Below are 57,671 nucleotides of genomic sequence, written 5' to 3'. Positions count from 1 at the left end.
TAACCTTAATCAGCTCATTTCCAATAAATGGACGAATACGTCTCATATAAGTTTCCCGTTTAATCAAAATAACTCCCCCTTCCCACGTTTCTTTCAGTATATCCCGTTTGTACTGGATGTTCAACTGTTTTTCTGCTATTTTATCGTCTATATTCGACAATTTTATATTTTATATCATTTTATAGGAAATAACTGCGAAAAATGATGAAAAATCTTGTCTGATACTTAAGCAGCTGCTTTTTTCTTTTTGAAGTTATTCTGAAACTCATGTTTTCTGACTTACGTTCAGAAGGTTTTTTTCGATTCGGCATATAGGATACAAACCGGATAGAACACTATTACTCTTAATAAAACACGGCAGTTCCTGCTTTATTAAAAAACAAAAAAGTACAGGCTGGCATTATGTCTGCTTCCCGCCTGTACTGAACTCTCTTTATTCTTTTCCTAAATCAAACGAAATCCGATCCGCCAGATAAAGCGAAACCGTTACTGTCCTCCCATCCTCCATCCTGTTTGGGCGCCGCTTACCTCTCTGCGCCCTACTCCACACTTACCCTGCTGTTGAACTTATCCAGGGCCAGGGCTGCAAAAATTCCCACCACGAAGCAGACCACATTTACTGCGCTCTGGGCCACTGTGATAAAACCGTCCACAGGGACTGTCATAATCGTCGCCGCTATGACTATTCCGATAATTCCATGGAAGGCCACAGAATAGTGTCTGTCAAACAGAGTGTTGATGGCTTTTGCGAGGGCGATCACAGTCACCAGCGCACCGATTCCTCCTGGGATGAGGATTCCCAGGTCAAAGTGTCCGATGCCGTCCACAAAGGGGGTATAGAGCCCTAAAGGCATCAGGAGGGTGGAAAAGCTCATTCCAGGAGCAATCACGCTGAGAGCCAGGCAGAAGCCGCAGAACAGATACCAGAAGAAGTTCGGGCTGATTTCCACACTGGTCATCTTAAGTCCGATGAGAAGCGCAAAGATCGCGCACATGCACACAATCATGGACACATAGGACGCTCTGCTTCTTCCCTGCTCTCCCGCCTCGCGAAACAGGGACGGAAGCATGCCTGTGATCAGACCGATGAAGAGGCACACCGACGGCGCCGGGTATTTTTCCAGGAAAAATGACAGCACATTGGCGATCCCCAGAAATCCGATGCCGCCTCCGATAAACACGGGGAGCAGCTTCGGAACGTGTGTCTTAAAGTTTGCGAAGGGGTTGGAGAGCAGCTCCATGATCGGTTTATAGATTCCGAAAATAACGCTCAGAACGCCTCCCGATATGCCCGGCAGCACTGCGCCCAGGCCTATCAAAGCCCCCTGAAGAACCCTGAACAGAGTTTTGGACAGGCTGAATTTTGAATCCTGCATTTCATTCATAGCTTTACTCCTTTATATGCGAAAGCGGCAGAACGCCTGCCGCTTTCCTCTCTGACTGGCTGATATTAGTCAAGGTCTATCATATAATGGCTTTTTCCATTCGTCAACTGGTTTCCGCCGGCAGAAGAAAAATATTGCAACATTCAGCCATGCGAAGATTAGGACAGGAAAATGCGTTGAAAGCGTGCTTTCATAAGAGTTTTCCTGTTCTAATCTTCATAAGGCGGACGCCAGACGCTTCTTGTCCGCTTAAAGCGGGCGGGGAAGCGTCTGGCATCCGCCTACAGCCCCATCAGGTATTCTCCCACCTCGTAGGCCAGCTTCAGGGCTGTGGGGAGAAGCCTGTCAGGAAAATAATTTCCGTAATTATTGACTTCAAAGCTGAAATACCCCTCATAGCCGATCTCCTTTAATGTCTCCACCGCTGTCTTCCAGTCCACAGTCCCGAAGAGGGGAAGAACATGCATCAGATCCGGATCGGTCATGCTGTGGGTATCAGAAACATGAGTGGCCTTTAAATGCTTTCCGATATAGAGAAGGGATTTTCTCTGATCCTGTTTCATAATATCTGCATGTTCAAAATCCCAGCAGATACCCATCCTCTCATCACCGAAATCTGTCACAAAGTCCACCAGCTCCTCGGGAGTCACGCCGTATTTCCGCCTTGGTGCAATGGCATAATCGCACATGTTTTCCACAGCAAAGGCCATATGGTACTGCTCCGTTTTCCTTAAAAGCTCTCTGAAATAGGCGATATTTTTTTCCTTTGAGGACTGTACCAGGGCAGGGCTGTCAAAGTCTGTTTCCGGGTGTGTCACACAGAGTCTGGAGCCCAGGGCGGCGCAGCAGTAGACAGAGCGCTCTGTCAGTTCTTCATGGCGCCTTCTCTCGCTCTCTGTCATTTCTGCGCAGAAGTTATAGGTGTAGGCATGACACTGGCCAAAGGTTACTCCCAGTTCATCCTTCTTTCTCTCAATCCCTGCCAGCCACCGCTCCCACCCGTCAGTCAGAAACGGGGAGTGGGGCAGAGACCAGTCATAGAAGCTGATGTCAAAGGTATCAAAGCCGGCCGCAAAGGCCATCTCCATCATGTCCTCCATCGGCATGATGCTCTTGTCCGGCCTTTCAAATACGATATTTGTAGATGTAGATAATTTCATATAAATACCCTTTCTGTGAGAAGTCTGATAAGCCGGTTCCAGTCATATTCCCAGGCTGCGCTTACATTCTGCGGGAGCGCTTTAAAACGCCCGCTGTTGCCGAACAGGGTCTGCCCTGTCGTATATTCCCCCTTTGTCTCCACCAGAACGCCTCCCCGGGCAGTTTTTGCCATGTCAGGGAAGGCTGTGAGAGCCACCGCCGCGCTGTCTACGAGAAGGCTTGAGGGATTTAAGCCATGCTCCAGATTAAACTGCACAGCCTGTCTCAGAAAGTCTGTCTTTTTTCCCTCTCCTGCCTCTGATAAAAGGCGGTCCATCATAGAGTCCTCCAGGCGTGAGGTTACATCAAGGCCGGCAGCCGTGATGGGGATCCCTGAGCCAAACACTGCAGAGGCCGCCTCCGGATCCTGGGCGATGTTCCACTCCGGTCTCGGGTTTAACCTTCCATGGTCGGGATTCAGTCCATATCCTCCCGAAATCGTGAAAATCCCTGCCGTCAGCCCTGCCGTTTCAGGGGCATTCTGCAGCATCAGAGCCAGGTTCGTCATGGGGGCCATAGAAATAATAAAAACCTCCCCGGGATGGGCCTTTATCATATCTCCCATCCAGCGGAAGGCCTCTGTTTTCTCCGGGCTTTTCTCCGGTTCCGAAAGCCCCGTGCAGGACAGCCCGTCCGGCCCGCAGTAGGCATCATCAAACTCCATAGGGCGTGAAAGGGGGGCTTTCGCCCCCTGCACAGCCGGAATCTCCGGCCTTTCGCACAGCTCCTGTATCTTCATAATGTTTCTGATGCTTCTGTCGGAGTCGCACACGCCATAAGCGGCTGTCATTCCAAGGACCTGAAGCTCCGGCGACGCCAGCGCAAGCATCAGCGCTATGGCGTCGTCAGCACTGGGATCCGTGTCAATGATCACCTTCTTCTGAATGGCTGATTCTGCCTTTTGTTTCTGAACGGCCTTCCCGTATTGATTTGTGTCAGTCATTCCTTTTTTCATCTAATCTGTTTTCCTGCCGTCTCTATTCCCCGTTTGCACGGTAGTAGTCATTGAAAATCTGGTTGCAGCCGTCAATAATCGCTGTCTTTGTATCCTCCACGGACGCCTCCCCGTTTCCAAACATCAGCATGGCATCCTTGATCACAGTGTCTACGCCGTCAGAGTTCGGCACAAACGGAGCAACTACATTCTCGCTGGTTCCCATGAGCACCTCGCCCGGAACGGCAAGCTGAGGAGTCTCTTCCATAGCCTTCTGGCAGCTCTCAAGCTCTGATGAGTTTTTGTTGACCGGAATGTAGCCTGCGCCGTCCAGCCACATAGCCTGAGCCTCCGGTGAGATCATATACTGCTCAAATTCCCATGCTGCATTTACGGTCTCCTCGTCTCCCCTGTTTAAGAGGAAAAGTCCTGAACCGCTGGGATAAGCTCCGCCGTCATCGGTGCTGTTTACCACCGGAATAGGAGCCACTCCCCAGTTGAAGCTGTCTCCCACCAGTTCCTTGATTGTCGGGATTCTGGAGCTGCTCATAATCGCCATGGCGTTCAGTCCCTGGGCAAACTCCTCGTTGATAGAGTCATTGGTAGGCTTGTAGGCTCCTGTGTCTACCACCTTCTGCCACTCTGTGAGGAAGGCTTCCAGGGCCTCCTCGCAGGCCATGGATTTCATTTTTCCGCTGTGTCCGCTCTCATTGTCTCCCAGGTAGGTACCCTGTCCCTGAGTTGCGATCCAGTTGCCCAGCTCAAACAGGCTGACTCTCACGTTCAGTCCGTACTGCGCATCTGTCTCATCCTTGAGAGTTCCCAGAATGGAGGCCATCTCATCGATGGTGGCCGGAACCTGGGCTCCTATCTGATCCAGATAGTCCTGATTGTAGTAGAGAAGGAGGGTGGAAACACTCCACGGCACGCCTGCAAGCCTGTCGTCGATTTCAAAGGAAGAGACTGCATTGGAAATCAGATCCTCCTTTGCCACGGAATTTCCCTCTTTGGAGAGCATATCCTCAGCCCACACAAGACGGTCATAGTCCCTTACAAGGCTTACGTGCTCTCCGTAAAGCTGAATCACATCCGGCATATTTTCCACATCGTCAGTGGACATGGCTGCCGTCAGCGCCTCTGTTCCCGGCCAGTTCTGAAATACCGGGGTTACATGGATCTTCTTTTCTTTTCCGATGGTCTCATTGAACTGATCCACCTGCTTCTGTGTGATCTCTGCATACACTCCGTCCATGGAATGCCAGAACACGACCTCCCTGGTTCCATCCTCGCTGACAGCTCCTACCGGAGAGCCTCCCTCAGAATTGCCGCCGGCTCCTGCACCGCAGCCGGTCAGGCTTAAAAGAGCAGTTCCCGCTGCGAGCGCTGCCGCCATCTTCTTTAACTTCATACTTTTATCCTCCTTATAATGGTTATATAAATTTACTCCTTTACAGCTCCGCTCATCATTCCGCTGACAATCTTCCTCTGGAAGAGCACGAACAGCAGAACCGTCGGCAGAAGCGCTATGATAACGCCTGCCATGACAGGGCCGAATACTGCTGACTCCCTGTCCTTTAACATGGTAATTCCCACCTGGATGGTGCGCATCTCATTCTGGTTGGTGACAAGCATGGGCCACACATACTGGTTCCACACACTTACAAAGGAGGAGAGGAACACAGTTACCATAATCGGTTTGCTGGCCGGAAGCAGCACCCAGAGAAAGAATCTCACATTTCCGCATCCGTCCACATAGGCCGCCTCCTTCAGAGATTTCACAAAGGACAGATAAAACTGCCTGAGCAGGAAGACGTTGGTGGCAGACACCAGAAAGATCGAGCACATACCCGCATAAGTATTGATGAGTCCCATGCGGCTGATCGTCGTAAAGTTTGACACAATCAGCACATCCGGCGGAATCATAATCGTTGCCATAGTCAGGGCAAACAGAATTTTCTTTCCCTTAAACTCAAAAAATGAGAAGGCAAAGGCCGCCATGGTGGCTGTTACCATCCTGGTCACGCTGCAGACAGAGGCCACAATAAAGGAATTGAGCATGTACCGGAGCAGCATGGTTCTGGAAAACGCCGTTCTGTAGTTCTCAAGAGTTACCTTGGGCGGAAACAGGTTCGGCGGCGATGAGAGCACGTCCTTCTGCTCCATAAAGGAAACAGAACAGGCATAGAGAATCGGAAACAGGATCAAAAGGGCGCACAGGATACAGACAGCCTGAACTGAAATATCCCACAGAGTCTTCTTTTTCATTGATAGTGCACTCCTTTCTTCTCCCATGCAAAGCCTGCCATAGTGGCTGCAAAGGCTATCAGAAATGCCACGATAGCCGCCGGATTTGCATTTGTATAATTGGCTGTTCCCGCAATCTGCTTGTAAATATACTGCATCATGGTGATCGTAGAGTTCTGAGGCCCTCCGTTTGTAAGCACGTTGGAAAGGCTCATCATCATAACGCTGAAGGAAATATCCGTGATAATCAGATAAAACATGGTGGGAGAGGTCAGCGGCAGATAGATTTTAAAAATCATCTGAAGCGGCGAAGCTCCCTCCAGGGAAGCGCTCTCTATAATATCCGGTGAAATTCCTCTGACAGCCGACAGAAGGAAGATAAAGGCATATCCCGTTGACAGCCAGATCTGGACAATGGAAATGGACAGCAGCGCAAACTTCGGATCGTTGAGCCACTGGATATCCAGTCCGAAAACACCGTTGATCAGGCCCAGGGACGGCACGTAGAGAAGCTGGAAAATCATCGCTGTCACAGAAGATGCCATCGCCATGGGAACAGCAAAGGACGCCTCGTAAAAAGCAGAGGTTTTGCGCCTCTTATTGGCTAAAAGCGCCAGCAGAAGTCCCAGAATCTTCGATGTGGGCACTGTCAGCAGCGTGAAGATCAGAGTGTTGATGATGGATTTCACAAACACCTTGTCCTCAAAAATATACGCATAATTTTCCAGTCCCACAAACCGCTTCAGATGACCGAAAGAATCTACGATAAACAGACTCTTAAATGCAGTCACAAGAAACGGATAAAATGTAAATACAGCAAACAGTATAAACGCCGGCAGAAGCCAAAGATAAGGCTCAGCCTTTTTCAATATAGGTTTTTTCACCGCATTTTCCCTCCAGAATAAAATGTCTGACCGCCTCAATGACGCCCTGAACGGTTTCGCCCCGGCAGACATAGTCTGCCCTCTTTTTCAATTCCTCTGCGGCATTTCCCACAGCGGCGCTCCATCCTGCGGCCTCAAACATGTCCAGATCATTGATATTGTCACCTACTGCCAGAATCTCCCCCGGATGAATCCCGAGGTAGTCCGCCAGCCGCCTGATGCCGCTTCCCTTGCTGCACCCCTCAGGCATGGCCTCAAAGCAGCGGTCATCGTACCGGACTACATAAATTCCATTTTCCCGCTCCTTTAAAAGCTCTCTTAACTCATCACATCTGCCCGGGCTGTCCGGATCAATGATCATGAGCTTCTGAAGCTCTATTGTCTCCCACTCATCTCCCTCCGGATGAATCACTGTTTCGTAGAGCCCCGTTTTTTCCGTCTGCCTGCGGGTGTAGTCATTCTGGCGGTAAACGCCCTCCGTGATCCCGTCGTTGAGAAAAACTGCCAGGCCCAGTCTGTCTGCCTCTTCGGCTACTGTCCGGACTGCTCTGCCGGGAAGAATCTCCTTCCAGATGAAAGCTCCTTTCTCATACCCTGCGGCCCCGTTTGAGGCAATCACAGGAAGGGTGATATCAAGGGCTTCCATATACTGTCTCATCATCCCCACCGGCCTTCCGCTGGCAAGTGTAAAGGCAATGCCTTGTTCTCTGAGAAGTCTGGAAAGCTCTTTCATGCCCTCTTCCATCACGCAGTCGTTCCCCACCAGGGTTCCGTCTACATCGCTGACAACCAGCCGTATCTTTGAACGCCTCTGTTCCATACTGCTTTCCCTCTCTTCATATATTCTGCTCCAATTATATTGAAATTTTCCCGTTGCGTCTTTCTCTCTTCCGACAAGTTTTGCCGTTTTTCCGACTTTTTTCTCCGTTCAATTTTACAAAAGCCATAAAAAAATGCTATTTATATTTACGTTTTCGAAATATAAATAGCACTTTCTGGACTTTATTATGTTTTTTCGACGTTTATTTCCCGGAATTTTTTTCTGTACTGCTTGGGAGTATATCCCGTTTCCTTCCTGAACATGCGGATAAAATGGGAAAAATTATCATAGCCTACCTCGGCGGCGACTGCGCTGACTGCAAGATCAGAGTGCTTCAGCAGGTGTTCAGCCTGCTTCATCCTCTTTTTGATGGCGTACTCCTTGACCGTCATCCCTGTTTCACTCTTAAACAATCGATTTACATAATCAGGATTCAGGTTCAGCTTTTCCGCAATCTCCCTCCGGCTGATACCGGATTTCAGATTTTCCTTGATGAGGCCTTTTATGCGTCCCGCCATCTCCTCCCCTCTGCCGCTTCCCTCCGGGAAGGACAGGCGGTTCATCAGCTCCATGCACCGTCTGATCCAGCTGCACATTCCGTCGATGGAATAGCAGGCAGTCTGATAATATTTATAGATCTCCGGATCTTCAAACAGCTGGTGTGCCTTCAGCTCCCTGTACTCCATACAGGCAAAAAACAGCTGAAGCAGATCCTGCTGAAGAATCCGGAAGCTCATCTCATCCAGCCGCTTTTTCTTTGCCTGTTCCACCAGAAACCGCCTGAGCTTCTCCAGCAGCCGGTCGGTCTGCCCTGCAAAAATCATCTCTCCCCAGTCAGATGGCAGGATCACCCTCTCCTTCCACTGCTTCTCCCCGCTCTCGCCGCATATCTGCTCTTTTTTCACATACTGAATGCTCTCCTGGCAGAGCACATCATCCTTGCTGAACCTGAGAAGCCCGGAATACGTCTTTTCCATCTCCTCGCAGAAAATGTTTTCACTTACATAGCAGAGGATCTGTGCGCCAAGCATCTCCTGACAGCGCTCAACCAGACGGGGGCCCACTTCCCGGAACCGTTCCCCCTCCCTTTCATCCAGGAGCACAACCACCCTGGTGTAGATCACAATGACCTGGCTGGTCTGGACATTCCCCTTTACGATCCCCTTGGCCAGGTTCTGGATGGCTGCCTGGCACAGTTCCTCCCCCCAGCGCTTCTGTACCTCTTCCACATTTTTTATTGTAATAAGTACCATGCGGCAGCGCGCGTCCTCGTCCAGGCGGATGTTGCATCCCTGAGCCTTCCTGCTGATGGTTTCCGGATCGTTTCTGACCCTTCCCAGGCAGACATCCTTCCAGAACAGCTCCTTGATGGCCATGTGGTTCTCCATCCAGCAGTCCCCGTAGTCTCTTTTAAGCTCTTCCTCCTGCTTCTCCTTATACCTTTTGATCACTCCTCTGGCTGCCTCCCAGAGTTCTGCCGCCTCCACAGGCTTTAAAAGGAAATCGCCGGCCTCCAGGCGAAGGGCTTCCCTGGTCATTTTCGGGCTGCACTGACTGCTGATGAGGATTATGCCTCCTCTGTACTTCTTCTGTCTCAGCTCCCTGAGGGCCTCGACTCCTTTCTCCCCCGGCATGTCTGCATCGCAGATCAGAAGGTCGAACTCCTCTCTTTTAGTCAGAGACAGAATCTGCTCCCGGCTGTAGGCCGAGGCGATCTCCGAGATATCTTCCGTTTTTTTCCCGAGGGCTATTTTCAGAGCGCGGATTGTGGCTCTGTCGTGGCTGATAATCATTACGCGCATGGTGTCTGTTCTCCGTTTCATACCGGCTGCCGCCTGCTTTTTCTTCCGGCTTTCCATATTTCTGCCGGTCAAAGGCCTTCGCAGCCATTCCATATGATTCGGTATTATTATAACCTGAATGCCAGGGCTTGACAATCAGACAGTCAGGGTCTCCTCCTATCCCCTGCCGGCCTTCTCTACCCCTCAGCCAGCGCGATAAAGCACTCATAGGGCCTGAGCCTTTTTCCTGCCGCAGCTGCGCAAAGGCCCTTCCCGCCAGTCTGCAATTCCTCTTCCTGAGGCTTTTTGGTATCTGCCTCATAGTTTCCAAGCAGCAGCCTTGCCCCTTCTGGTATAAGCCCGGCCGGAAGCTCTGCCTCCTCCCGGAAGAAATTGCAGACCACATAGATCTCTGTCTTCCCGTTTTCCTCCAGTACCCTCCTGTAGGCCAGAATCCGAGCGTCATCCCTGAGAAGGGCTTCAAAACGGCCTCTGGAAAGAACCGGAAGCTGTTTTCTCAGCTCAATCAGCTTTCTGTAATACTGAAAAACAGAATCTGGCTTTTCCCGATCCTCTGTATTAATCTCCCGGAAATTTTTGTTGACGCTGATCCACGGAGTTCCTGATGTGAAACCTCCGTTTTTTGTGCTGTCCCACTGCATGGGTGTTCTCGCGTTGTCCCTGGATTTTTTTCTGAGGCTTTCATAGATCTGCTCTGATGTTTTTCCCTTTAGCCTCAGCTCCTGGAATACGTTCAGCGTCTCGATATCGCGGTACTGGCCAATCTCTGTAAAACCGGCATTGGTCATCCCGATCTCCTCTCCCTGGTAAATGTAGGGCGTTCCCCGCAGGCCATGAAGGGCTGTGGCCAGCATTTTAGCCGACTGTTTTCTTAAGGAGCCCTCGTCTCCCAGCCGTGAGACGATTCTCGGCTGATCGTGGTTGTCCCAGAACAGAGCGTTCCATCCCCCTCCCTGTTCCATCCCTTCCTGCCATTCAAACAGATTCTTCTTCAGATCGTGAAACCGGAAGGGCTGAACCTCCCACTTGTTGCCTGAGGGGTAGTCGATTTTCAGGTGATGGAAATCAAAGATCATGGAAAGCTCCTGCTCTTCCCGTCTGGAATAGCGGATACTGTTGGGAAGATCGCTGGACGCCATCTCCCCAACGGTGATAATATCCTCGTGGGGGCCAAAGGTCTCACGGTTCAGCTCATGGAGAAATTCATGGATTCTCGCCCCGTCTGTGTAAAACCGGTGGCCGTCCCCCTCGAGATCGTCCTCATAGATCGCAGGCTTTGAGATCAGATTAATCACATCAAAGCGGAAGCCCTTCACACCCTTCTCAATCCAGAAGTTTACCACATCATAGAGCTCCCGGCGGACATTGGGGTTTTCCCAGTTCAGATCCGCCTGGCTCACATGAAACAGGTGAAGATAATACTCGTCTGTCCGGGGCAGGTATCCCCAGGCGCTTCCCCCGAATTTAGAGGTCCAGTTGGTAGGAGGGAGTCCCTCCTTCGTTCCCTTTTTGATAATGAAAAAATCCCTGTAGTAGGGATCGCCCTGGAGCGCCCTCTGAAACCATTCATGCTTAGTGGAGCAGTGGTTGAATACCATGTCCACCATCAGGCTGATCCCCCTCTTTCCTGCCTCACTCACCAGTTCATCGAAATCGTCCATGGTTCCATACATGGGATCAATGCCCCTGTAATCCGTAATATCATACCCATTGTCATACTGCAGAGAGGGGAAAAACGGAGTCAGCCACAGATAATCCACTCCCAGCTCCTCCAGATAGTCCAGCTTTTCCGTCACGCCTCTCAGATCCCCGATCCCGTCTCCGTCTGAATCCCTGAAGGACTTCGGATAAATCTGATAGACCACCTTATCTCCTAAATTGAGTTCCATTTTCTGTTCTTCCTTTCCTGAATCCTTCCTGTCCGCTGTCTTCCACTCCGTCTAACGGGTTCCGTAATTTTTCAGCTTCGTTTTTGACAGAATTACCGTAATTCCAAAAGCCAGCACCATATCAAGCAGAATGCATACAAGATACACTAATATCTTATCTCCTCTCATGGACAGAAACGCCGGGATTCCTCCAACTCCCACACTGTTGGCAATCACGCCGAACAGTCTGGAGATCACGCCCATGATTCCGCTGGCGAGCATGGCCCCGATAAACGGATACAGGTATTTTAAATTTACACCGAACATGGCCGGCTCTGTAACTCCCAGATAGCCGGAGATGAAGGAAGGAATACCAATCTCACGGATCTTGGCATCCTTTCTGTTTACAAATACAAAGGCCGCTACTGCCGTCGCCTGGGCAATATTGCTGAGGGCTACCACAGGGAAGGTATAAATTCCTCCCATGGTAGCGACGGTCTGAAGGTCAATGGGAAGCATGGAATGGTGAAGTCCCGTGATCACTAAAAGAGGGTATAACAGACCGTAAATTCCGCTGAACAGCCAGCAGAGAGAAGAAGAAAAGCCCGCCATGATAATCCCTGCCAGTCCGTCTCCAAGCATTCTGCCAAAGGGCCCTATTACTGTATGGGCCAGAAGCACCGCCGGAACCAGGGAACAGAACGGCACCAGAATCATGGAAACTGCATCCGGAATCCTCTTCTTTAAGAAACGGTAGATAAGTGAGAATACAATTCCCACCAGGATGGCCGGGATCACCTGGGACTGGTATCCTACCATATTGATGTGGAACCATCCGAAATCCCACATTTTCACAGCCTCCCCTGCCGCTTTGGCGGCCACAAAGTCGCTGGCCGGCATCAGCTGCGGGGAAACCAGAGTAATGCCGAGCACAATTCCAAGCATCTGATCGGCATTCATCTTTCTGCACACAGACCAGGTAACGCCCACCGGGAGGAAGGTAAAGATAGCCTCGCCAATCAGCCACAGAAAGCTGTATACACCGTTCCAGAACTGGTAAACCTCTGTCACTGACTTCGTTCCGCCCTCCAGCAGCTTAATATCTCCGATAATGTTGCGGAATCCCAGAATCAGACCTCCCACGATAATCGCCGGAATCAGCGGCGCAAAAATTTCGGCCAGATTGGCAACCGCTCTCTGCAGCAGGTTCATATTCCCTTTCGCCGCATTCTTGACCTCCTGCTTATCCACACCTTCCATGTGGCTCACAGCGGAAAATTCATCAAAAAATACAGAAACCTTATTTCCGATTATAACCTGGAACTGACCTCCCTGCGTAAAGCTCCCCTTCACACTCTCAAGAGCCTCAATTCCCTTCACATCCGCTTTCTTCTCATCTGCCAGGACAAACCGCATCCTGGTAGCGCAGTGGGTGAATGACACAATATTTTCCCTGCCGCCCACCAGCTCCAACAGCCTTCTGGCATCACCTGCAAACTCTGACATTCTGCTCCTCCTTTTCCCTTTTCTCCGGCAGGATTCTGCTGTTTCAGGCAGAGGCATAAGAGCCCTGCCCTTTGCTGAATCGTATCCGTTTTTCGTTTTAACTTATACGTATATGTTTGATTATAAATTATCATATCCGTATTTCTCCGTCAAGGAAAAAGGCATAAAAAAAAGACGCCCCTGCTATTTTCGGCGTCTTTTATAATTTATCACTTCTTTCTTTGTGCGATTTCCACAAACCGGAACTGATCCGGCCTGTGCCTTGACTCTGTGTACTGGAACAGCCTGTTATCCCTGGTATACGTATAGCTTCGTACAACAACCACCAGACCGTACTGCTTCAGATCCAGATACCTCCTGTCCTGATCCGTTGCTTCCTCCACCACAATCTCCTTGGCTGCATAGCCGATTTTCAGTCCTGCCTCCCCCTCCAGGTACTCATAGACCGACTCCCGGCAGGCTCTGAGGGGAAGGTTCTTCACAATGCTTCTCTTGAAGTAGTCGTGGTCGATAATGACCCTCTCGCCCCCTATCCTGCGCACCCGCACCAGATCATAGATCTCCTTCTCCTCGTCATCCTCAAACAGGCGGAAAATCAGCTCGGGGTCGGAGAGGATTTCCAGATTCTCAACCTCTGTCTCCGTCTTTCTCTTCAGCTGTGTGTTCAGCTCCTTAAAGCTGAGAATCTCCGCAAAGGGAAAATTCCCCTCCCCTCTTTCCATCACAACGGCCACGCGTCCTCTGGATTTCCTGATATAGCCCTGATTTTCCAGCATTCCCAGGGATTTTCTGACTGTGTCCCTGGAAACCTGAAACCGGCTCTGAAGCTCTCCCTCTGACGGAAATTCCTCCCCGATGGCATACTCTCCGCTCTCGATCTGCTTTTTCAGTGTATTGTAAACCTGTACGTATTTGCTGGACATACTGTTCCCTGACCTTTCCTGTTTGGTACGTATCTTCTGTCTACAATTTAACACCAGATGATAAAAAGCTCAACTGTTTTTGCTCGGACGCCTGATTTGAGAGATACAGCTTGCGGCTATTTTTTCAGATATTCAAGATTTACCGCATGCTCCGGCATCTGGCCGTTTATGACTCTTTCTATCTCTTTCGCCAGCATCGGCAGGATTTCATCGCCGATATCTGCGGTTCCCCCTCCCACGTGAGGCGTCACCACAATCCCCGGCGTCGTGAGGAGACTATCGTCTTCCTTCAGCGGCTCGTTTTCCACAACGTCCAGTCCTGCTCCTGCCAGCTTTCCGCTGCGCACTGCCTCAGCCAGCGCCTGATCGTCTACCAGGCCGCCTCTTGCCGTGTTGACGAGAATTGCCCCGTCCTTCATCTGACTGATCTCCTCTGCGCCGATCATATGGCGGTTGCTGTCTGTAAGCGGCACATGAAGAGAAATCACATCGGAGGTCTTTAAGAGCGTCTCCAGCGGCACATAGCGAAGCCCAAGCTCCTGCTCCCGCTCTGGAGACAGGCGGAACGGGTCATAGTACTGAATCTCCGCTCCAAAGGCCTGGGCCTTCTTTGCGGTCTGACGCCCGATATTTCCGGCTCCTATAATTCCTACCAGCTTTCTGTTCAGGGTATAGGACTGATTGATATAGGTGTTTTTGCTCCAGACACCTTTTCTCAGACTGTCCATGTGATCGATGAGATGGCGTCCTACCGCCAGCATCAGCATAACGGCCAGCTCCGATACCGCCGGAGCGTTGGCGCCGGGCGTATTGGCCACCACGACACCGTTCTTTCCTGCCGCTTCAATATCCACCGAGTCAAAACCGGCTCCCCAGCGGATAATCATCTTTAACCCCTTGTTCCTCTCGATAACATCCTGCCTTGCCTTGAAGATCCTGAGAACCATAATTTCGGCATCTGTCATCTTCTGATACTCTTCCTCTGTCTCCACCTTTGTAAGTGTGCAGTCCAGATTTTCAAGCATGGTTTTCAGTCTTTCATATGTATGAGCCGGATAATTGCCGGCCAGCACAACCTTTGTCATATTTCACCGCTCCGTTTCTCTATATTCTGACTAGCATTCTGATCCTGTTTTATAACCTGCTGTCTCTGTTCTCCAGATCCTCCGCCTTCTCTAGCGAAGTTTGTCGGCTGTCTGTTCCATCAGCTCCTTAGACGGGCTCTTCTTGTCGATTTCCGATACCTCGCAGATAAGCCTGAACAGATCGACTCCCTTTTCCTCTGCCACAGCCTGGAAGGTCTTTACAAAGCTGGAGTGGCAGCCGCTGTAGCCCAGAACCACGTCAAGAGGCTTCACCGGGTTATGATAGCTGTGCTTCTCCATAGCCGGCTCCAGTCTGTTTTTGATGAAGCTTAACATGCCGTACAGATCGATTTCCTCCATCTGTCCCAGCCTTCTCATCATGGCGGCGCAGATCTCTGTCGGCAGGTTTCCTGCGCTTCTGGCCATTCCCATCAGGCCGCAGTCCAGAATATCCGCCCCGTTCTCAAAGGCGGCGATGGCGTTGGCAGCGGAAAGCCCCAGATTATTGTGGCAGTGGAAGGCTACCGGGATCGATACAGCCTCCGACAGCTTTCTCGTGTACTCGGCTACCTGCTCCGGAAGCATGGTTCCTGCTGAGTCCATGATTGTAATCTCGTCAAGACCAGCCTCCTCCAGCCGCTTTCCCTCCTCAGCCAGCTCGTCGGCTGTCAGAAGATAAGCCTTCATGGCTGAATAGTAGGCTTTCATCCCTCTCTTTTTAATGTCTGCTATTGCCTGCAGAGCGATGGATCCGTCTCCGGCATCGGCTCCCACCCTCAGGAAGGCCAGGCCGTTCTCTGCCGCCATATCTACGTATTTTTCCCTGTACCGCTTTGCGTTCAGGAACATTCCGATCTCGCTGCCCCTGTTCAGATATTTTTTCGCGATTTCCAGATACTCGCTGTCTGTCAGCGCATTGGTAAAGCCGGCCACCTCATAGGCGCCGATTCCGCCTGCGTTTCCAAACTCGATGATCGGCACTTTGCAGGAGGTAAGCCCGTCAAGCACCATATCTGTAATCTCCGCCGAAAATCCCTTGCCTACTACATTTGCCCCGTCTCTCAGGGTGCAGTCCATTAACTGAATTTTTTTCTTATTACTCATCTCTGCTCTCCTGTCATTTCCTGTAAATTTTGGCTTCGCCAATCTTTTTTTTCTTCTGTAAATATGGTATCATCCTCATATAACAAAGTCTAACAGTAATTTTTTCTTATCTTAACAAGTCAAATATTGTGATAATGGTTTTACCAGACTGCTCATGTCTGCAGAGAAAGCCAGGGGACACAGAGAAACCGGCTGCGAAAAATCAGCGCTTGGCTGGATATTCTCCGGCCAGTTCCCGGAACAGGAGGCATTATGAATCTGAAAAGTATCGAATATTTTCTGTGCGCAGTGGAGGAGATGAATATCACGCGGGCGGCCGAGCGCCTGTTTATCAGCCAGCAGGCTTTGAGCAGCCACATCAAGCGGCTGGAGGAGGAGTACGGCGTCTGTCTGTTTGAAAGGCGTCCCTCCTTCCACCTGACGCTGGAGGGGGAGCAGATGGCTTTTTACGGACGGCAGATCCTGGAGGCGGAGGCAAAAATGAAGGCAGCCTTCTCTGATATCAGCGAAAACTGCCGCGCTACTCTGAACGTGGGAATCTCCCGGCTGAGAGGAGGCGTGTTCTTTCCTCTTATCTGGAAATTCTACCACCCGGAACACCCGAATATCTCCATTGAACTGACCGACGGCAACAGCGCCAGACTCGACGAACTTCTCCAGACGGGAAAACTGGATCTGTATATCGGCATCGACACCCCTCAGAGCCCAAACTTAAACCGCATTGAGCTTGCCAGGGAAAAGGTGCAGTGCTGCTTTTCCATCCCCCTCTTAAAGAGCTTCTATCCAGATTCCTGGGAGGAAATCCTTATGGATTTTTCCGCTGAAAACGGGGCGGATCTGGAGCGGATCTCAAGGCTCCCTTTTATCACGCTTCGTCCGGGCAACCGGCTGAGAAAGGGGATTGATCAGTTTTTCTCCCGCCTTTTTAAACCGCAGTTTGCCCTGGAATGCGATGAGCAGAGCCTGGTCTACGAGATGGCAAAAAGCGGGGCCGGCGCCGGCCTCCTCTCCCCTGTGGTATTCTACGAACACCGGTACGGATCAGACGACGGAAATCCTGATTTCCATGTATTCCCCATTGTAAATAAGATCCCGGAAAACATCCTCTATCTGGTTTACCGGAAGGACTATCCGCTTCCCCAGTATGCCATGGATTTCATCCAGGACGCCTCCATGGTATTCCGAAGCTACTCCAGGACCATCGCAAAGCACTATTCCATCAAAAAAGAAAAGCAGTAGGAATCTCCCGTTTTTTTCAACAAAAAAAGGCAGAGCGGAGAGAAGCCATCCGCCGTTTTTATGTAAACGACTCTCTCCATTCTGCCTTTTATCTTTTTCTTCCTGTCTTCTGTCTTAGTCGCCGGATTTCCAGTGGAACACATAGCTCATCAGGAATGCGGCGATGGCTGCCAGAGAACACATAATGCAGACCGGCGCCTCAAGATAATCCTGAGCCCACAGCGCAAGGCTTCCATTGACAGTCACAACTGCCGCCGTCTGTACCACGATATAGCACACGCCCAGAACGACCGCCGCTGCAATGCAGAGGACAAATATAACATTCAGCAGTTTTTTCATCTCTATCACCCTCCTATCAGCGGAAGAATTCCCAATCCCACCAGCACTCCTACCAGCACAATCGGAATACAGTAGTGGAAAATCAGAGGCTTAAACATTACGCTCACATCCTCAACTCCGGCAATACTGCTGGACACGAAGATCGGGGAGGACATAGGCGGGGAAGCTCCCTCTGTGGAAGCAAAAATCAGGTAGCAGACTACTGCAGTTACCGGCGATACTCCTACGGCAACCATGGCTGAATACGCTACCGGCCCGATGCTCACAGTAGTGGAAGTCGCGTTGAGCGGTCCTGCCACCAGGGCAATGATAAAGCCGATAATCAGAAGCATAACCACTTTCGGGAAAGTGAGAGATGCCAGGATGACAGTCAGCTCATCTCCAAATCCCGTCTCTGTGAGGGCATTGCTGCCGGCCATGGCGAACAGGGAAACAGCTCCGCAGGAACAGCATGTCTTTGCGGAAGAGCTGACCAGTTCAAACCATCCTTCCTTTGTCTTCGGGAGGAACCTGCGTCCCTCAATCATACAGATTGCCATAATAAGAACCGGAACCCAGATGATAATGTTCATCGCTCCGACTGCATCCTCTCCGAAGGAAGCAACCGTCTCCAGAACTTTTCCGACCGGCCCTGTGATAATTACAAGAGGAATAGCGATTCCCAGGAACATGAAGAGGGAAGATCCTCCCTTTTTCACAGCCTTTCCCAGGCTCTCGATACGATCCTTCGGCACTGCCGGAATGTGGTACTTGGAAACATAATACCTGGTCAGAAGCAGACGGTAAACCAGAGTCCACAGTCCGCCGCACAGCAGAGCGAAGTAAAGATCTCCGGCTTTCACCGTTCCGGCCACTGCCGGGAGTCCCAGCATCAGGAACATGGATGAGGACGGCGGGATGCAGATTCCGAGTCCTGCGTTTCCTGTGTTCATTGTGGAGGCCACTTCTTTGGGCCATCCGGACTCCTTCATCCATGGGATGGTAATGGAGCCTACCGTTGCGGCGTTGGCGCTGCTGGCGCCGGAAACCATGCCGAACAGGGCGCTGGCGCAGGCTGACACGTAAGCCGGGCCTCCTCTGAACCTTCCCAAAATAGAGTTTAAAATATCCACCAGTCTGTGGATGATTCCTGTCTTCATCATGATGGATGACATAAAAGTAAACAGAATAATCGCTGCCATGACATCCTGTGTAACTGCATCCTTCAGGCTCGTCACAAAAGTCTGCGGTACGGTTCCGACTCCGTTAAAGGCACAGACAATCACCAGACCTATCAGCATAGCTTCCGCTATGCTTCTCTTTAAAAGCAGGTACCAGATCATGACAAATATGATATACACCAGAAAAGCTGTAATTCCGATTCCTATCACGTTTTCTATCCCTCCCCTTTTGTATTTTTTCCAAATGCTCTGTTCTTTGGACAGCTTAATCATATCATTGTGCTATCCCAATATCCAACAGTATATTTTTCAGTTTTTCACAATGTTTATGTTGTGTTTTATCCCATTTCTCTGCAAGGTGGGAGGGAAGATTTCATCTCTTTGCGTTTCTGTACACCGGCATGCCTGCGATACTGCAAAGAGGGCTCCGAGCCTTTTACGGCTCGGAGCCCTCTTAGTCTAAGATAATAACATAAAAATATCTGCTGTTTATACCCTTTCGTGCATTAATCCTCTGACTCTTTCTTCTCCCTGAAGACATAGTGGTACAGAAAACACAGCAGCCCGCTCACGGATGCTGCCGGAAAGATTACGCCGGTCACCCTCTCGAAAGCAATCATCATCTCAGGCTGCCCCAATACCAGGCAGAGGAACTGGCCAGCCACATAGATGCAGCCTCCCAGGAAAAAAATTAAAAATCCAATTAAAATAAGGTTCTGATACAGCTTCTTCATCATTTTCCATCAACCTCCTTAATGTGGTACCGGCAGGATTCCGAGACATACCAGCGCAGCAATGGCTGTAATTGGAATGACAAACCATGTGATAAGCGGCATAAATATCTTCGGCGGATCACATTCCGTCAGCCCACAGGCCACAAACAGAGCACCTGACGCAGGCGGTGATGCCCCTTCTGTAGAAGCCACTACCAGAATTGCCGTTGCGGCCGCCAGAGGATTGATTCCCACAGATACAAGAATTGCATGGGAGATCACACCTATGGAGGTGAGCGTCGCTGTGGAGGAGAGCGGACCCGCTACCACGGCAATCAAAATCAGGATAATGACAACCGTTGCAATTTTAGACAGGCTCAGTGTATTGAGAAGAGCCACAATATCATCGGAGAGACCCAGATTGCTGATAATGTTGCTGGCAGCAAATACAAACAGCAGAAGTCCTCCTGTGCTGGAAAAGTGCGGAATCAGTTCCTCCACAAACTGCGTTCTGGAGTGGAATTTCTTTTTGATGTCCTTCCAGCCAAGTCCCAGGATCACCACAATCATAAGGATCGGAATCCACACGAGAATGTTAACACTCTCAATAGCCGCAGCCCACACCTCTGAGCGTCCTGAGATGAACTCGGAGAGAGGTCCCATGTTGAGCGCTACCGGAATAATAGCTCCCAGAAATAAAAGCAGATTCTTTCCTGAGCTTCTGAGCACAGACCCCCAGCTTTCGTTGGAAGCGGATTCCGGCAGCACAATTCCGTTTTTCCTGATCACATAGTGAATATAGAGTACTCTCCAGATTACCTGGTAAATTCCCGTGATAAACAGGGCAATGTAAAGCTGTCCCTCAGAAACAGCGCCTGCCACTGTGGGAAATGCCAGAACAATGAACAGGGATGAACTGGGCGGAAAGCCTGCTCCGAGTCCTCCGTTGGCTGCAATCAGCGTGGCTGCCTGCTCTTTTTTCCAGCCAGTGCTTAAAAGCCACTGAGCCGTAAAGGCTCCCGAGGTCGCTGCATTCGGCGTATTTCCTCCTGAGAGCATTCCCAGGAATGCGGAAATAGCTGTGTTGACATATGCCGGACCTCCCTTCATTCTTCTGAACAGGCGGTTGAATATCTTCAGCATCCCCTCCAGAACACCGGTGTTCTGGAGCAGGAATGACATAAAAACAAACGCCAGGGATGCAAAAAGCACCTCATAGCTCAGCGCATACTTAATTCCTCCGAGCAGAAGCTCAGGTGCCTGTCTGCCGCCAAACAGAGCAACGACAATCATTCCGATAAAAGCAATTTCCCCGATGTTGCGCTTAACAAAAACGCTCCAGACGAGAATCAGTAAAATAAAAACCAGCATCGCTGCAAGACCTTGGCCCATTGCGATTCATCTCCTTCCCCTCTGTATCTCTTTCCTGATTTTTCTGTCAGTATTTTATCTCCGCCTGAGGCTGGCGAATTTCCCTCTGTCTATTCCTCCTCATAAGCTCTGTCGATAATCTCTACCTGCTTTTTCACCAGAGTGTCCTCTACCCACTGTCTCTTGGAGGTTCCGTTCTTTGCAGCTTCCACCTTTCCTGCATCCAGCGCCGCATACTTCTTTGCCGCCTCCAGGATCTCCGGCGCATCCTTCCTCGGAATCACGATCACTCCGTCCCTGTCCCCCAGGATAATGTCTCCCGGCATCACAGCGATATTCCCTATAGAAATCGGCACGTTCACCTCTCCCGGTCCCTCCTTGTACGGGCCTCCCGGTGTGGAGCCGGTAGCGTACAGCGGCATCTCCATCTGAGACAGCTCCTCTATATCACGAATTGGGCCGTCCAGCACAATTCCTGCAATCTTTCTTGTATAAGCCCCGTAAACTGCCATGATCTCTCCCATAAGAGAATGGGTTCTGTCCCCATCGTTGGACACAATGATGACATCCCCCTCTCCTGCCATGTCCAGGGCCTTGTGGAGCATCAGGTTGTCTCCCGGACGGGCCTTCACAGTCAGCGCCGCTCCTGCCATTGCCTGCTTCGGGCTGCTGATCAGGCGGATCTCACTGCTCAGCGCACAGGATCTCCCCATAGTATCGGCCACGTTTGCCGCCGGAAGATTCCTGAATTCTTCTACTAACTCCCTTGCCGGAAGGTTTCTCTTTAAAAATACTCTGTTTCCTACGCTCATCCTGTCTCTCTCCTTTTCTAATTTTTCTCGTTTCTCTTTCTGCTCTATTCTCCCGCTTTGTCTGTCTGTTCTGCCTGCCCCTTCCCGGCCCAGCCTTCCTGCTTCACCATATCTCTCATCGGCGGCACCACAAACTCCGGCTTCCGGCCTGACAGATAATCATCAATTCCCTGGGCACAGATCAGCGACGCTCTGGCAGATGCCTCCTTCGTCGCTGCTCCGATATGGGGCGCTGTCACTACATTGTCCATCTCAAGCAGCGGATTATCCTTATCGATTGGCTCCTGCTTCAGGACATCCAGCGCCGCACCTGCGATCTCTTTTTCGTTCAGCGCCCGGATCAGCGCCTCCTCATCCACCACGCTTCCTCTCGATGTGTTGATCAGGAACGCGGTCGGCTTCATCAGGCGGAATTCCTTCTCTCCCACGCTGTTCACTGTCTCCGGGGTGGCCGGCACATGGAGGGATACGTAATCTGCCTTCTCAAACACCTCCTCGCGGCTCTCTGCCACCTCTATGTAGTCCGGCAGCTCCTTTGCGTAAGGATCAAAGGCAATTACCTTCATATCAAATCCGAGGGCCGCCTTCTTTGCCACAAGGCCTCCGATATTTCCCACTCCGATGAGTCCCAGGGTCTTTCCGTTTAATTCATGCTTCTCCACGTTAAACTTCGCGAACCGGTAGTCGTCCCTGTACAGCTTCTGAACCAGCTTGAAGTTTCTGGAACAGTGGAGTATATAGAACACGGCCAGCTCTGCCACGGACTGGCTGTTGGCCTTCGGCGCATAGAGGACTAAAATTCCCTTTTTTCTCGCCGCCTCCAGATCCACTCCGTCGAAGCCTGCCCCGTGGCGGGCAATGACCTTCAGCCTGTCGGCTGCCTCAAGGATCCGGTCTGTAATCTTGGCAGTTCTCACAATCATGGCATCGCAGCCCCTGATATCCCGGATAATGTCCTCCTCCTCAAACCCGGAGCCGTCCACCAGCTCATATCCCCTCTCAAGAAGGTACTGTCTTCCTGACTCTAAAATCGGCTGCGGAAGTAAAATCCTAAAACTCATATCTCCGATTCCTCCTTTTGTTTTTTTCTTCTCTGACAGAAAAGTTATCTGCAGAATGCCTTTTCCCCAGCTGCACTTACTGTCCCCCCATAAGACTGCCTCTCCAGAAATTATCCGGTTTCAGATAACGTTTCCTTCTATCTATTGAGCAATACCCATGCCAACTTTTCTCAAAAACAGCCATTTTTCTTTCAATTTCTGTTTCGCTCCCCTTCCGGTGCCCCAGCATCTCCTCTTTCACGGAGTTCTCTTGCCGCCCGGCTTTTTCTCCCACTGCCTGTATTTAAACGGACATGGGACAATATGTGCTGTATTTCTGAGTTTTTTCCTGATGAAGTCCTTCTCTTATTATCCCTTTCTATTTCATTTGATTTTATTTTTTCACTTTACAAACCGAGACAGTTTATCTATACTTAAATCAATATTTTATTTCATATATGAAATATTTATTTCAAAATAATATTGCAGTAATGAAACATTATCAAATCTGTTCAGAGATTCCTCTAATGTTTTTATTGTTCAGATAACACTGGTTTTAAAAAGCTGAAGAATATTGCAAAGATTGCTGTGACAGGGAGAATTGCCATGAACCATACCTTAACAACCATAAACCATCCGTCGGACATTGTCATTTTCGCGGCCTCAGAAACCTTTGCTGAGGCCGCAAGGAAAATTATCGCTGAGAGACACCTGGAAAGCCACATTTCCGTAACAGAAGCCACAGGCGAACAGACCCTGAGCTGTGCACTGGAATATGCCCGGGCCGGAAGCCGTATTTTTATCTGCCGGGGTCGCAATACCAGCCTGATCGAGCACCATGTATCCGTGCCTGTCATCAATGTCCCCTATCTCTACGAGGAAATCTACAGCTCTTTTGAGGCAGCGGGAGCTCCTCCCGAGCAGGTGGCTATGGTAGGCTTTGACAAAGCCCATGACATTATGCGAACCTTCCGGCGCATCTCCGGCCTGGACGTACAGCTCATTGAACCCAAATCGCCAGACACGATCATGGATGAGCTTAAAACAGCTTTGCGGCCCGGCACGGAGGCTCTGATCGGCGGCTTTTCTGTCAAGAGAGCCATTGAGGCAATCCGGGAGCTGGGACTACGCCATATCCCCCTCATGGTAGAGCCATCCAATATCTCTCTCGCCATTGACAGCGCTCTGAGCATTCTTTCTTCTATGGAGAGAAAGGATGAATATCTGACCACCATATCCACTACCATCAACAGAATTTCCAATGCAGTGCTGAGCTTTGACACCTCCGGCAGTCTTTTGTTCTCCAATGAAACGGCAGAGCGGATGCTGCCGACTCTCAGGGAATGTCTGTTTTCAGGTGAAGCGGAGAGTTTTCTTCATATTGGCCGCCGACCCATTGAGGGAAAGGCCAATCTCCACAAAAAACAGCAGATTCTCCGCCTGGGCGGAAAAATTTATGTGGCCGAATACCTGCCGGTGATTGTGAGCAGAAGGCTGAAAAGCATTGTAGTCATCGTCTCCAGTGAAAACAGCATCCAGTCTGCCGAAAAGCGACTGCGTCTGAGCAAAAGCGAGAGGGGATACACAGCGAAAAGTCATTTTGAAGATATCATCGGGGAGAGCCGTGTTCTGAAAGACACCATCCATCTGGCCAGAAAATATGCCCGCTCCCAGAGTTCTGTTCTCATCACCGGGGAAACGGGCACCGGAAAGGAACTGTTTGCCCAGAGCATTCACAATGAAAGCTCCCGGGCGGACGAGCCCTTTGTGGCCATCAACTGCGCAGCTCTTCCCCAGTCTCTTCTGGAAAGTGAACTGTTCGGCTATGTGAAGGGCGCCTTCACAGGTGCCAACAAAGAGGGAAAAATGGGAATTTTCGAGATGGCTCACAGAGGGACTGTTTTTCTGGATGAAATCGGAGAGATGGATTTGAACGTACAGGCAAAGCTCCTGCGCGTTCTTCAGGAGAGAGAGGTCTGCCGCCTGGGCGATGACCGGATCATTCCGGTGGACATCCGCATTATCAGCGCCACCAATAAAAATCTGTATGAGCTTGTGGAACAGAAGCTGTTCCGGGAGGATCTCCTGTACCGACTCAACGTGCTTGAGCTGAACCTTCCTCCCCTCAGGAGCCGCACAGGCGACGTCCCCCTCCTTGTAAATGCTTACATGAAGCGGCAGAACCGTCCCGTCACCTTTCTCCCCGACGCCATGGAGCTGCTCTCACGGGAACCCTGCCCCGGCAATGTGCGCCAGCTTTTTAACCTGCTGGAACGGATCGTCACACTGTCCGACGGCAGGGAAATCTCGGCTTCATGGCTTAAAAACATCTTCTCCTTCTCCGGGAAGACCGAACCGCTTCCAGGCCTTCTGGAAGATACAGTGGGAAACTGCGAACAGACAGAAATTGAACACGCTCTGAGAAAAAATCATGGGAACCGTGCAAAGACGGCAAAAGATCTGGGTATCAGCACAGCAACCCTCTGGCGGAAAATGAAAAAATATGGCCTGTTTTCCCAATAGTCCCACCCATCCGAAATTAAATGATATAGGATTTACCATTCAAAAGCACCGTGCACGTTCATCTGCAGACAGCATAAAGTTCTGGCGCACGGTGCTTTTTGCAGTTTCCCTGTTCGGAAACCTTCTGTCCTCCTGCTCCCTCTTCTTTTGTTCGGCCTGCCACCCGTCTCTCACTTTCAGATATTTACCACAATTTTATCTGATAAATTTCATATTTTTCTATGCAGAAGCGTGTAATTTTATCGCTATGAAGTGTGAAACTATGGAAAATTACACATATTTTTCCAATCTTTATCCTTTTCATTGTTCCTTATTTATAGTAAAATATTTTTACGCGACTTTTTACAGTATTGATTTTATCAATACCAGACAAACAATATGGAGGGAACAAATATGACAACAATTCTTCTTGGAATGGGCCTGCTTCTCCTGACTCTTGCCGGCTTTTCTCTGTTCAGCATGAAGGCTCCAAAGGGTTCCGTGGCCATGTCGGGGCTGGCGAACGCTGCAGTGGCCACCTTCCTTGTTGAAGCAGTACACAGGTATATTTCCGGTGACCTTCTGGGAATTGCCTTTCTCGGCGAAATCGGCTCCGTAGCCGGAGGCCTGGGAGGCGTCGCTTCCGCTATTCTGATTCCCATCGGGATGGGTGCCAATCCCCTGTTTGCTGTAGTTGCAGGTGTGGCGGTAGGCGGTTACGGAATCCTCCCCGGATTTATGGTCGGATACCTGACCGGATTTCTGGCCCCTCTTATCGAAAAGTACCTGCCAGCAGGCCTTGACACCATTCTGGGCGCTCTGGTTCTGGCTCCCATTGCCCGAACTATTGCCTTTTTCACGGATCCGGTTGTCAATGCAGCCATGGGCTATATTGGAAACACAATCACAGCGGCAACGGAACAGTCACCGATTCTGATGGGCTTTCTGTTAGGCGGTATTATCAAGATGATCTGTACCTCTCCGTTGAGCTCCATGGCCCTCACTGCCATGCTGGGACTGACAGGCCTTCCCATGGGTATTGCAGCCATTGCCTGCTTCGGCGGATCCTTCACCAATGGTCTTATCTTTGCCCGCCTTCATCTGGGCAATAAGAGCAACATCGCAGCCGTTATGCTGGAGCCTCTGACACAGGCCCACATTATTACAAGGCATCCCATCCCTATTTACGGCTCCAATTTCTTCGGCGGCGGACTGGCCGGAATAGCCGCTGCCATGCTGGGCATTATAAACAATGCGCCCGGAACTGCATCGCCGATTCCGGGACTTCTGGCTCCATTTGCTTTCAATCCTCCCGGAAAGGTGGCAACTGCGCTGGTGCTGGCTGCTGCAGGCGGCTCTCTCGCCGGATTTGTGGGAAGCATCGTATTTAAGCGCTTTGACGAGCAGAAAAACTCTGCCAAGACGGCATAGCCTGACAGCTTCCGCCCTGATTTCGTGAAAAGCTGCTCAAAAAAAGAATGACAGCATAAAAAAAGTGCTCTGAAAGTACGGGAGAAACAGCACGGCAATCCTTGCCGCTGTGGCTCACATTCTCTCAGAGCACTTCTTATGAGATGAATTCTCTATGCCTGCGATTTTTACCTATTTATTGTCCTGTGACATTTCTTCTATGTGTATTTTCTTTCCACCCTCTATCAGCCGTTTGATCTCCGGGTAGCCTAATGTTTCAGTACCCGCCATAGCCACAAACGAAAATCCGTCTCCGGCAATGACCATGGAGTCTTCTGACGCAATCACAGTATTGACATTTTCATAATTATAGGAGGTTGTATACTCTTCTGTCCTGACCTTAAACCCTTTCTTAAAGAATACAAGCTCTTTTTCCAGACCATCGGCTTTGCCCTTCAGCATCTTCCACTCACGGCCAGCAGCCTTTCTGAGTGATTTCTCGCTTCTCGCCTGTCTGTTTTTCATACGGTAATGGGCTGCGCAGACACCGGCCAAAACTGCCTCAACAGCGGCATAGGCCGCAAACGGAAGGGCTCCATCCTTCAGAGAGATATTAATAAAGGTAAAGCCTGCGCTCACACACAGAAATATCAGAAGATACATGCTGAAGGGATACTTCTCACGCCCGCTTTTCAGCCGGTTCCACTCTGCGGCCTGATACAGACGGTAAATTCCCTCTTCACTCTCAAGAACTCTGGCTCTAGGAGCACCCTCCTCAAGCTCCAGGGAAGTTCCCTCCTCAATTTTTTTTCGAATGAATGCCTCAAATTTTTCCGGCTTTCCTTCCAGAAAATTTTTCTTTTCCAGGATCATCTGTTTTCCGGTGCTCATATTGAGGATGAAGCGATCCCCCTCGCATTCTATGTTCCTGATTCTTTTATAGGATATATCCAGTCTGGAATCCTCTGATTCTGTGAACATGCTTCCCTCTCCAAACCAGATATACTGGCGAAGAGCCTGCCGCACCTCTGGATTCTGCGCATTTTTTCTCGATGATATCCAGGCAGACAGAAATAAAATTCCTCTGGATACTGCATAGAGCAAAACCACAACCGCGATCCACAGGACAAGGGTCACTGCACCTGCAAGATTTAAATACACTGAAATCTCCCTGGATACAAACAGGGAAATAGCAGCCCACACGGCAATTTCCACCCATCCAGTAGGTCTGAAGGCCCCTCTGGCTGCCATATCCCTTGCAACATCCGATGCCTTCCCCGATATAAACCCGTCTTCCGGATCGTGAAAGACATAAAAATACCCTTTTGCCATTTTTTTGAATTCCTCCCTTACTTTTCACATTTTTACTCGCGATCATTATACCATCTCCTCTGGATATGTATCTCTTCGAGAGACGCGCACTCGCCGCAAGGGTTTTGGCACCCCCTCCGTTCCCCAGCGGATCGTCATAATGACCGTTTTTCGGTCATTATACCACAGATTTCTCATTTAGGACAGGTGGAACAGGTGTGAGGGCAAAAGGCTTTGCGCGGGAAGTAAATGGATGATATACTATTACGAGATATAAACGGCCAGATCTATCGGGCAAAATATAACTGAGATGACTTTCTGCTATTAATAATTGAATTTATCACAGGAAAGGAACAGGTGCTTGACTATGAAACCATATGAACAGTACAGAAACAGAGGGCGCCGCGGCGGCAATGACGGCGGCGGCAGAGACAGGGAGGGCGCAGGAGAGCGCATCTTCACTCCGGACAGACCCAGGGTTTTAAAGGGTTCTGAGGAGCTCAGAACCCTCCTTCTCTCCATTGACAGGAGAAGCTATCCGGCCTACAAATCCCTTGCGGGGATCTACCGTTTTCCAGGCTTTCAGCTCTCCATCGACCACGTACAGGGCGATCCCTTTGCCTCCCCTTCCCATCTGAGCGTGTTTGTGCCCCATAAAACAGCGGGATTTGAAGCGTCTCTCTATGAGACAGATATGAGAAAGACAGCCCTGGAAGACTATCTCATCCGCCAGTTCGGCAGGGAGGCGGCCAGGTTCAATTTCCAGGCAAAGGGCTCCGGAAAGAGCGGGCTGATCTCTGTGACCCGCTGCGGCCAGGAAATTCTCTCCCGGACTGCCTGTGAGATACGGGAGGACGGCATCTGGCTTCGCTTCCACGCAGGCTTTCCTGCCAACGGCCGCACCATCAATGCCAGGGAGCTTGAAAAGATCCTCTTTGACTTTATTCCCGCCTGCGTAAAGAGGGCGCTGATGGCAGCCTCCCTGCCGGCCGATGAAATCAGAAGGAGGGCTGAGCTTGCCGACGATCAGGAGTATATCCGGGCTGAGCTGGAAAAGAGAGGGCTTGCCGCCTTCGTGGCTGATGGCTCCATCCTCCCAAGACAGAGCGGCGTCTCCGATCTTCCCTTAAGGGAGAGCGTTTCCTTCCAGTCCCCGGAGAGCCTTCGCGTCACCCTCTCTCTTCCCCACAGAGGGGAATTGTCCGGCATGGGCATTCCCAAAGGGATTACACTGATTGCAGGAGGCGGCTACCACGGAAAATCCACGCTTTTAAAGGCGCTGGAGATGGGCGTTTACAACCATATCGCAGGGGACGGCAGGGAATATGTGATCACCGACTCTACCGCCTTAAAGCTGAGGGCAGAGGATGGGCGCTATATTGAGGACACAGACATCTCCCTGTTTATCAATGACCTGCCCAATGGAAAGGATACCACCCACTTCACCACAGAAGATGCCAGCGGCTCCACCTCCCAGGCGGCCGGAATCGTGGAGGGCATTTTCTCCGGCTGCCATGCCTTTCTCATCGACGAGGATACCTCTGCCGCCAACTTCATGGTGCGGGACGAGCTGATGCAGAGCGTCATCCACAGAAAAAAAGAGCCGATCACCCCGTTCATTGAGCGGGCGAGACAGCTTTTTGACGAGCTGGGCATCTCCACCATCCTGGTGGCAGGAAGCTCCGGCGCCTTCTTCCACATTGCGGACACTGTGATCCAGATGGACAGCTACCGTCCTGTGGACATCACAGAGAAGGTGCGTGAAACCCTGAAGGCCTTCCCGTCTCCGGTGAAATCCTCTGAGGCTGCGCCTGCCTTCCGGATGCCGGATGCTTCCCGCCCCTACCGGGTAAACGGCAAGCGGATTGCCGATGGGAAGGTCAAGTTCTTCGACAGGGATTCCTTCTCCATCGACAAAAATACAGTAAACCTTCACTATGTAGAGCAGATTGCCGATTCTGAGCAGACTGCAGCTCTCGCCTATATCCTGCGCTATTCCTGCTGTGAACTTGCCGACGGCCGGAAAAATATTTCGGAAATCATGGAAGAGCTGGAACGCATGTGGGATTCTGAGGGCTTCTCCTCCTTCTTAAAAAAGAGCAAGGGAGGAGGCTATACGGCTTCCGGCTTCGCAAGGCCAAGAGCCCAGGAGGTCTACGCCTGCCTGGCCAGGTACAGGAAGCACCAGGCTTAGGCCCTGTCAGGTCAGATAAAACAGCCGGGCCGCAAAAAACGGTCCGGCATCCGAAAAAAACAGAAGGGGGAGGACGCAGATCAGAGGGCGTCCTCCTCTCTTGCCCTGGCTCTCCGATCGCGGATGGACTGGATGACCGGCACCAGAAAGGTCGCTATAATTCCTCCCGCAAAGCCGTTATTATAGAGATTCATTCCTCCGTACACAATGCCCACATTGAGCGCTACAGAGGAGTGGAGAAAGCCTGCCAGAAGCCCGGCCAGCCATCCAAACTCTCCTGAAATAGGCGCAAGAGTGGTAGAGAACAGGAAGGCCAGCATGGGGGAGGGTTCGCTGATACTCCAGTACTTTGTCAGTCCTGCCAGGTAGACTCCCATCATAATGGGGAAGATATTCCTGATATGCTTTCCCGTGGAGCTGAATCCCACAATGGTAAAAATACCTCCGATGGTTGGACCGTTTAAATCACCTCCGGCTATTACAACCATAAGAGTGGACAGAAAGCCGTTGACCGCCATATTAAGCACAGTGGCCGGCCCTCCATTGTCCCGCAGGTAATCTGTGCCCCCGATGCCGGAACATTTAAGGATTGCCCGGTACTCTTCCACTGCCTGGCGGCCGCCGACGTAAAACGCCCCCACTGCCATTCCGGCAAACAGAATACAGAGAATTGCAAAAAAGGTCATGGTATTTCCCGTATACCAGATAAGCCTGCTCTCCACCGTGATTCCGAATGATTTAAGGAGAGACACGATCACAGTAGCAATGATCCCTGCGGCAAATCCCACATTGTAGAGGGAATATCCCTTGTGGGAAAAATGAACATGGGTGGCCAGAGGCGGCAGTACAAACCCGATCACCATTCCCGCTCCCAGGGCCAGGAACACTCTGAAAATCAAAGGCATTTGCCCTATCTGCATAATCTGCGTGATAATGGGGGAAAGGCTGGTTCCGTAAAGTCCTATGTAAATATATTTAGACACCGGCATTTTATGGTATTTTGCATACAGCCAGATGCCGACCATAACTGCCCAGATATTTAAGAGATTCTTCCCAAACAGTGAAAAACCAAACATCAGACATGCGGAGGTGATCGTGTGTCCGTCCATCTCCATTCCGAGAAAATAGATCAGGGCAATGCTTAGAAGGGTAAGCATCCCTGCATTCAGAAACGCAGCCCCCACTCCTCCCACCACAAAATAATCGGTAATCAGAAAATCAGGTTCTCTAATCAGAGTCACAATTCCAGGCCAGATTTCATTTACCGGCTGGAGCAGAAAACCGCAGACCATAAAATAGAGGGGAATCGTTGACAGGAGAAGAAACTTCCCCCTTCTCGACAGGTGGTTCATGTGAGCCATTATCATACAACCTTTCTTTAAAAATTCGTTCAGCCTGAAATCGGCGAAGCTTTCAGATTTTTCCTTCTATAATGAGAAATCAGGAGCCGCTCTGCACAGGTTCTGACAGTTTTACAATCACAGTATCCTCATCCAGTACGATTGACCCTTCTGCAGGGTAACAGGTCATTGACTGAGAAAACGGAAGAGAGTCGAGATACCTTGACAGAACCGGCTCTGCACACGGCAGATTGAGCGCCTGCATCAGATCGTAAATCCTTCTGGAAATTCCCATGGAGCTGGCTGCATCCCACTGGTAAAAGGAACATCCAATCACATCCCCCAGCAGCTTCTCCCCTGTAAGACTTGCCTGCCTGCTTCCAAGAAAAATAAAGGTACAGTCGGAAATATCGAGTCCTGCGTCAGCAGCCATTTTCCCAGCCCTTCCATAGATCTCTCCCGTCAGAGCTGTGTCCTGCTCTGACACCTCATGTACCGTCTGAAAGAGACGGGCAGTATCACAGCCCTGACGCCAGGAAGCCGCCAGGCACATAAAAACTGCTGCCAGGGAAAGTCCCTTTCTGATACGGCTCCTTCTTCCTGCTTTCGATTTTTGCTCTTCCTTCCGCGCGCCTGCACTTTCTGAGGGCCAGAGAGCCGCTGCCAGAAAGGCCGCGGAAAACCCATAGACAAGAGGATAGACAAGCTGTGCCCGTATTGGCTGGTAATACCCTGAAACGATGGTCATAAAAAACGGTGAGATGAGAAACAGAACCGCAGCCGCCAGATAAAAGAGGAGACCCTTCTCCCTTTTCCTCCCCGCCCAGACACAGGATATGGTCAGAAACAATAGAAGAATCCACTGAAATCCCGGCCTGAACATCACATAGTAGCAGTCAAATACTCTGCGCACCTCTCCCTTCACATACCCGATGCACTGTCTGACTCCCTCTGTTTTCCAGTGCACCATATCTGCCACATAGGCTTCGCTTCCCCCTGACAGGCGGCGCACCAGAGAAGCCGTCAGAAGATACAGCACAAAACCTGACAGAAAGATAAGCGCCAGGCGGACTCCCGAGAGGAACCAGAAGCTTCTTCCCCTCCCTTTTCCCGTGTCGGACAGATAGACGGTCATAAACAGAATCACGGTCAGAGTCACCGCAACTGCCGCCATGGCCTGATACGTTCCGAAGGCCCAGACCATAAGGAGAACAGATATCAGACCCCAGAGCAGGCCTCCGCGAAAAAAAACAAGCTGCCCCGCCCCATACACAGCCGCCCCGCACAAAAACAGGGCAAATACCACCTCAAAGGACTGGAGAGTGAAATAAAACTGTTCGGCAAAGCAGGGAGCCGTCAGATACAGTGCGGGAAAAGCTGCCGAGAAAATGAGAAACCGTTTCTGTTCTGCGCTCCACTTATACACACAAAAGGAAAAAAACATGGCCGTTATCCACAGCATACACACGGTAAGCACCTTGGACACAGAGGGAACAAAGGAAGTCATTCCGAACAGATGCTTGGTAAAAACGAGTCCGAACCGGTTAATTCCCAGCCAGGAAGCCATCATGCTCTGGGGATCTGTCATCATAATCTCGCTGTCCACAGTAATATCAGCGCTTGTCAGCCATCCCCAATACACAAACAGGGCGGCTGCCCCGGAGAAAAGCGCACCCGCCCTGTTTCTTTTGATGAAGGAGCCAAACTCTGCAGTTTCCCGGCAAAGTCCCCTGAAAAACCTTAAAATGGCCGTATTTTTCCCATCAGCTCCCTGTCTGCCCATCTCCCCAGCCTTTTTTTGACCTGCCAGACTCATTCTTCCTCCTCCTTTCCGGATCATCCATCCCATTCTGCGGCTGCCTTGTCAGCCTCTTCCTCAGAAACAGATGTATTTTCACTGCTTTGTCTTCCTTTCCTGTCAGACTCATGATCCCTGTCCAGATTTTCCTCTGCTACCAGGTAGATAGGTCTCCTTTTTACCTCCAGGTAAATTTTGGCAAGATATTTCCCCACAATGCCCGCGCACAGAAGCTGGATGCCGCCCACAAAGAGGATAATGCAGGCCAGGGAGGGCCAGCCTCCCACCGGATCGCCGAACATCAGCGTCTTTCCGATTACCACCAGCACCATGAAAAAGGCCACTACACAGAAAATAAGCCCCAGGTAGGCCGCTATCGTCAGCGGAACCGTGGTAAAGGCCACAATCCCCTCTATAGAGTAGATCAAAAGCTTCCAGAAGGACCATTTCGTCTCCCCTGCCACCCGCTCCACATTCTCAAAGGGAATCCACTTGGTACGAAATCCCACCCAGCCGAAAATCCCCTTGGAAAAGCGGTTGTACTCCGTCATAGATACGATGGCATCCTTCATCTTCCTGTTCATCAGGCGGTAATCCCTGGCCCCGTCCACAATGTCAATATCAGAGATATGGCGGATCAGACGGTAAAACATCCTTGCAAAAAAAGAGCGGATGGGCGGCTCTCCTCTGCGATCCACCCTCCTGGTGGCCGCGCTGTCATACTCCCCTGACTCCAGCGCCTCTATCATCTCCGGCAGAAGCCTGGGCGGATCCTGCAGATCCGCATCCATAATGGCTGTATAATCTCCCCGGGCATGTTCAAGCCCTGCGTAGATCGCCGCTTCCTTTCCAAAATTTCTTGAAAAGGACAGGTATTTCACCCGCCTGTCTCTTTTCGCATATTCTTTTAACAGGGAAAGCGTCCCGTCCTTTGAGCCGTCATCCACGAAAATCCACTCGAATTCATACTCTGTCAGTCCCCCACACACCCTGCCGGCCTCCTCCATAAAAAGAGGAATCGCCTCCTGTTCATTATAGCAGGGAATAATAATCGAAATTCGTTTCATTTTCGTATTTCCTCTGGTTTCATTCTTTCATCACTGCCTTTTCTTTATATCATATCTCCCATCCCGTTACAAGCGGTTTCTTTCCATCCCTCCCCCAAGAGAAGAGGAGTCATTTTATAGTGACTTTCGCTGGAACTATAAAATGACTCCTCTTCTCTTACCTATTTTTTCTTTTACACGATTGAGACAAAACAGCCTAATTTTTCCCTGCAAGCTGGGACTTTATAAGGTTTCTGTAGAGGACTGCGCAAATCAGAAAAACAAGAAACACCGCCATAGCCTCCATCTCCCGCTTATTTTCCTTCCTAAGCTCCTTTAAACTGGCCGTCATTGTTCTCCCCCTCCTCTCCGATAGTTCTTTCCACTGCCCTCACCGTCCTCCTCCAGCTGTCGCAAAATACTTCAAGCTGCCTTCTTCCCTCCTCTGTAAGGCTGTAATATTTCCTGCTGGGCCCCAGAGGAGAAGGCATGAATTCGGCCCTCAGCATTCCTTTTTTCTCCAGGCGCAAAAGCAAAGGATAAATCGTCCCCTCCCTTACATCCGAAAACCCCTTTTCTCTCAGCCGCTCCACTATCTCATACCCGTATGTCCGCTCACGGCCTATGATCGAGAGGATGCAGCCCTCCATGATACCCTTCATAAGCTGCGACTGATCGTACATTCCTGCCCTCCTGTTTTTTCCCTGTAGTTCTGATTTGTATCCTGATTTTTTGTCCCTGCTCTTCTTACCCGTCTTTTGTTTCTGCCATACTCCTCTTCCAGGCTGTCTTGCATAACATAGTAGCTTAACTATATTGTATCACAAGATAGCTGGAACGGATCTTACAGTTTTCTTTCATTTCTCTTCCCGCAGCCCGTATCCCTTTCATCCCTGATATGGTAAAATCCTCATAGAACATAAAGCCAAAACAAAAGGAAAGGAAGAACGCATATGGACAGTGAAAAAGTTTACAGGATGAAATTTTCATCCATTTATCCCCTTCTGGTAAATAAAGCCGTAAAAAAAGGCCGCACCGGCGAAGAGGTCAGCCAGGTCATCAGCTGGCTCACCGGCTACAGCAGAGACGAAATTTTAAAGCTTTCTCAATCTGATATTGAATATGCAGAATTTTTCAGAAATGCACCTGCCATGAATCCCGCAAGAAACCTTATCAGGGGAACCGTCTGCGGGGTGAGGGTGGAAACCATCTCTGAACCTCTGATGCGGGAAATCCGGATTCTCGACAAACTCATCGACGAGCTGGCAAAAGGAAAGCCCATGGAAAAAATCCTGCGGTAATTTCCCGCAGATTCAGACGGAATAGAAATCCCTCCCCATCCCTCCCCCAAAGAGAAGAGGAGTCATTTTATAGTGACTTCGCTGGAACTATAAAATGACTCCTCTTCTCTCACCTATTCTCCTTAAATTTATCCGAAAACCCCGGTGGACAGGTAGCGCTCCCCTGTATCCGGCAGCAGAACCACAATCCTCTTCCCCTCATTTTCCGGCCGTCTGCCTATCTCGCAGGCAGCGGCAAGGGCGGCTCCTGATGAAATGCCGCACAGAAACCCTTCTGTCCCCGCAAGCAGTCTGGCAAACCGGAAGGCCGCCTCGTCCTCCACCCGGATTACCTCATCGTAAATCCCTGTATCGAGAATCTCCGGCACAAATCCGGCTCCAATCCCCTGAATCTTGTGGGGGCCCGGCTGACCTCCCGAGAGCACAGGAGAAGCCGCAGGCTCCACAGCCGCCACATGAATATCCGGCTTTTTCTCCCTGAGGAACCTGGCCGTTCCTGTGACTGTCCCGCCGGTTCCGGCCGCTGACACGAAAATGTCTACCTCCCCGTCTGTGTCCTCCCAGATCTCCGGTCCTGTAGTCAGATAGTGGGCCTTGGGATTGGACGGATTCTCAAACTGTCCCGCAATCCAGGCAGGCCTTCCTTCTTTCAGGAACTGCTCCCTGATCTCTTCCGCCTTTCTGATGGAGCCTGCCATCCCCTCAGCCCCCGGCGTAAGAACGATCTCGGCGCCGTAGGCCTTCAGCAGAAGCCTTCGCTCCACACTCATGCTGTCCGGTATAACAATCACTGCCCGGTAGCCGTTTACAGCGGCAAGAGCCGCCAGCCCCACTCCCGTGTTTCCGCTGGTAGGCTCAATAATCACAGACCCTTCTTTCAGAATTCCCTGTTCCTTCGCGTCCTCAAGCATCTGCCTGGCCACACGGTCCTTGGCGCTCCCTGCAGGATTAAAGCACTCCAGCTTTGCCAGAATTTCTGCTCTGACTTTCTCGCGCCCTTCCAGCCTGGCAAGCCTTACAAGGGGTGTCCTTCCCACCAGCTCCTCTATTCCTCCATAGATTCTTCCCATTTTTCATTCCTCCTGAACACTTGGCTGATCTTCATTTAACTCCAGCCACTGTACAAACTGCTTTCTCACACATCCTGCTCCTGCATCTTTTTAAGTGCATCTGCAAAGGGATTGTTCACCATCTTCTCTTCCTTTTTCTGCTGATTCAGGTATCTGGCCACATCGCGCTTCGTCACCCCTGCGCCTTCCCTCTGCCTGCGCTCCTTAAAATTCGACAGCTTCTCCTTATAGCCGCAGACACAGGAAAACATCTGGTTTTCCCCCTTGCCCCGAAGCTCCATCTTTTTATGGCATTTCGGGCATCTGGCATTGGACGTGCGGGAAATGGTTTCCCGGTAGCCGCACTCCCTGTCCTGGCAGACCAGCATCTGGCTGTTCTTTCCCTTCACAGAGAGCATCCGTTTTCCGCAGCGGGGACATTTTGTGTTGGTCAGATTATCGTGGCGGAAGGTTCCCTCTCCCCCCTTAATTTCTTCGACAATATCCTTTGTGTAGGTACGGATGTCCTCCATAAAGGCATCCCTCTTCATCTCACCCTCTGCAATTTTGGAAAGACGCATCTCCCACTGAGCCGTCAGCTCCGGCTTTCTCAGATCCTCCGGCACCAGCCTCAGAAGCTGCTTCGCCTTGGATGTGAGACAGATATCCTTTCCTTTCTTTTCCAGCATAAAGCCGGAAAAGAGCTTCTCAATAATATCAGCCCTTGTGGCAACCGTTCCCAGTCCCCCTGTTTCCCCCAGAGTCTTTGCCATGGCCCGGTCGCCGGATTCCATATATCTGACAGGGTTTTCCATAGCCGACAGAAGGGTTGCCTCATTAAAGGGAGCCGGCGGCTTCGTCTTTCCCTCCGTCAGTGAAATACCTGCCGGTCCTGTCACATCCCCCTCCCGCAAATCGGGAAGTGTCTGTGCCTTCACCCTCTCGTTCTGAGGACCTTCGCCGTCCTCGTCCCCGTCTTCCTCATCCAGGTATCCTCCGGTCCCTGAAAGGCCGGATTCGTCTGCGCTTTCATAGACCTCCCTCCAGCCGGGGGTTCTCATGACCTTTCCTCTGGCGGTAAAAATTTCTCCGCCTATCTCAGCCGTAATCACCGTTTCGTCATACTCTGCTGCCGGATACAGCACTGCCAGAAAACGCCTGACAACCAGGTCATAGATTTTCCGCTCCTCCGAGGTCATGTTCTGAAGCTGTACAAACTGCTCGGTGGGAATAATGGCATGGTGGTCCGTGACCTTCCCGTCGTTGATAAAGGACGCCTTCTTTGTCCACACATTCTTTGACAGCTTTCCCGCCAGCTTCCGGTAGGGCCCTGTCCCGCAGGCTGCGAGCCTGTCGTGTATCGTGTCGGCTACATCACTGCTCAGATACCTGGAATCCGTCCGCGGGTAGGTCAGAACCTTGTGATTTTCATAGAGCCTCTGCATAATATTGAGCGTTTCCTTGGCCGAATAGCCAAACCGCTTATTGGCGTCTCTCTGAAGCTCCGTCAGGTCGTAGAGGAGAGGGGCCATGGTCTTTTTCGGTGTCTTTTTAACCTTTGTGATCCGCACCTGCTGATCTCTCAGGCTCTTTTGAAGTCCCTCCATCCTGTCCCTGTCAAAGCTTCTCATTCCCCCGGACTTTTTGTCCTGCCAGGTCAGTATAAGGGCAGGCTTTGACGTCCTGGCTGTGAGACCCCAGTAGGCCTTTGGCCGGAAGTTTCGTATCTCCTCCTCCCTCTTTGCGATAATGGCAAGGGTCGGCGTCTGCACCCGTCCGCAGGAAAGCTGGGCGTTATATTTGCAGGTCAGAGCCCTGGTGGCGTTAAGCCCCACCAGCCAGTCAGCCTCTGCCCGGCACATGGCTGCATCTCTTAAGTGGTTGTACTCTCTTCCATCCCTCAGGCGGGAGAATCCCTCCTTTATGGCCCTGTCTGTGACGGAGGAGATCCAAAGCCTTTTCAAAGGCTTCCTGCACCCTGCCTTCATCAGGATAAAGCGGGCCACCAGCTCTCCCTCCCGCCCTGCATCTGTGGCGATGACAATATCCTTCACATCGTTTCTGAAGAGCTGGCGCTTCACCACACCGAACTGCTTTGCCGTTTTTCCGATCACTTCCAGCTTAAACGGCTCCGGCATCATGGGAAGATCCGCCATATTCCAGTCCTTATATTTTTTATCATACTCCTCCGGCGCTGCCAGCTCCACCAGATGGCCGAACGCCCAGGTAACAATATACTTATCGCCCTCCAGACAGCCGTCTGCACTTTTTCTGCAGCCAAGTACCCTGGCAATATCCTTGCCCACAGAGGGCTTTTCAGCTATTACAAGAGATTTCATCTGCTCTCTCCTCTCTCACTTTTTGCGGGACAGATACCCGTTTTGCCTGCTTCTGCGAAGGCCTGTCATTCTCCCTGCAGAAGTCCCAGTCTCTGCTCCAGCAGGCCTCTCAGCTCGTCCACCACCTGCCCCAGATTCTTTCCTTCCTCGTCCACCGTAATATCGGCATATTTCTCAAAATAGGAAATCCGCTCCTCATAGAGATCCTGAAGGGTCATCCCCTCTTTTAAGACTACGCCTCTGTCCACCACATCTCCAAGCCTTTTTAAAAGCTCCTCAAAGCTGATTTTCAGATACACCACAAGCCCGATGGACTTTAAATGCTCCATGGCCTCCTCCCCGTAAATGACGCTTCCTCCCGGCGCAATTACGCTCTTCTGAACGTCCAGAGAGGCATTTACCCTGTTCTCCACAGCCATAAAGCCGTCCATACCCTCATCGGCGATAATCTCCTTCAGAAGCCTGTTCTCCTGCTCCTGAATCACAAGATCCACATCGACAAACGCGTATCCCAGCCGTTTGGCAAGCAGCACCCCCACCGTACTCTTTCCGGCGGCCGGCATGCCGATTAGGGTCACATTTGCCCTGTCCCTGCCCTCTGCGAAACTTCCTGCCTTCCTCTCCTCTGTCATTTTTCCCATTCTGTCCTCCTGATTTTCCTATCTGCCTTCCGGGCTTTAAAACACACGGCGGTTTTTTTCGTTCTTCTTACCTTTCCCGGCTCTGGGGCCCTTCCCCGTCCTGCCGTCCCGGTTTTCCCTGACGCTCTTTTTTATCTCAGATTTCTTTCCCCCTGCCGTATTCTTTTTCGCACCGGATTTCTTTCCTGCAGCCCCGCGCTTTTCCCTGGCGGCCTGCTTTTTTTCGCCGTCCTTCTTTTTCTTTTGAACGGAATATCCGAATTTTCCTACTTTTTCCCCTAATTTAAAATATTCTCCATGGGAGTAGGCCACCAACCCTGCGCTGTTTAGATCAAACCGTCCGTTTTCATCCATATATGCCTCGTCTGCAGTCACTCCCACCACCTCTGCGAGAAACATGTCATGGCTTCCCAGGGAGAGGATCTGTGTGACGCGGCATTCCAGGTTCACAGGACTTTCGGCGATTCCCGGGCAGCTTACATACTTTGACGCCAGGGGGGTGAGCTTCATCTCCTTAAATTTGTCTACATCACGCCCGGAGCGGACGCCGCAGTAGTCTGTGGCAAACGCAAGCTCCTCTGTCACCAGATTCACCACAAATTCCCCGGACTCTTTTATAATATGATGGGAATATCTGTCCGGACGGATGGACACATACAGCATGGCAGGGGAGGAGCAGGCAGTCCCGCACCAGGCGGCCGTGATGATATTCGGCCGCTCCTCTCCTTTCTGACAGCTCACCATCACCACCGGAACCGGATACACCATGTTTCCCGGCCTCCAATATTGTTTCGCCATAGATTTTCTCCTTTTCTCATTCCACAGTATAAAAAGAATCCTGCCCCGCAGGATTCTCCGCCTGCGGCGGGCCGCGAAAGCGGCATTCTTCCTATACGCCGCAGTGCGATCCCCGCGGAGCGTTTCTACATAACGGGGAACGAAGTTTCCTGTTATGTAAAAACGGCTGCCTCAAAAGCCTCACAGCTCCTGGGCAGCCCTCTGTCTCATTTTATGCAGAAACAGCCTGAGTCTCCCGCTTTGCGCCGTCAATTCAGGCCGCTGCCGTTTCACAGCTCCTGCTGCATTTTATCTGCCCGGAGCCTACTGCTCCGTGGCGATCATCAGCGCCGGAATGAGCTGTTTCTTTCTGGACACTACGCCCGGCAGGGTCACAACCTTCGCACCCTCCTTTAAGTGGAAGGCCAGCGCCGCCAGCTGCTCCGCACCCTGGCCGTCACAGATTAACTCCGTGGACTGCTCCAGGATATTTGTCATCATAAAGAACATCATGTCCACCTTCTGCTCGTTTCTGGCCTCGCCGATATACTCTATCAGGCGTTCTTTTATCTTTCCCAGCTCCTCCACGTTCAGAGAAGTGATCTGTCCCACGCCGAAGGTCAGCTTGCCTGCCGTGAAGCGCTTAAAATCCTGGTAGAAGATCTCAGAGTCCGTCTTTCCCTTCAGCTTGCTTCCGGCCTCGAACATCTCCTTCGCCAGACTCTCCGCATCCACGCCGGCGATCTCTGCCAGTTCAAGAGCTGCCGCCTTGTCCACAGCGGTGCAGGTGGGCGAGCGGAAGAGAAGTGTATCCGAGAGAATGGCGCTGCACAGAAGTCCCGCAATTTTCCTGTCGATTTCCACCTTATTTTCATTGTACATCTGATAAATAATCGTCGCCGTACATCCCAACGGCTGGTTTCGGAAAAATACAGGGGACATGGTTTCCACGGTTCCCAGTCTGTGATGGTCGATGATCTCCATCACATTGGCGCTCTCCATCCCCTCCACTGCCTGGCTTCTCTCATTGTGATCCACCAGAATCAGGTTCTTGCCTCTGGCTCCCAGAAGATTTCTCCGGGAGATCATTCCCTTGTATTTTCCGTCCCTGTCAAGGATGGGGAAATCCCTGTGGCGCTTGTTCGTCATTACATCCCGGATATCATCGATAAAATCCTCTGTCCCAAAAGTAATCAGGTTATCCTTTGTCATAAAATAGCTGATCGGCATACTCTGGTTGATAAGTCTTGCCGCCGTATAGGTGTCATAGGGTGTCGTCAGCACCGTGCACCCTCTTTCCTGGGCCAGCTTTTTGATCGTCATGGAAACGCCTGCTCCCTCGCAGACAATGATGCAGTCTGCCTCCATCTCAATGGCGCAGAGCTGGGACTCGTAGCGGTTTCCCAGGATGACCAGATCGTGTTTCTCAATATAATACTCCATCATATCAGGGTTGGCTGCAGCCACCAGCACCTTTCCCTTGTCAAAGTAGGCCTCGGGATCTCCTACCAAAAGGGCTCCCTCCAGAGTTTCCAGTATGTTGGAATACTGGGTGCAGGCCTTGGAGAGAATGCTGCTGTCATATACATTCATGTAGGATCTGGTAATATCTCCCACTGTGATAAGCCCCTCAAGCGTATTGTCCTCCGTCACAGCCGGAATGGTCACAACCGTATTGTCCTGCATCAGATTCCAGGCTTTTTTCAGGGAAATATTTTTGTCAACTCCCTTTGTCTCACGGATCTCAATATCCTTCACCTGGGTTCTCACGTTCTCAATCAGCTCAGGCGCTTCCACGCCGAAATAGTCCAGCACGTACTGAGTCTCCGAGTTCACGTGTCCGGCTCTCGCAGGCGTATATTCCTCCCCTGTCAGGATATGCTTGAGATTTGCATAGCAGATGGCTGAACAGATAGAATCCGTGTCAGGATTTTTATGTCCTATGACAATCGTTCTTCTTTTTTTGCTGTCGCTCATACTCTTCCTCCGTCTATGTTTCATAATCTATTAACATAGCGTTCATAAATTATTCACATTTATTTTTTATACTATTTGCATAATAAACAGTAATTACAAATCATTTTTTTATTCGATTTGCACATAGATTTTTCATAATTTCCCCGGCTGTCCTGTGGACACCGGGGGCTCCTCATTTATAGGGGATCTTTCTTCTCCCCATCCTTCCCTTCTCTAATCCAGAATCAGCCTGGCGGCTCCGTAAATTCCGGCATCATTTCCCAGAGTGGCCAGAGTGAGCTTCGCCTTTTTCTCGGAGAGAGGGGTAAATTTGTCATAATATTTTTCTATCATATCTGTCAGAAAGGTTCCGGCCTTTGAAACGCCTCCGCCGATGACGAACACCTCCGGATCTACCGTCATAGCCAGGATCGAAAGCATCCAGCCCAGATAGTAGGACACTGTCTCCATAACCTCACAGGCCATCTCATCCCCTGCCTTGGCGCAGTCCAGCACATCCTTCGCTGTGATGTCTTTGCCAAACTTTCTCATCTCTGACGGGGCGTCGCTTCGCTCCATGGCCCTTCTGGCCTCCCTGGCGATTCCCGTGGCGGAAGCTACCTGCTCCACACAGCCGCGGCCGCCGCAGTTGCAGAACTCCTTCTCCTCCTCGCGAATGCGGATGTGGCCGATTTCGCCGCCTGTGCCGTGCCTTCCCGGCACGATCTTCTTATCCAGGATCACGCCGCCTCCGACTCCGGTTCCAAGCGTTATCATGACAAGATCACTGTAGCCCTTGCCTCCGCCCTGCCACATCTCTCCCAGGGCGGCCACATTGGCGTCATTTCCCGTCTTGACGGTCAGGCCGTCCAGAAGACCGCTTAATTCCTTCTGTGGATTCATATTTTTCCATCCCAGATTCACACAGACCTCCACAGAGCCGTCCGGCATCACAGGTCCTGGAAGGCCAAGCCCCGCTCCAGCCAGATCGGAGATGGAAAGCCCCTTCTCAGAAATCTTTTCTCTGATGGAAGACGCTGCGTCTGAGAGAATGTGCCGTCCATTCTCCTCCTTTCTCGTAGGAATCTCCCATTTCTCGAGAAGCGTGCCGTCCATCTCAAACATTCCCAGCTTGACGCTTGTTCCGCCCACATCAATTCCGACACATTTCTTTTCCATTTGCGTATCTCCTTTATATTCTGATCTTTTTATTCATTCCCAAATCCCTGTTCAGGGCATATTTGCTGCATTCTGCATGGTCAGCCAGGGCTGACCTCTGTCTTTTTCAAGTATACAGGAACCCTCTTTTATTTGCAAGATATGTTTCCCCAAACCTACGGCTCAGTCCTGCTGGACCGCACTGCTGCCTGAACAAAAGATCTCTGCACTGCCAGTCAGAAAACGGCAGCCCGCCAAGAAGCGCGGACTGCCGTTTTTCATCTGACTTTCTCTGTTCTATTTCTTAAGAAATCGGTTCTCTTCTCCGTATCTTGCACCCTACAGGCTTTTCACCGCATTCACCACATTCTCAACGGTGAATCCGAACTTTTCAAACAGCTCTGCTGCCGGGCCGCTGGCTCCAAAGCCCTTCATGGAGACAACGGCTCCGTCAAGGCCTGTGTACCGCTCCCAGCCGAATCCGCCGAGCGCCTCCACTGCAACCCTCTTTCTCACTGCCTTCGGAAGCACTGACTCCCTGTACTCTGCAGTCTGCTCCTCAAACAGATCCATACAAGGCATGGAAACCACGCGGATCTTCATTCCTTCCTTCTCAAGCTCAGCCTTTGCCTTTACAGCCAGTCCCACCTCGGATCCTGTGGCGATCAGGATTGCGTCCGGTGTTCCCTGGCAGTCCTCGAGGATATATCCGCCCTTTAAGGCTTCTTTGCTGCTGCCCTTCATTGGCTCCAGATTCTGTCTGGAGAGCACAAGGGCTGTAGGAGTATGCTTTGATGTAACTGCGCTGTACCAGGCAGCCTGTGTTTCCATAGCGTCGCAGGGACGGAACACATGGAAATTCGGCATGGCTCTCAGAGCTGCCAGCTGCTCGATAGGCTCATGGGTCGGGCCGTCCTCTCCCACTCCGATGCTGTCATGGGTGAACACATAGGTGAGCGGCACACCCATCAGGGAGGAAAGGCGGGCCATGGGCTTTACATAATCGCTGAACACGAAGAAGGTAGCCACGAACGGCCTTAAGCCTCCGTGAAGGGCAATTCCGTTTCCGATGGCAGCCATGGCAAGCTCACGCACGCCAAAGTGCAGGTTTCTTCCCTTTCTGTCCTCCTTGGAGAAGTCTCCCTCTCCGTTCATGTATGTCTTGTTGGACGGAGCCAGATCCGCGCTTCCGCCAAACAGGTTCGGAAGCCTGTCCTTCAATACATTGATGATCTTTCCGGAGATAGAGCGGGTAGCATCTGCCTTCTCCTGAGCTGTCCAGTAGGACTCATCGTTTAACAGCTCCTCTGCCGTGCCGTTCTGGTACTGGTTCCAGAGAGCCTCCATCTTAGGATACTCCTCGCAGTAAGCCGCAAACATCACGTTCCATGCAGCCTCTGCCTCCGCCTTTTCCTGGGACAGCTGATCGAAATGACGGTAAACCTCCTCCGGCACGAAGAAAGCCTCCTCGCAGGGCCAGTTTAAATTCTCTCTGAGGGCCTTCACATTCTCAGCGCCCAGAGGCTCTCCGTGAGCGCTGGCCTTGCCCTGCTTGGCCGGGCAGCCGTAGCCGATCTCTGTCTTGATTGTGATAAAGGAAGGATGCTCTGTATCCCTCTTTGCCGCCTCAATAGCCATGGCGATGGCGTCGATATTGTTTCCGTCCTCCACTGTGATGGTCTGGAAGCCGAAGGCGCGCATGCGCTCCTCCACATTCTCCCGGAATGCGATGTCCGTGCTTCCCTCGATGGAAATACGGTTGGAGTCATAGAGGACAATGAGCTTTGAAAGTCCCAGAGTTCCCGCCAGGGAGAAGGCCTCTGAAGAGATACCCTCCATCATGCAGCCGTCGCCGCCCAGCACATAGGTGAAGTGATCCACAACCGGATAGTTTTCCTTGTTGAACACGGCTGCCAGGTGAGCCTCAGCCATAGCCATTCCCACTGCCATGGCCATTCCCGCGCCCAGAGGGCCTGTGGTGGCCTCAACGCCTGTTGTGTGGCCGTACTCCGGATGTCCCGGTGTCCTGGAGCCCACCTGTCTGAAATTCATCAGATCCTCCTTTGTGAGATTCCCCACCCGGAACAGGTGAAGAAGAGAATAGAGAAGCATGGATCCGTGGCCGCCGGAAAGGATGAAGCGATCCCTGTTAAACCAGTCTGGGTTTGCCGGATTATAGCTTAAATGGTGTGCAAAAAGCTCATATCCGATGGGAGCGCAGCCGAGGGGAAGACCCGGATGGCCGGAGTTTGCCTTCTGAATCGCATCTGCTGATAAAATTCGGATGGCATTAATGGAAAGTGTGTCAATCTGGTTCATTCGTATAACCTCCTGAAATTTATATTAATGGTGTAGCAGTTTCTCTGTCTCATCGTACCGGCTACTTCAGATGAACGCTCCTTATGGTGTCACCGCCGGTAAAAATCAGCTCGTTTTTCATTTTTCCTGCCCTTACTGCAGAAAATGTAAAGTCAAAGGAACCGGAAAATCTGCATTTTCCGGACATATTGTAAATCTCACACGAGTTCTCATTATACAGAATTACCATATCTGCGTCAATCACAATATCCCTGTACTGGAAGTTAAAGGGCTGGCTGAATTTCAGCTTTCCCGACGCGCTGTAAACGTCGAGCCTGTAATCGTATTCGCCCTGCGCGCTGTCCACCACCACTCCCACATACCTGTCTGAATAGCAGATACTCCTTATCTCCTCCTCATAGGGGAGCTGGGCAGTCATAGCCGGGGAAGTCTCATTTTCCAGGGAAAAGAAACCGATCTGGCCATTTCCGAAGGCACAGGCGTGCGTTTCATCCAGGAACCGCACTCTGGGAATCAGACTGCTCTTCATCTCCTCAAATCCGCCTACCAGACGATCCGGATAGCTTTTTCCATACTCGGAAAAATTGTAGAATGCAATGCGGTTTCCGATGCCCGCATCCTGAAGGTAAACATTGGAAACCATCACCTGGGTTCCCTCCGGAGACAGGGACACATCCATCAGGTACCCGCTCTTTGACATGACCGTCTTAATCCCCCAGTTCAGGCTGCTTCCATCCTCCTTGAAAAAGGTGATATAGGAGGCGGTGCTGTCCTCAAGGAGAGCTGCCGTCACGCCGTGGGCAGACACGGCTGCCCGCATAATAGGAAGCGTGGTCTTGGCCTGTCCTCTGAGTCCCTCCCCGTTGCATATGTAAATATCATTTCCCTGCCTGTCCGCAATCACGGCATACATTCCGTTCACATAGCAGATAGGAGACTTCATCTCATAGCTGATCGACCAGACTACCTTTCCTTTTCCGTCGATATAGGACGCGCCGTCCTTGGTGTACTTGAGAACATTGCTCCCAAAGCTCTCGTACCCGGAAAAACCTCCCTCGCTGGCCGGAACCTGCCGCTCCCAGTCTACCTTATAGGTCTCATACCTGCGCACATAGAAGTAATAATAGAAAATTCCCGCCGCCGCAATCACAAGCACTGCTACTGCCGCGAGAAGGCGGATTCTCTTTCGCCTTGTATGTCTCTCCGCATTTCGGACAATCTCCTCCTCGCTGAGACTGCGGCCTCCTCCCCTTCCGGAAGAATCCGGCGATCCCGACGAGCTGATCATCCGTTCTCTAAGCTGTCTTTTTTTTCGTTCTCTTTCCATAGAGTCCATATTACTCATCTGCATATCTCCCGTCATGTCAATCCACACAACGCCCCAGGCCTCTTGCCCGGAAGCCGTGCCGCTGTCTGATACCATATGCGTTATGATCCATGGATTGATCTGCCCTGCCTCCCGTGGTCCTGACAGCGCCTGCTGCCTGCCTTCAGGGGTCAGGTTCTTCTGTATGTCATTTTGCTATATCACCGATTATACAACAGATTATGGGAGATATGAACTACTTTTTTCCAAAAAGACGTATTGCCGCAGCTGCTCAGCCCTGCTCTGTCCCGCCAAGCATCAGGCTGCTTTTGCTGCGCATAGTCTACTCTTCCACCGCTCCTTTCATCTCCTCCAGTACCGGCACTTCCGCCGGCAGAATCAGCTTCTGTCCTGCCATAATGTGGTTGATGTCCGACACTCCGTTCAGCGCGCAGATGTCCTTCACATAATTGATATTTCCATACAGCTTAAAACAGATCCCGTACAGGGTTTCTCCTTCTCCCACCAGATATTTTGCCCCGGGGGTCATATCTGTCACCGGCACAGAAACCTCACCGGATTCTGGGTCTGGCTGGCTGTCAGCTGTGCTGTCTTTCTGGTCCTTGGCGGCATCCCCCGTCTCTTCTCCCCCTGAGTCTGCCTCCTGATTTTCTGCCTCTGACTTTTCTTCTGGAGCTTCACTGCTCTCAGCCTTTATCTCCCCGCTCTCTGCTTTGGAAGCCTGCTCTGACCGGACTGCGCTGCTGTCCCCTCCTTCTGCCTGGCTCCCCACCGGAGCTTTTTCTGAGGAGAGCTCTCCCATTTTCTCTGTCCCCGCGCTCTCAGCTGTGTCCTCCAGATACAAAGTGCCGTCAGAGAGCTTAACTGACTGAGCTCCATTCTCAGAGTTCTGGCTCTGTGAATCCGTCTCCTCAGGGTACACATTCCCCTTTATTTCTTCCACCACCACAGGTACGCTCTCCTCTCTGTTATCCTCCCTGTCCCAGGGTCTTGCTCCCTCTGGAAGCACGGAGACAAGAGCCGTTTCCATCTCCTGCATTTTCTGGTAATTATTGAGCATTGTCACTCCGCCTGCCAGAATCACCAGGGACATGGTGCTGCACACAAGTCCCAGGTTTCTGACTGTATGCCTGTGGCTCATGGCTTCCTTCTTCCTGTCTTCCATCCTCTCCCTGAAATCCCGGATCACCCGGTCCCCTGCGCCGGATTCCACCCGCTTTACATCCTTCCTGCAGATCATGTAATCCTGCATCATCTGATTTCTGTCATAATAGATACAGTACCCCTTCAGCCTGTAGAACCCGTCGTCTGATGTTATGTAAACTGATTCATCTCCCTCGATGCCGCTGTTCAGATACATGAGCTGGTTTTTTTCGCTGAAATACTGGCCATGCTGCTTCCAGTAGTTGAGGGGGCTTAAGGCGCAGCCGGGCGCCCCGCAGAGAAACCAGCCCTGCACGGTTCTTCTGGGAAATGATTCCTCAATATTCTGGTAAGCCTTCTTCCAGGCTGCCTCCGTAAATACCACCTTTTCTCCCTCGGCTGTCACATCCTCCATCTCCAGGGCCCCATCCACGAAAATGAACGGAGTCCCATCCTCGGTTTTCTCCGTTCCCAGCAAAAGCCCCACTCTCAGATCCTGTCCTCCAGTGGGAAAAAGGCGTTTCAGATATGTGCTTACGTAGTCCTCCATGTACAGCTTGACCGTATCGTCCCGGTCTCCTATCTGCCTTATATTTTTCGGCAGCTTTGATAATGGCTCATATAAATCTCCCATTCAGGCTCACCCCGCTTCTCTGTTTTCTGCAGCAGAGCTTGTCCCCCTGCAGCATATTTCTCAGCCGCCGTCTGTCTGTAAGAAAACGGCGGCCCTCTTCCATCTGGGAAATCATATCACAGAGCCTGTAAAAAACTTGTCAAACGAGGGCAGCATTATCCCATAATTTTTCGACAATTCCTATGCTTCTGCTGATGCAGTCGGCCATCCGCATGACCACGGAAAGCCTGACGCTCTGAAGCATCAGCGGATCATAGCTGCTGCAGCTGCCCACAATTCCGGTGATAAAAATATCCCCCACTGCCTGAAGCTCCTTGCTGACGCCGAGTCCCGGCTTCAGGGCCCCCTTTCCCAGTGTCAGATACCCTATATGCTCCCTGTTTCCTACCGACGCGTCCACCGCCACCACAAGGCAGTCATGATAGCAGCTCTGTATCACCCTTACATAGTCCTCCAGATTCATGGCGTGGACCGGCCGTTCCAGAGTTCCGAACACGGACGCGCCGGACACCTCCATTTTCCTGAGCTTATATCCGATTAACGGCCCCAGGCTGTCCCCGGTGGACCGATCGGTGCCAATGCAGAGAAACACAACCCCTCTTTTTCCCTGGCGCAGCTTCTCCTCCTCTATCATCTGATGAAGCCTGGCCGCAAAGGCCTCCGCCTCGAAATTCCTGTCTGAGTTAAAATAGTAGATATCCCGGCTGTCCTTTGTTGCCATCCATTCCAAAATCTTCATATCACAACCGCCCGTCATTAAAATTAAATTCTGAATTAATTCTATTATAAACAGGGTGTCCCAAAAATATGCAGAAAGGAAAAACCTGAAAGGCCTTCTTTTTGCCTTTCAGGTTTTTCCTTTCCTCTGCTTCCTATTACCTGATGTGAAACTATTCCTTCTTTCCGCGCCCTCTGTAAACCTCTATGGCCTCGCTGATATTTGACGCCTCGCCGGCCTCTATGATCGTTTTTAAGGCCTCAATTCTCTCCGCACTCAGAAATTCCTTTCCCAGGTACGTTTCATAGGTGTTTGTCATATAGATTCGCTTCTCCTGAAGAATCGTCTGAATGTATTTCAGGTGGCTGGAAGCCTCCTCGTGCCTGGCCTCCATAGCCTCCAGCTTTTCTCTGCTGTTCTGGGCGATCTCATCGGAAATAATCATCCTGGTCACATTCTCGAAGGTATTTAGCGCATCCTTCTTCTTTTTCAGCATGTCGTCCACATCCTGCTCAAGCTGAGAAATCTCGTCATCATACTTTTCCAGGTTGTAGACAGACTCATTCTTGTCCCTCTTTATGGAGGAGGTGATCATACGTATCTTTCTGTAGTTGGACTGCATGACATTCCGAATCTGCCGTCCCTCTCTGAGGGCCTTCTGGTGACGCCCTCTTGTCATATTTCCCACCACTGTATAAAGCCCGCCAAATACCAGCACGCAGGCAAAGTAAATCAGAATCAGATAAACCGTTTTCTGAACCGGAGCTGCAGAATAAATCCCATAGGGGATCAGAAGAAAACAGACAATCAGCGTGGCCAGAAGAATAAGCGATTCTTTCAACCCTCTTGGAAAATAGAGGGCATAATAAAATCCACTCTGGCAGAAAGCAGGTACATGCTCCTTCTGAAACAGGGTTTTCATCCTCACCTTAAGCTCCCGGTTGTGCAGGTGAAGCTCGGAGGTTTCCTCCTCAATCCGATCCTTTATCCCCTGGTTTTTTGCCTTTTCCCTTCTTGCTCTTGTCTTCTTTAACCGATCCTGTGTGATGGAAATTTCATTGTCATAGCTCTTGCTGATCTCATCCCTGCGGCGCTTTACAGTCTGGTTGATATTGTCTGTGACTGCCTTTTTCTCTGCCTCCAGAGTCCGCAGAAGCCTGCTCTCCTCCTCTCTGGCCTGCGCCTCAGACTGCTCCAGCTCTGAAAGCTCTGCGGCAATCTGCTTCGCATCTGTCAGAAATTCTCTGAAGTCCGTTATTGTCTGTGCCATTTTGTTCCTCCCAGACAGCCATTGTTTCTCTGCACTGTCTTTTCCTCCTGAAGCCTTTGAATGTTCTGTATAAGATTATATCAGAAAGCCGTTCTCCGGCATAGCCCCTCTGCTCTCCTTTTTACTCCTCAATCACCTGTATTTCCAGATAATCAAACTCAATGGACTCTACAAAATTGTCCTTTGAAAATCTCGTCCTGTCATGGCGCCTGAAGTCCTCAATATTTGCATCCAGCCAGATCGGCTGTCCCAGATCGAATTCATAGCAGACCTTCTCAATGGCGTCAAACACCATGGCTGTTCTGGACATGGAGTAGTCTGCGTTCTCAATCACCGTGTCCCTCTGCATCCTGTTGTCCTTCCAAATTTTCGCCCAAAGCCGGAACATACCCTCTCTCCTCTCCTGTCTTTTTCCTGTCCCGTTTATTGTCGCACGGAGCCGCCTGTTTCGCAAGGTGTTTTTTCACTGTTGAAATATGAATCTTTCTAAGGTATGATTAATCAAAAACTGCAAAAGCTGAAAGGAACACTGATTATGTCAAATGATTACAGAAGCAAATTCGTGACGCCGGAGACAGCGGCGAAGGCTGTCCGCTCCGGTGACTGGGTTGATTACGGATTTGGCGCCGGCTTTCCGGAGCTGATGGATCGGGCCCTGGCGGCCAGAAAGGAGGAGCTGAAGGATGTCAAAGTCCGGGGAGGTCTTGTGATACGCCCCAGAATTGAGGTTGTGGAAAGCGACCCAGAGCAGTCTGCCTTTACATACTACAGCTGGCATATCGGCGACTACGAGAGAAAACTGCAGAGCCGCGGACTGTGTCAGTTCATCCCTATGATTCTGCGCTCCCTGCCTGAGCTGTACCGCAGACACATCCGCGTGGATGTGGCCTTTGTTCCCGTTTCCCGCCCTGATGACAGCGGCTACTGCGGCCTGGGCATCTCCAACTATGCCTGGAGAACGATTTTTGAACATGCCCGGACAGTTATCTTTGAGATCAACGAGCATCTCCCCAGGCTCCAGGGAGTAAACGGCTCCCACAGAGTCCATCTGTCCGAAGCAGACTACATCGTGGAGGGCGAGCATGAACCGCTTCCTGTCCGCACCTACAGGGAGCCCTCTGACACGGACATCGCCATCGCCCGCCATGTAGTGGAGGAGATCCCGGACGGAGCCGTTCTCTCTCTCGGAGTCGGCGGGGTTCCGTTTACAGTTGCAAACCTTCTGGCAGAGTCTGACAGACGGGATCTGGGCTGCCATACAGGGACCATCAGCGATGCTTTTCTGGCCCTCTACCGGGCAGGAAAGCTCACCAACCGGAAAAAGGAAATTGACACCGGCTTTTCCACCTGGAATCTGGCCATGGGTTCTCAGGAGCTCTACCGCTGGCTGGACGAGGAGCCTCAGCTTTTCTGCCCTGCTGATGTGGATTATGTCCACTCACCGGAGCGGATCAGCCGGATGAAACATGTGATCAGCATCAACGGAGGTGTGGAGCTGGATCTGATGGGTCAGGAAAATGCCGAATCCGCCGGCAGCAGACAGCTCTCCGGCACAGGCGGCCAGCTGGATTTCCTGGAGGGCGCCTTCCGCTCAGAGGGCGGAAAAGGATTTATCTGCCTGGCCTCCACCCACCGCAAAAAGGACGGCACTTTAAAATCCAACATTGTCCCCTTCATCCCGGGCCAGAGCACGGTTTCCGCACCCCGAACCATGATCCAGTACGTTGCCACAGAGTTCGGCGTTGCAAAGCTCTCAGGCCTGTCTCTCCGGGAGAGAGCTAAAGCCATGATCTCAATTGCGCACCCGGACTTCAGGGAGGAACTCTCCAGATACGCGGCAGAAACCTTTAAATAGGGGTTCTATACTGAATGTTGGGGTGTGTTACAGATATTCTGAAAGCCCGGACAGAACAGCCTGCAGGCTGACTGTGGGCATGAAATAAAAGAAGGCGCTGTCCAGTCTGAATCAGGCTGGACAGCGTCTTCTTTTATTTATGCGGGAGCGTTAAAAGGAATATGAATCTGCTCCCGTAAAGTCCTAGAGTCTCTTTAAAAGCTCCTCTCTGGCTTCCTCATATCCCGGTTTTCCTAAGAGAGCAAACATGTTTTTCTTGTAGCTCTCAACGCCCGGCTGGTTGAACGGGTTCACGCCCAACAGATATCCGCTCACTCCGCAGGCAAACTCAAAGAAATAGAACAGCTCGCCTAAGCAAAACTCATTCTGCTCAGGGATATTTACAAGCAGATTCGGCACGTTTCCGTCTGTGTGGGCCAGAATTGTTCCGTTCATAGCGCTCTTGTTTACAAAATCCACGCTCTTTCCGGCCAGATAATTCATGCCGTCTGTGTCTACCTCTTCCCTGTCAAGCAGAACCTCTGCAGGAGATTCCTCCACATTCAGCACGGTTTCGAACATAATTCTGGAGCCGTCCTGAATAAACTGTCCCATGGAGTGAAGATCCGTTGTCAGATCAACGGCTGCCGGGAAAATGCCTCTCTGATCCTTGCCCTCGCTCTCTCCGTAGAGCTGCTTCCACCACTCTGATACATAGTGCAGGCTCGGCTCGTAGTTGGCAACGATCTCCACCTGTTTTCCCTTCCTGTGGAGAATATTTCTGATCGCCGCGTACAGGAGAGCCCCGTTCTCCTCGTACGGCGCCTCAAGGGCCTTTTTTCTTCCTGAAGCAGCGCCCTCCATCAGCTTGTCAATGTCAGCTCCGCTGACTGCAATCGGGAGAAGTCCCACTGCCGTGAGCACGGAAAAACGGCCGCCTACATCGTCCGGAACCACAAAGGACTCATAGCCCTCCTCGTTGGCCAGGTTCTTGAGAGCTCCCTTGGCCCTGTCTGTGGTTGCGTAGATTCTTCTTCCAGCCTCCTCTTTTCCGTACTTATCGATCAGCATCTTTTTGAATACGCGGAATGCGATAGCCGGCTCAGTGGTTGTGCCTGATTTAGAGATAATGTTGACGGAGAAATCCTTTCCCTCCAGCACATCCTGCAGATCCTTAATATACTTGCTGCTGATGCTGTTTCCTACAAAGTAGATTTCCGGTGTCTTTCTCTTTCCCTTGGGAAGCACATTGTAAAAGCTGTGGTTTAAAAATTCAATGGCAGCCCTTGCGCCCAGATAGGAGCCGCCGATTCCCACAACCAGAAGCACATCGGAGTCACTCTGAATTTTCTCAGCTGCCTTTTTGATCCTTGCAAATTCTTCTTTATCGTAGTCAACCGGCAGATCAATCCAGCCTAAAAAGTCATTTCCCGCACCTGTCCTGTTTACAAGCACATCTTTTGCGCACATAACTGCGCTCTTCATGTTTTCCAGCTCCTCGGCTCTCACAAAGGAAGCTGCTTTGGAATAGTCAAATGTCACTTCTCTGCCCATTTGTTCTCTCTCCTTTTCTTATGTGTCGGACTCTGATCATGGGAATGCCGTGTCCGTCCTTTAGCCGGCCGGCAGCCCAGTTCCTGACGCCTATGCGTTTAACGCTATTATAGCAATCTGTTATAAATTTATCAACATCCTTCTTCCGTTTGCATACACACCCTTTTTCGCCCTGTCTTCCTTTTCACCTGCCGCCTGTCTGCCCCATGCTTTTGTCTCTCCCAGCCGGGACCGCCGTTTTTTAATCTGCGGAAAAGTATTGCCTTATGAGCTCTCCCAGCACCTTCATCTCTTCCGGAGCCAGCTCCTTGGTCCAATCCTCCTCCTTCTTTGTCTTTTCCCTGCTGGCCGCAATCTGTTCCAGACTGTGTTTTAAATAGTCAATATCCCTCACAGCCCCCAGACGGCCTGCCTGCTCCTTTCTGGAAGCGTCTGCCGGCGCCTCTCCCCTCTCTGAAACGCCTCCCTCCATTCCTCCAATAGCTGATGACTGCGCTGTGTCAAAGGCTGAGAGTGTGTCCTCCCCTGCCGAAGCTGCACTCTTTTTCGCCTTTACCATCTTCTCTGCCTTCAGCCTTTTAAGTCCGGCTGGCTTGTCCACGTGCTTGTCACTAAATCCAGAACGCCTGTCCTGCTGTACCTGTCCTCTTGTCTGGGCAGAAGTTTTTACCGCATCCCGAATCAGCCCGTCCCTCAGCTCATTCTCCCGGATTATGAGTTCTCTGTCGTCTCCCCGGTCTGTCCCAATCTCTCTCACCGGAAGCCTTCTCACATTGTCCTGAAGTCGCTCATCCCTTCCGCCGTTTTCCCTGGCAGCGCGGACAAACACGGAATTATCCGTATATTCCAGAAGGGCATTGGCAAGGCGCTGCTGCTTCAGCCCAATATTAAAGCTGCTCTCCAGAAAAGCCAGAAAAAGCCCCAGAAAAGCCCCTGCCGACGCATAAAGCACAATGTAATAGGAATCCAGCCTGTACCAGTAGGAGGCAAAGGAGGCTGCCCCTCCTGCCATAATTCCCAGAATTGCCATCTGGAGAGAAACATTATTCCAGCTCTGAAGAGAAACCTTCATAAACCGAAACCCGTACATCTGACGTTCCAGATAAGCCTGGGTGTTCACAATGGTCTGGTTCAGCCGGCAGGCGTTCTCCAGCTTCTGCTTCAGTATTTTCAGGTTTTTGTTCTTCGTGGCCGCCATATTATCCGTTTCACGGATCAGTCTTTTGTAGAGGCTGCGCGTGACGAGCTTGCTTAAGACACCTATGATGCCGATAGCCGCCAGCGCATACAATGCTTTTCCTGTTTGTAAAATTTCCAGCATAAAAAGCTCCCCTTTCTTCTCCAGATTTTTCCAGATGGCTTTTATTATAGCCGCCTGTCCTGTCTTTGAAAAGAGAGAAGGGCTTAGAATCGATCGTCAAATTCCCCCATAAAATAAAGCTTTTCGGGGATTTGCACACCGCTGCAGGCCATCCGGACCGGACATCCTGCGAATCTGGAAATATTGCGTCACATTTTGCTTGAACCGCCTCCTCAATCTCTGTGCCGCAGACACTCTTCCTGCTCTGTCTCCTATCCTTTTAGCAGGAAATCCTCTTTGCCATTTCCAGAATCAGGTTTACGGAATGGCGGATAGCCTGAGCCTCAAACTCCGCGTAATCCATCCCCGCGCTGTCATCTGCCTTATCGGAAATTGCACGGATTACCAGATAAGGAATACCGTTCAGGTATGCTGCCTGGGCAATGGCAGCGCCCTCCATCTCCGTGCAGCTCGCCTCAAATTCCTGGGCCAGCCATTTCTTCTTATCTCTGTCGGAAATAAACTGATCACCGCTGACTACGCGCCCCAAAAAGGCCTGAATATCCGGGTTTACTTTCTCATTGCAGGCAAGAGCCAGACTGCTCAGTTTCTCGTCCGCCTTAAAGGAAAAGGTATCCACCCTTGGAATCTGTCCCTTTCTGTATCCAAACCCGCTGGCATCCATATCATGCTGCACCGTGTCTGTGGAGATAACAATGTCACCGATATTAATTTCATTCTTCAGTGAGCCTGCAATCCCCGTATTGATCACTGCATCTACATGGAATCTGTCTGCCAGAATCTGTGTGCACATGCCTGCGTTTACCTTACCGATGCCGGAACGCACAACCACTGCATCTTTTCCTGCCAGCTTTCCAACATAAAAATCCATACCGGCCACAGTTATAACCTCAGCCTCTTCCATCTCCTCCTTAATCTTTGCAACTTCTTCATCCATTGCCCCAATAATACCAAGCATTTGTCTGCCTCCTTTTGTCCTGCATTTTCCACCCTCTGTGGGCTGTATTTGTCTTATTCTTCAGATTTTTTCACTCATAGCCAACACCGTACGGCCATATGGATAACCTAAAACATCTGTTTCGTCTGTTCTTTTCTCTCCTGCAAAGAGCGAATATAGGGCTCCGGAAAGAACGCGTCAGACTGCTGCTTCCCCTTATTATAGAGGATCTCCCTTTTCTTGACAATTCTTTTTAAAGGAGGGTATAATCCACTGTGAAAAGAAAATCTGCAGACCTTAAAAGCCTTTTCCCGCAGAGTCTGTTTCAGAACTGCTGCAGTCTTTTTATATCTGTTTACAGAAAAGCTCTTTTCAATCAGCAAAGAAAAGGGTTCCATTTATTATATCAGAGAGGAGATTTTATCATGATTTATGCTACGAATGGCGTCTGTTCACGTGAAATTGAATTTGATATTATAGACAATAAGCTGACAAATGTGCGCTTTATCGGCGGCTGTTCAGGAAATACACAGGGAGTTGCCCGCCTTGTGGAGGGAATGGATATTGACGAGGTGATTTCCAGACTTAACGGAATCCGCTGCGGCTTCCGCCCTACCTCCTGTCCCGATCAGCTTGCCAATGCCTTAAAGCAATACAAGGCCAAACTGTAGATCAGAAGAGCCTTCCCTGAGTACCCATTCTTCACTATGTGTACATTAGTACCCTTCTGTTTTGCTGGTATTCTTTTCACCCGTTTTCAGTTTTAAGAAGGAGCTGCCGCAATGAAATATCTGAAGGACAGATGTTATTCTCCGCCTGATGTCCGTTTTCACGTTTCCATGTACGGATGATTATTGCGGCAGTCCCTCTCTGCAGGCACTATCTGCACCGTTATGTATTTAACCACAGGCTCTCGGACTTTCCCCTGCTTCCGAAAGCCATTTCTTTTCAAACGATTCTTTTCATATAGCGGATTCCCTTTTCCCATTAGCCGTTTTCTTATCCGCCTGCTTTGTCTGATACAAGCGTCAGGTCAATTTAGAACATACATAGGAAAAGCATAGCAGACGCTGCTGTAACGGCTGCCACAGATGCCCTTATCAGGATAACGAGCTGCTGAAGTGAACAGACTTCTCCCTCACCTGCTGACATGGAAGTCTCTAAATTCTGCCCTGATTCTGCTTCCTCCCTGTCCCCTCTCTCAGGCTCAATCTTTCTCTCCTCGATATCCTTTAAAAGTCTTTCAAAGCTGTATTTTCCGGACAGAGGGAGATCTTCCTCAGATATCTCTTTTTCTGCGTCCTCCAATTCTTTCAGAAGCTGCTCTTCGTCCCATCCGCAGGCACATTTCAGGCGCTTGTCC

At 50.9% G+C, this 57,671-nt stretch carries 49 protein-coding genes (2 of these 49 running past the window's edge); 7 read left to right on the top strand and 42 right to left on the bottom strand.

Features of this window, described 5'->3' with window-relative positions:
• The 14 genes from LK436_RS03150 to LK436_RS03085 form a co-directional block, all read right to left on the bottom strand.
• Nucleotides 1-67 carry the 5' portion of an ATP-binding protein gene (locus LK436_RS03150; protein ID WP_044930970.1) on the bottom strand. Its footprint begins 1,148 nt before the window's first position, so only the first 67 of its 1,215 coding nucleotides appear in the window; it begins with the start codon at nt 65-67; its stop codon lies beyond the left edge, outside the window.
• A gap of 472 nt (nt 68-539) precedes the next feature.
• Nucleotides 540-1,385: a DUF368 domain-containing protein gene (locus LK436_RS03145; RefSeq protein WP_008396897.1), complete on the bottom strand. Its 846-nt coding sequence runs from the start codon at nt 1,383-1,385 to the stop codon at nt 540-542.
• Nucleotides 1,386-1,666: 281 nt separating this feature from the next.
• The gene (locus LK436_RS03140; RefSeq protein WP_008396899.1) at nt 1,667-2,545 is read right to left on the bottom strand and encodes a sugar phosphate isomerase/epimerase family protein; all 879 of its coding nucleotides are present in this window, start codon (nt 2,543-2,545) and stop codon (nt 1,667-1,669) included.
• A complete protein-coding gene (locus LK436_RS03135; RefSeq protein WP_008396901.1) occupies nt 2,542-3,540 on the bottom strand; it encodes a nucleoside hydrolase in 999 nt (332 codons plus the stop codon). The genes LK436_RS03140 and LK436_RS03135 overlap by 4 nt, the downstream gene beginning before the upstream one ends.
• Before the next feature lie 22 nt (nt 3,541-3,562).
• Nucleotides 3,563-4,927, bottom strand: coding sequence for an extracellular solute-binding protein (locus tag LK436_RS03130; RefSeq protein ID WP_008396902.1), 1,365 nt, complete (start codon nt 4,925-4,927; stop codon nt 3,563-3,565).
• A gap of 32 nt (nt 4,928-4,959) precedes the next feature.
• Entirely contained in the window at nt 4,960-5,784 is an 825-nt protein-coding gene (locus LK436_RS03125; protein ID WP_008396904.1) for a carbohydrate ABC transporter permease, read from the bottom strand.
• Nucleotides 5,781-6,647: a carbohydrate ABC transporter permease gene (locus LK436_RS03120; protein ID WP_021966815.1), complete on the bottom strand. Its 867-nt coding sequence runs from the start codon at nt 6,645-6,647 to the stop codon at nt 5,781-5,783. The genes LK436_RS03125 and LK436_RS03120 overlap by 4 nt, the downstream gene beginning before the upstream one ends.
• Nucleotides 6,619-7,467 (bottom strand): HAD family hydrolase, encoded by an 849-nt coding sequence (locus tag LK436_RS03115; RefSeq protein WP_008396907.1) that lies wholly within the window; start codon nt 7,465-7,467, stop codon nt 6,619-6,621. The genes LK436_RS03120 and LK436_RS03115 overlap by 29 nt, the downstream gene beginning before the upstream one ends.
• 185 nt (nt 7,468-7,652) lie before the next feature.
• A complete protein-coding gene (locus LK436_RS03110) occupies nt 7,653-9,290 on the bottom strand; it encodes a helix-turn-helix domain-containing protein (protein ID WP_021966817.1) in 1,638 nt (545 codons plus the stop codon).
• A 155-nt stretch (nt 9,291-9,445) separates the two neighbouring features.
• Entirely contained in the window at nt 9,446-11,158 is a 1,713-nt protein-coding gene (locus tag LK436_RS03105; RefSeq protein WP_008396909.1) for an alpha,alpha-phosphotrehalase, read from the bottom strand.
• A 51-nt stretch (nt 11,159-11,209) separates the two neighbouring features.
• Nucleotides 11,210-12,643 (bottom strand): PTS trehalose transporter subunit IIBC, encoded by a 1,434-nt coding sequence (gene treB / locus LK436_RS03100; protein WP_008396910.1) that lies wholly within the window; start codon nt 12,641-12,643, stop codon nt 11,210-11,212.
• A gap of 209 nt (nt 12,644-12,852) precedes the next feature.
• Complete coding sequence (treR, locus tag LK436_RS03095; RefSeq protein ID WP_008396911.1) at nt 12,853-13,566, bottom strand: trehalose operon repressor; 714 nt, start codon at nt 13,564-13,566, stop codon at nt 12,853-12,855.
• 116 nt (nt 13,567-13,682) lie between these two features.
• Entirely contained in the window at nt 13,683-14,651 is a 969-nt protein-coding gene (locus LK436_RS03090) for a 2-hydroxyacid dehydrogenase (protein ID WP_008396912.1), read from the bottom strand.
• 90 nt (nt 14,652-14,741) lie between these two features.
• Complete coding sequence (locus tag LK436_RS03085; RefSeq protein ID WP_008396913.1) at nt 14,742-15,755, bottom strand: 4-hydroxy-2-oxovalerate aldolase; 1,014 nt, start codon at nt 15,753-15,755, stop codon at nt 14,742-14,744.
• Between the two features lie 252 nt (nt 15,756-16,007).
• Between LK436_RS03085 and LK436_RS03080 the strand changes: the two genes are divergently transcribed.
• Complete coding sequence (locus LK436_RS03080) at nt 16,008-16,994, top strand: LysR family transcriptional regulator (RefSeq protein ID WP_118751105.1); 987 nt, start codon at nt 16,008-16,010, stop codon at nt 16,992-16,994.
• Nucleotides 16,995-17,108: 114 nt separating this feature from the next.
• Here the strand turns inward: LK436_RS03080 and LK436_RS03075 are convergent, their stop codons facing one another.
• The 6 genes from LK436_RS03075 to LK436_RS03050 form a co-directional block, all read right to left on the bottom strand.
• The gene (locus tag LK436_RS03075) at nt 17,109-17,333 is read right to left on the bottom strand and encodes a cobalt ABC transporter substrate-binding protein (RefSeq protein ID WP_118751106.1); all 225 of its coding nucleotides are present in this window, start codon (nt 17,331-17,333) and stop codon (nt 17,109-17,111) included.
• A 5-nt stretch (nt 17,334-17,338) separates the two neighbouring features.
• Nucleotides 17,339-18,703 (bottom strand): TRAP transporter large permease subunit, encoded by a 1,365-nt coding sequence (locus LK436_RS03070; RefSeq protein ID WP_227910163.1) that lies wholly within the window; start codon nt 18,701-18,703, stop codon nt 17,339-17,341.
• Between the two features lie 296 nt (nt 18,704-18,999).
• Nucleotides 19,000-19,230 (bottom strand): hypothetical protein, encoded by a 231-nt coding sequence (locus LK436_RS03065; protein WP_008396919.1) that lies wholly within the window; start codon nt 19,228-19,230, stop codon nt 19,000-19,002.
• A gap of 15 nt (nt 19,231-19,245) precedes the next feature.
• Nucleotides 19,246-20,598, bottom strand: a complete 1,353-nt coding sequence (locus LK436_RS03060; RefSeq protein ID WP_008396920.1) for a TRAP transporter large permease subunit — start codon at nt 20,596-20,598, stop codon at nt 19,246-19,248.
• A gap of 89 nt (nt 20,599-20,687) precedes the next feature.
• Complete coding sequence (locus LK436_RS03055) at nt 20,688-21,389, bottom strand: RraA family protein (RefSeq protein WP_008396922.1); 702 nt, start codon at nt 21,387-21,389, stop codon at nt 20,688-20,690.
• Between the two features lie 44 nt (nt 21,390-21,433).
• On the bottom strand, nt 21,434-22,450 hold the full coding sequence (locus LK436_RS03050; RefSeq protein ID WP_008396924.1) for a hydroxyacid dehydrogenase: 1,017 nt from the start codon (nt 22,448-22,450) through the stop codon (nt 21,434-21,436).
• A gap of 585 nt (nt 22,451-23,035) precedes the next feature.
• Here LK436_RS03050 and LK436_RS03045 point away from each other — a divergent pair.
• Nucleotides 23,036-24,952, top strand: coding sequence for a sigma-54-dependent Fis family transcriptional regulator (locus tag LK436_RS03045; protein WP_008396929.1), 1,917 nt, complete (start codon nt 23,036-23,038; stop codon nt 24,950-24,952).
• 393 nt (nt 24,953-25,345) lie between these two features.
• A complete protein-coding gene (locus LK436_RS03040) occupies nt 25,346-26,362 on the top strand; it encodes a PTS sugar transporter subunit IIC (protein WP_015544077.1) in 1,017 nt (338 codons plus the stop codon).
• Nucleotides 26,363-26,533: 171 nt separating this feature from the next.
• On the opposite strand, the gene LK436_RS03035 is transcribed toward LK436_RS03040, so the two are convergent.
• Complete coding sequence (locus LK436_RS03035) at nt 26,534-27,673, bottom strand: YcxB family protein (protein ID WP_008396934.1); 1,140 nt, start codon at nt 27,671-27,673, stop codon at nt 26,534-26,536.
• Between the two features lie 346 nt (nt 27,674-28,019).
• Between LK436_RS03035 and LK436_RS03030 the strand changes: the two genes are divergently transcribed.
• Entirely contained in the window at nt 28,020-29,846 is a 1,827-nt protein-coding gene (locus LK436_RS03030; protein WP_008396935.1) for an ABC-ATPase domain-containing protein, read from the top strand.
• Between the two features lie 80 nt (nt 29,847-29,926).
• Here the strand turns inward: LK436_RS03030 and LK436_RS03025 are convergent, their stop codons facing one another.
• The 5 genes from LK436_RS03025 to LK436_RS03010 all read right to left on the bottom strand — a co-directional run bounded on the left by LK436_RS03025 (nt 29,927) and on the right by LK436_RS03010 (nt 34,713).
• Complete coding sequence (locus LK436_RS03025; protein WP_008396936.1) at nt 29,927-31,213, bottom strand: DUF1576 domain-containing protein; 1,287 nt, start codon at nt 31,211-31,213, stop codon at nt 29,927-29,929.
• A gap of 73 nt (nt 31,214-31,286) precedes the next feature.
• On the bottom strand, nt 31,287-33,002 hold the full coding sequence (locus LK436_RS03020; RefSeq protein ID WP_021966615.1) for a glucosyltransferase domain-containing protein: 1,716 nt from the start codon (nt 33,000-33,002) through the stop codon (nt 31,287-31,289).
• A 20-nt stretch (nt 33,003-33,022) separates the two neighbouring features.
• Entirely contained in the window at nt 33,023-34,051 is a 1,029-nt protein-coding gene (locus tag LK436_RS03015; RefSeq protein WP_008396938.1) for a glycosyltransferase family 2 protein, read from the bottom strand.
• Nucleotides 34,052-34,247: 196 nt separating this feature from the next.
• Nucleotides 34,248-34,382, bottom strand: a complete 135-nt coding sequence (locus tag LK436_RS18350; protein ID WP_008396940.1) for a hypothetical protein — start codon at nt 34,380-34,382, stop codon at nt 34,248-34,250.
• Entirely contained in the window at nt 34,357-34,713 is a 357-nt protein-coding gene (locus LK436_RS03010; RefSeq protein WP_008396941.1) for a PadR family transcriptional regulator, read from the bottom strand. Before LK436_RS03010 ends, LK436_RS18350 begins: the two co-directional genes overlap by 26 nt.
• A 270-nt stretch (nt 34,714-34,983) precedes the next feature.
• Between LK436_RS03010 and LK436_RS03005 the strand changes: the two genes are divergently transcribed.
• A complete protein-coding gene (locus tag LK436_RS03005; protein WP_008396942.1) occupies nt 34,984-35,331 on the top strand; it encodes a DUF2200 domain-containing protein in 348 nt (115 codons plus the stop codon).
• A 128-nt stretch (nt 35,332-35,459) separates the two neighbouring features.
• On the opposite strand, the gene cysK is transcribed toward LK436_RS03005, so the two are convergent.
• The 12 genes from cysK to LK436_RS02945 form a co-directional block, all read right to left on the bottom strand.
• Entirely contained in the window at nt 35,460-36,401 is a 942-nt protein-coding gene (gene cysK / locus LK436_RS03000) for a cysteine synthase A (RefSeq protein WP_008396943.1), read from the bottom strand.
• A gap of 65 nt (nt 36,402-36,466) precedes the next feature.
• Nucleotides 36,467-38,719 (bottom strand): DNA topoisomerase III, encoded by a 2,253-nt coding sequence (locus tag LK436_RS02995; protein WP_008396945.1) that lies wholly within the window; start codon nt 38,717-38,719, stop codon nt 36,467-36,469.
• A gap of 65 nt (nt 38,720-38,784) precedes the next feature.
• Entirely contained in the window at nt 38,785-39,360 is a 576-nt protein-coding gene (locus tag LK436_RS02990) for a shikimate kinase (protein ID WP_008396947.1), read from the bottom strand.
• Nucleotides 39,361-39,396: 36 nt separating this feature from the next.
• Complete coding sequence (locus tag LK436_RS02985) at nt 39,397-40,158, bottom strand: flavin reductase family protein (protein WP_008396948.1); 762 nt, start codon at nt 40,156-40,158, stop codon at nt 39,397-39,399.
• A 303-nt stretch (nt 40,159-40,461) separates the two neighbouring features.
• Nucleotides 40,462-42,114: a putative manganese-dependent inorganic diphosphatase gene (locus LK436_RS02980; protein ID WP_008396950.1), complete on the bottom strand. Its 1,653-nt coding sequence runs from the start codon at nt 42,112-42,114 to the stop codon at nt 40,462-40,464.
• A 213-nt stretch (nt 42,115-42,327) separates the two neighbouring features.
• Nucleotides 42,328-43,272, bottom strand: a complete 945-nt coding sequence (locus LK436_RS02975) for an ROK family glucokinase (RefSeq protein ID WP_008396952.1) — start codon at nt 43,270-43,272, stop codon at nt 42,328-42,330.
• Between the two features lie 318 nt (nt 43,273-43,590).
• The gene (gene tkt / locus LK436_RS02970) at nt 43,591-45,570 is read right to left on the bottom strand and encodes a transketolase (protein WP_008396953.1); all 1,980 of its coding nucleotides are present in this window, start codon (nt 45,568-45,570) and stop codon (nt 43,591-43,593) included.
• A 61-nt stretch (nt 45,571-45,631) separates the two neighbouring features.
• Nucleotides 45,632-46,915: a DUF5711 family protein gene (locus LK436_RS02965; RefSeq protein ID WP_227910162.1), complete on the bottom strand. Its 1,284-nt coding sequence runs from the start codon at nt 46,913-46,915 to the stop codon at nt 45,632-45,634.
• A gap of 304 nt (nt 46,916-47,219) precedes the next feature.
• Nucleotides 47,220-48,674, bottom strand: coding sequence for a LysM peptidoglycan-binding domain-containing protein (locus tag LK436_RS02960; RefSeq protein ID WP_008396957.1), 1,455 nt, complete (start codon nt 48,672-48,674; stop codon nt 47,220-47,222).
• Between the two features lie 139 nt (nt 48,675-48,813).
• A complete protein-coding gene (yyaC, locus tag LK436_RS02955) occupies nt 48,814-49,413 on the bottom strand; it encodes a spore protease YyaC (protein ID WP_044930873.1) in 600 nt (199 codons plus the stop codon).
• 151 nt (nt 49,414-49,564) lie between these two features.
• Nucleotides 49,565-50,662: a hypothetical protein gene (locus LK436_RS02950; RefSeq protein WP_008396962.1), complete on the bottom strand. Its 1,098-nt coding sequence runs from the start codon at nt 50,660-50,662 to the stop codon at nt 49,565-49,567.
• A 121-nt stretch (nt 50,663-50,783) separates the two neighbouring features.
• Nucleotides 50,784-51,050 carry a hypothetical protein gene (locus LK436_RS02945; RefSeq protein ID WP_008396964.1) on the bottom strand — a complete coding sequence of 89 codons (267 nt, stop codon included), beginning with the start codon at nt 51,048-51,050 and terminating at the stop codon, nt 50,784-50,786.
• A gap of 147 nt (nt 51,051-51,197) precedes the next feature.
• Between LK436_RS02945 and LK436_RS02940 the strand changes: the two genes are divergently transcribed.
• Nucleotides 51,198-52,517, top strand: coding sequence for an acetyl-CoA hydrolase/transferase family protein (locus tag LK436_RS02940; protein ID WP_347476052.1), 1,320 nt, complete (start codon nt 51,198-51,200; stop codon nt 52,515-52,517).
• A gap of 183 nt (nt 52,518-52,700) precedes the next feature.
• On the opposite strand, the gene LK436_RS02935 is transcribed toward LK436_RS02940, so the two are convergent.
• The 3 genes from LK436_RS02935 to LK436_RS02925 all read right to left on the bottom strand — a co-directional run bounded on the left by LK436_RS02935 (nt 52,701) and on the right by LK436_RS02925 (nt 56,329).
• Complete coding sequence (locus LK436_RS02935; protein ID WP_008396968.1) at nt 52,701-54,050, bottom strand: glucose-6-phosphate isomerase; 1,350 nt, start codon at nt 54,048-54,050, stop codon at nt 52,701-52,703.
• 241 nt (nt 54,051-54,291) lie between these two features.
• Nucleotides 54,292-55,371 (bottom strand): hypothetical protein, encoded by a 1,080-nt coding sequence (locus tag LK436_RS02930; protein ID WP_008396969.1) that lies wholly within the window; start codon nt 55,369-55,371, stop codon nt 54,292-54,294.
• Nucleotides 55,372-55,630: 259 nt separating this feature from the next.
• The gene (locus tag LK436_RS02925; protein WP_008396973.1) at nt 55,631-56,329 is read right to left on the bottom strand and encodes a 5'-methylthioadenosine/adenosylhomocysteine nucleosidase; all 699 of its coding nucleotides are present in this window, start codon (nt 56,327-56,329) and stop codon (nt 55,631-55,633) included.
• A 404-nt stretch (nt 56,330-56,733) separates the two neighbouring features.
• Between LK436_RS02925 and LK436_RS02920 the strand changes: the two genes are divergently transcribed.
• Nucleotides 56,734-56,979, top strand: a complete 246-nt coding sequence (locus LK436_RS02920; RefSeq protein WP_008396978.1) for a TIGR03905 family TSCPD domain-containing protein — start codon at nt 56,734-56,736, stop codon at nt 56,977-56,979.
• Between the two features lie 367 nt (nt 56,980-57,346).
• On the opposite strand, the gene LK436_RS02915 is transcribed toward LK436_RS02920, so the two are convergent.
• A protein-coding gene (locus LK436_RS02915) for a hypothetical protein (protein WP_008396980.1) crosses the window boundary here: on the bottom strand, nt 57,347-57,671 show its 3' portion. The gene runs 41 nt beyond the window's last position; the window shows 325 of its 366 coding nt (coding positions 42-366); the start codon falls outside the window, past its right edge — the gene reads right to left on this strand; the stop codon is at nt 57,347-57,349.

The sequence above is a fragment of the Clostridium sp. M62/1 genome, from assembly GCF_020736365.1.
Classification (GTDB): Bacteria; Bacillota; Clostridia; order Lachnospirales; family Lachnospiraceae; genus Otoolea; species Otoolea saccharolyticum_A.
This window is presented reverse-complemented; position numbering and strand designations above follow the sequence as displayed.

Bases quoted from the DNA above. Each gene is read 5' to 3' on its own strand.
- LK436_RS03145 (WP_008396897.1), bottom strand. From the start codon at position 1,385: ATGAATGAAATGCAGGATTCAAAATTCAGCCTGTCCAAAACTCTGTTC.
- LK436_RS03140 (WP_008396899.1), bottom strand. From the start codon at position 2,545: ATGAAATTATCTACATCTACAAATATCGTATTTGAAAGGCCGGACAAG.
- LK436_RS03135 (WP_008396901.1), bottom strand. From the start codon at position 3,540: ATGAAAAAAGGAATGACTGACACAAATCAATACGGGAAGGCCGTTCAG.
- LK436_RS03130 (WP_008396902.1), bottom strand. From the start codon at position 4,927: ATGAAGTTAAAGAAGATGGCGGCAGCGCTCGCAGCGGGAACTGCTCTT.
- LK436_RS03125 (WP_008396904.1), bottom strand. From the start codon at position 5,784: ATGAAAAAGAAGACTCTGTGGGATATTTCAGTTCAGGCTGTCTGTATC.
- LK436_RS03115 (WP_008396907.1), bottom strand. From the start codon at position 7,467: ATGGAACAGAGGCGTTCAAAGATACGGCTGGTTGTCAGCGATGTAGAC.
- LK436_RS03110 (WP_021966817.1), bottom strand. From the start codon at position 9,290: ATGAAACGGAGAACAGACACCATGCGCGTAATGATTATCAGCCACGAC.
- LK436_RS03105 (WP_008396909.1), bottom strand. From the start codon at position 11,158: ATGGAACTCAATTTAGGAGATAAGGTGGTCTATCAGATTTATCCGAAG.
- treB (WP_008396910.1), bottom strand. From the start codon at position 12,643: ATGTCAGAGTTTGCAGGTGATGCCAGAAGGCTGTTGGAGCTGGTGGGC.
- treR (WP_008396911.1), bottom strand. From the start codon at position 13,566: ATGTCCAGCAAATACGTACAGGTTTACAATACACTGAAAAAGCAGATC.
- LK436_RS03090 (WP_008396912.1), bottom strand. From the start codon at position 14,651: ATGACAAAGGTTGTGCTGGCCGGCAATTATCCGGCTCATACATATGAA.
- LK436_RS03085 (WP_008396913.1), bottom strand. From the start codon at position 15,755: ATGAGTAATAAGAAAAAAATTCAGTTAATGGACTGCACCCTGAGAGAC.
- LK436_RS03080 (WP_118751105.1), top strand. From the start codon at position 16,008: ATGAATCTGAAAAGTATCGAATATTTTCTGTGCGCAGTGGAGGAGATG.
- LK436_RS03075 (WP_118751106.1), bottom strand. From the start codon at position 17,333: ATGAAAAAACTGCTGAATGTTATATTTGTCCTCTGCATTGCAGCGGCG.
- LK436_RS03065 (WP_008396919.1), bottom strand. From the start codon at position 19,230: ATGATGAAGAAGCTGTATCAGAACCTTATTTTAATTGGATTTTTAATT.
- LK436_RS03060 (WP_008396920.1), bottom strand. From the start codon at position 20,598: ATGGGCCAAGGTCTTGCAGCGATGCTGGTTTTTATTTTACTGATTCTC.
- LK436_RS03055 (WP_008396922.1), bottom strand. From the start codon at position 21,389: ATGAGCGTAGGAAACAGAGTATTTTTAAAGAGAAACCTTCCGGCAAGG.
- LK436_RS03050 (WP_008396924.1), bottom strand. From the start codon at position 22,450: ATGAGTTTTAGGATTTTACTTCCGCAGCCGATTTTAGAGTCAGGAAGA.
- LK436_RS03045 (WP_008396929.1), top strand. From the start codon at position 23,036: ATGAACCATACCTTAACAACCATAAACCATCCGTCGGACATTGTCATT.
- LK436_RS03040 (WP_015544077.1), top strand. From the start codon at position 25,346: ATGACAACAATTCTTCTTGGAATGGGCCTGCTTCTCCTGACTCTTGCC.
- LK436_RS03035 (WP_008396934.1), bottom strand. From the start codon at position 27,673: ATGGCAAAAGGGTATTTTTATGTCTTTCACGATCCGGAAGACGGGTTT.
- LK436_RS03030 (WP_008396935.1), top strand. From the start codon at position 28,020: ATGAAACCATATGAACAGTACAGAAACAGAGGGCGCCGCGGCGGCAAT.
- LK436_RS03025 (WP_008396936.1), bottom strand. From the start codon at position 31,213: ATGATAATGGCTCACATGAACCACCTGTCGAGAAGGGGGAAGTTTCTT.
- LK436_RS03020 (WP_021966615.1), bottom strand. From the start codon at position 33,002: ATGAGTCTGGCAGGTCAAAAAAAGGCTGGGGAGATGGGCAGACAGGGA.
- LK436_RS03015 (WP_008396938.1), bottom strand. From the start codon at position 34,051: ATGAAACGAATTTCGATTATTATTCCCTGCTATAATGAACAGGAGGCG.
- LK436_RS18350 (WP_008396940.1), bottom strand. From the start codon at position 34,382: ATGACGGCCAGTTTAAAGGAGCTTAGGAAGGAAAATAAGCGGGAGATG.
- LK436_RS03010 (WP_008396941.1), bottom strand. From the start codon at position 34,713: ATGTACGATCAGTCGCAGCTTATGAAGGGTATCATGGAGGGCTGCATC.
- LK436_RS03005 (WP_008396942.1), top strand. From the start codon at position 34,984: ATGGACAGTGAAAAAGTTTACAGGATGAAATTTTCATCCATTTATCCC.
- cysK (WP_008396943.1), bottom strand. From the start codon at position 36,401: ATGGGAAGAATCTATGGAGGAATAGAGGAGCTGGTGGGAAGGACACCC.
- LK436_RS02995 (WP_008396945.1), bottom strand. From the start codon at position 38,719: ATGAAATCTCTTGTAATAGCTGAAAAGCCCTCTGTGGGCAAGGATATT.
- LK436_RS02990 (WP_008396947.1), bottom strand. From the start codon at position 39,360: ATGGGAAAAATGACAGAGGAGAGGAAGGCAGGAAGTTTCGCAGAGGGC.
- LK436_RS02985 (WP_008396948.1), bottom strand. From the start codon at position 40,158: ATGGCGAAACAATATTGGAGGCCGGGAAACATGGTGTATCCGGTTCCG.
- LK436_RS02980 (WP_008396950.1), bottom strand. From the start codon at position 42,114: ATGAGCGACAGCAAAAAAAGAAGAACGATTGTCATAGGACATAAAAAT.
- LK436_RS02975 (WP_008396952.1), bottom strand. From the start codon at position 43,272: ATGGAAAAGAAATGTGTCGGAATTGATGTGGGCGGAACAAGCGTCAAG.
- tkt (WP_008396953.1), bottom strand. From the start codon at position 45,570: ATGAACCAGATTGACACACTTTCCATTAATGCCATCCGAATTTTATCA.
- LK436_RS02965 (WP_227910162.1), bottom strand. From the start codon at position 46,915: ATGAGTAATATGGACTCTATGGAAAGAGAACGAAAAAAAAGACAGCTT.
- LK436_RS02960 (WP_008396957.1), bottom strand. From the start codon at position 48,674: ATGGGAGATTTATATGAGCCATTATCAAAGCTGCCGAAAAATATAAGG.
- yyaC (WP_044930873.1), bottom strand. From the start codon at position 49,413: ATGAAGATTTTGGAATGGATGGCAACAAAGGACAGCCGGGATATCTAC.
- LK436_RS02950 (WP_008396962.1), bottom strand. From the start codon at position 50,662: ATGGCACAGACAATAACGGACTTCAGAGAATTTCTGACAGATGCGAAG.
- LK436_RS02945 (WP_008396964.1), bottom strand. From the start codon at position 51,050: ATGTTCCGGCTTTGGGCGAAAATTTGGAAGGACAACAGGATGCAGAGG.
- LK436_RS02940 (WP_347476052.1), top strand. From the start codon at position 51,198: ATGTCAAATGATTACAGAAGCAAATTCGTGACGCCGGAGACAGCGGCG.
- LK436_RS02935 (WP_008396968.1), bottom strand. From the start codon at position 54,050: ATGGGCAGAGAAGTGACATTTGACTATTCCAAAGCAGCTTCCTTTGTG.
- LK436_RS02930 (WP_008396969.1), bottom strand. From the start codon at position 55,371: ATGCTGGAAATTTTACAAACAGGAAAAGCATTGTATGCGCTGGCGGCT.
- LK436_RS02925 (WP_008396973.1), bottom strand. From the start codon at position 56,329: ATGCTTGGTATTATTGGGGCAATGGATGAAGAAGTTGCAAAGATTAAG.
- LK436_RS02920 (WP_008396978.1), top strand. From the start codon at position 56,734: ATGATTTATGCTACGAATGGCGTCTGTTCACGTGAAATTGAATTTGAT.